The following is a 57671-nucleotide window of genomic DNA, read 5'->3' as shown; positions in this document are numbered from 1 at the left end:
GGTGGCGCCCCCCCCAGCAATGCTCGACGTCGAAGCGCTCGCTTCGTTTCGCGGGCCCGCCCTCGCGATCGTCGGCAGCGAAGACGCGTTCGCCCCGCTCCCGGAGGTCGAGGCCCACTTCGGAGACGAGGCCCATCGTCGCCTGTCCGTGGTCCCCGGCGCCGACCACTTCTTCGGCGAGGGGCTCGCACGGATCAGCCGCGATGCGCTGGCCTGGCTCGGCGGTGAGCCGGACTCGGATTGAACGTCGGCGTCAGTTGAGGGGCTGGTCCGGGGGCGCCGCCGCTTCCGGCGCGATGCCGCCGGCCTGGTGGAGCACCAGCTGCCAGACGCCGTCCTCCAGGGAGAAGACGTTGGTCGCGGCGAGGCGGTCGTCACCGATGCGCTCGTAGCAGGTGACGAAACCGACGGAGCCAAGCAGCACCGCCTGGGCGTTCTCGCAGGTGATCTCGGGTGCGTCGCCGTCGAGCAGGATCGAGCGCCAGCTCGACATCACCTCCGCGCGCCCGTGGAGCGGCGGCCATCCCGGGTGCACGCATGCGACGGGCGTCGCGTGGGCCCAGAGTTCGTCCATCGCCTCCATGTTGCGCGTGGCAAAGGCCTCGTAGAAGGCCTCGTTGCTCCGCAGCAACGCTTCTTCCGGTGTTCCCCGCATGGCTCAGGCGCTCGTGCGGTCGCAGCCGGCGGAGGCTCCCCGGGCGGGGAGTCGGTCGAACGCACGGAGGGAAGCCGGCACTAGAACGCGTCGGGTTCCGTCATCGGGAAGGCGTCGGAACCGAAGCTGTCCTCGCGCAGGTCCTGCCGTGCGCGGTTCTGCTGCTGCGCGGCGGCGGCGGTGCGGGTGGGCTCGGTCCCGGCGATGAAGGGCTGGAACACCACCCGTTCGGTCTCGCGCGTGGCCAACAGACCGGTCTGGCGATCGATCCGCGCCCACACGATGCCACTCTCGCGAGGCACCTCGAAGTCGCGCTTCGGCAGCTTCTGCAGGGCGTCACGCATGTAGTCGGTCCAGACCGGCAGCGCCGCGCGGGAGCCGGTCTCGCCGGCGCCGAGGAAGCGCGTCTCGTCGAAGCCGACCCAGACGCCGGTGGCGATCTCGGGCGAGAAGCCGACGAACCAGGCGTCGGCCTGGTCGTTGGTCGTGCCGGTCTTGCCGCCGAGCGGTCGGCCGAGGGCGCGGGCGCGCTGACCGGTGCCTTCGATGACGACGGCGCGCAGCATGTCCGCCATCAGGTAGGCCTGGGAGGCGGGCAGCAGCCGATCCTCGTCGATCGGGTCGGCGGCACCGTTCGTGTCGAAGCCGGCCTCGGACCCGTCGCCGTTCGCGTCACCGGGCTGGCCGGCCGCGACGTCCTCGGTCTCTTCGAGGAGCGGATCGCCGAGGGGCACGTTATCGAGCAGCACGTTGCCCTCGCGGTCGAGCACCCGACGCAGGAAGCGCGGCACCACGCGCATCCCGCCGTTCGGGAACACCGCGTAGCTACGGGTGAGCTCCAGCAGGGACACGCCGCTCGTGCCCAGGGCGATGCCCAGCGAGGCCTCGAGCGGCGAGTGGATGCCCATCTTCTCCGCGTAGCGGATCACGTTGCCCACGCCGACCTGATCGCAGAGGTGCACGGCGGCGTTGTTCACCGACTTCGCGAGCGCGGTACGCAGCGTGATCGGGCCGTAGAACTCGCGGCCGTAGTTCTTCGGCTTCCAGACGAAGCCCGAACGACGGTCGCGATACACCTTCGGACGGTCGTGGATGATCGAGGCCGGCGTGTAGCGCGGTCGACCGCTGCCGTCGCTCATCGACAGGGCCGCGCCGTACACCAGCGGCTTGAACGCCGAGCCCGGCTGCCGACGGCTCTGGGTGGCGCGGTTGAACTGACTGCGCGCGAAGTCGTAGCCGCCGACGATCGCGAGGATGTCGTTGCTGTCCACGTCGATCGAGATCAGCGCGCCCTGGACGTTCGGCTCCTGGTAGAGGTTCAGCCGCAGCTCGGCCCCTTCGACGCCGTCGAGAGCCTTGTCGGTGGGCGCGCGCTCGAAGCGGGCGATGTCTCCGACCGACAGGATCTTCTCGATCTTCCTCATCTTGTAGGGGCGAATGTCCGGGTTCATCGGACGCGCCCAGTCGACGTCGGAGAGGAAGACGCTCCCCTCGACGTCGGCGCCGAGGGCGACGGTGGCGCGCTTCTCCTTGCCGTCCACCTTGGTAACGACGCCGAGCCAGTACTGGCGCTCGGCGAGCACCGCGAGGGGGTCGTACTCGACGCCGGCCTCGATCTCCGCCTCGGCGAGTTCTTCGAAGCCCGGGAACTCGTCGGGACGCGCCTTCGCCTCTTCGCGGCGGACGAGCCCGTTCTCCTTCGCGAGCTTCGGTAGCTCGTCCTCGATCGCGTCGGGCTCCACCTTGCGCAGCGCGCCGCGGTAGCCGTTGCGCTGATCGAGCGCCTCGAGGCCCTTCTGGACCGCCGCGACCGCCGCCGCCTGATTCCCGAGATCGAGGGTGGTCTCGATCTGCAGCCCGCCTTCGAGCACTGCAGTGCCACCCAGGTGATCGAAGAGGAAGCGCCGCACCTCTTCGGTGAAGTAGGCCGCGGTGTCGAAGGCCTCGACCTTCGAGCCGTCGATGAAATCGGGTCGCTTGGACGAGAATTCGGTGTGCTGGGCCGCGGTGATCATCCCTTCCTTCTGCATCCGACCCAACGCATAGAGCCGGCGGCGCTCGGCGAGGTCGGGATTGCGGAAGGGCGAGTAGCGAGAAGGCGCCTTGGGCAGGCCCGCCAGCTGGGCGCCCTCGGAGATCGTCAGCTCCGAGACGTCCTTGTCGAAATAGCTGCGCGCGGCCTCGCCGATGCCGTAGGCACCGTTCCCGAAGTAGATCTGATTGAGATAGAGGTACAGGATCTCCTGCTTCGTGAAGCGCTGCTCGATCCGGCGGGCGAGGATCATCTCGCGCACCTTCCGGCGATAGCTGCGCTCGGGCGTGAGCAGCAGGCTCTTCACCATCTGCTGGGTGATGGTGCTGGCGCCCTCGACGGTCCCACCGGCCTGGAAGTTGCGCCAGGCGGCGCGCAGGATGCCTCGGAAGTCGATTCCCTGGTGCTCGAAGAAGTCCGCATCTTCGGCCGCGACGAAGGCGTCGACGACGTGCTTGGGAATCTCCTCGTACTCGACGAGGCGTCGCCGCTCCTTGAAGAACTCGCCGATCGGCTCGCCGTCCGTGCTGTACACCGTGCTCGCGAGCTTCGGCTCGTAGTCGGCGATCGAGCGCGGATCCGGGAGGTCGGCCAGGAACGCGAAGTAGAAGGCTACGCTGCCGGCCAGGCCCCCGAGCACGAACAATCCGGCCATGACCGCGAGGAGGCGTCCCCAACGCCTCGGGCGCGCGGGCCGGGACCTGTTGGAAGTCATCGTTACTCCTCAGGAAATCCTACCGTAGCCGAGGCCCTTCCCCCTGCGCTACCGAATCGGCCGGAACGGGGATGGACTGAACCGATGACCTCCCAGACAACCCGGCCCCCCCGGGCCACGATGGTTTCCCTTTCGAGATGAACGCACAGACCCCGCAGCTGACGATCGTGTTCGTGATGGATCCCGTGGAATCCATCGATATCCAGGGCGACACCACCTTCGTACTCATGCTGGAAGCCCAGCGCAGGGGGCACCGGGTGCTCTACTGCGACCCGGGCGATCTGGCCGTGGGCGACGAGGGCGTGGTCGCGAATGTGTCCCCCGTCACGCTCCGCCGTGAGGAGGGCCGCCACGCAGACCTCGGGCCCTCCGTATCGATGGTCTTCGACGCCGAAGTCGACCTGGTCCTGCAGCGCAAGGATCCGCCCGTCGATTCCGCCTACGTTACGGCCACCCAGATCCTCACGCTCTGCCAGCGTGCGCTGGTGCTGAACCGGCCCGCCGGCATCCTCGCCTCGAACGAGAAGCTCTACGCGCTGAACTTCCCGGACCTGATGCCCCCGACCCAGGTGACGAAGTCGATCGGCCGACTGCTGGCCTTCCTGGACAAGCTGGGGGGCGAGATGATCGTGAAGCCTCTCGACGGACGCGGCGGCGAGGGGATCTTCCACGTGCACCGCGAGGACAAGAACCTCAACTCGATCCTCGAGCAGTCGACCCGCTTCGAGACCAACCCGGTGATGGCGCAGGCCTACCTGCCGGCGGTGCGGACCGGCGACAAGCGCATCTTGCTGGTGGACGGCGAGCCGCTCGGCGCGGTGCTGCGGGTGCCGGCCCAGGGCGAGACGCGTGCGAACTTCCACGTGGGTGGCTCTGCCGCGCTCGCCGAGCTCGACGACGACGACCGCCGCATCCTGGATCGCATCCGCCCGTGGTTGCAGCGCGACGGACTCTTCTTCGTCGGCATCGACGTCATCGGCGGCAAGCTCACCGAGATCAACGTCACGAGTCCGACGGGCGTTCAGGAAGTGAATGCCCTCGAGAACCGCCGCCTCGAGTCGAAGATCGTCGACGCCCTGGAAGCGAAGGTCGCCGAACACCGCACGGCGTCTTCCTGAGCGGGCTCGCGACGGCAGGCCCAGGCCCCAGCGCGCCGGAGAGGCCCGGCACGAGGTCGGCTATCGTCCGCCCATGAGCGACGGCCTGGATCCGAAGACGATTCGCGAGCGCGTGGACGCAGTGCCGCTCTGGTGGCACAGCGTCGAGGTCGGGCAGGGCATCCATACGCCCGGGAACAAGACTCCCGAGCTGCTCGACGCCGAGCTCGCGAACCTCCAGCTGCCCGATCTCCAGGGCAAGCGGGTCCTCGACATCGGTGCCTGGGACGGGTTCTTCTCGTTCTCCTGCGAGCGGCTGGGTGCGGCCGAGGTGGTCGCGCTCGACCACCACGTCTGGAGCATGGACATCCCCGCCTACAGCGCGTACCGCGACGAGCGCATCGCCGCCGGGGAGCGCATCCAGCCTCCCGAGGAGCTGCCGGTGTGGCAGCCCGATCGGCTGCCGGGGAAGGCGGGTTTCGACACCGCGGCCGAACTGCGCGGCAGCAAGGTGAACTCAGTCGTCGCCGACTTCATGGACACGGACCTCGCGGCCCTCGGCAGCTTCGACGTCGTTCTCTACCTCGGCGTGCTCTACCACATGGAGCATCCCTTCCTGGCCCTGCAGCGCCTGGCCCAGGTGACCCGCGAGGTCGCGATCATCGAGACCGAAGCCACGCGGATCCCGGGCTTCCCCGACGCCAGCATGGCGCTCTTCCATCCGTTCAACGAGCTGAACGACGACCCCACCAACTGGTGGGTCCCGACCCTGCGCTGCCTCTCGGACATGTGCCGGGCCGCGGGATTCTCGCGCGTGCAAGCGACGACGAAGGTGCCGAAGGACCGCTCGCTGTGGAGCTGGCGTCGGCGCAAGCGCGGGCGCACACCGCGCAACTACCGGCTCGTCGTCCAGGCCTGGAAGTAGCGCGCGCCCTTCACGCCTTGCGCTTGCGCTCGGCGCGCCGGCGATGCCGCAGCGAGCGCCGGTGTCCGCGCGTCCAGCGTCGGTTCTCGGACCACAGCACGGCGACGAGCGCGCGCAGCTTCGCGGGGTCCTCGCGCAGCAGGTAGCCGCCGTGTTCGGCGAGGACGCGTCGGGTCATCGGCCACATCGGCAACCACCAGCGGCTCAGCCACGACGGATTCGTCGACAGCACCAGACGCACCGCGTTCGAGGAGTCGCCCTGCACACCGCGGCGCATCAGCAGCTCGGGCACCTCGAGGTGGGTGCCGAAGCGCAGCGTGCGGGCCATCACGACCCAGTCGCTGGCGACGTAGGTGTCGTCGGCGCGAAAGCAGCGTTGCAGGACCTCGGTGCGGTGGATGCCATAGAAGCGCGAGTTGGTTTCCGGCGCGCCGAGGTAGCGGACGAGGTTTTCGGCCGGCGTGCCGTCGAGCGGCGCCGTGGCTCCGATGAGTTCGACCCGCGAACCCTCCATGAACGCGACGCGCGACACGCTGCAGACGCCACGGTCGCTCGCCTCGAGGGCGGCCAGGTTCCGCGCGACGAAGGTGGGCTGCCAATGATCGTCGCAGGCCGCCCACATGAAGTAGCGCGTGGTGGCACTCGCCAGCAGGAAGCCGAAGTTCGGCATCGCGCCGAGGTTCTCGGGCTGCCGGACGTACTCGATGCGCTCGTGGCGCTGCGCGTAGTCGCGGCAGATGGCTTCCGTGTCGTCGGTCGACGCGTTGTCCGAGATCCGGAGCGTGAAATCCGCGTGGGTCTGGGCCAGCAGGGATTCGATCGCGGAACCCACGACCTTCGCACCGTTGTACACGGGCAGGCCGATGGTCAGCGCGCGCTCGGAGCTCGGCATGCGGCGATTCTAGACGTTCGGCCCGCGGGCAGCCGTGCCGGGTTTCCGGCCGCCGAGGCGCGAGCGCCGGGAGCGACTCCTATAATCCGCCGGGCATGCACATCGGACTCGTTCATCCGCGGCTCGACCACCGCGGCGGCGCCGAGAACGTCGTTCTCTGGATGGCTCAGGCGCTGCGCCGTCGAGGCCATCGCGTCACCGTGGTCGCACGGAAGTTCTCTGCAGCGCGCTGGAACGACGGGGACTGGGACGGGATCACCCTGCACACCCTGCCCGAGCGCTACTGGGATCGCTTCCGGACGCGCCGGGTCCGCAAGGCGCTGCCCGGCCGCCGCCTGGCCCAGCTGCTCGGCCCGGACTGCGGGCTGATCGTCGCGCACAACAGCCCCGCACAGGTCTGGGCGCGCGAAGCCCTGCGGTCCCTGCCCGACACCCGCGTCGTCTGGTTCTGCGAGGAGCCCCGCGCGCGCTTCTACTGGCAACAGACCCAGCCCACCATCGCTGCCGCGATGGAGGAGCGCGATCGCTACACGTGGGCGGCCGAGGGCTTCGCCGACCGCGATCGTCTGAGTCGCGACCACGCCCGGGCGCGCGTCGATACCGACCGCGCCCAGGATCTGGAAGCGGGCCGCCAGATCGATCGCGTGCTCGGCAACAGCGTCTTCACCGCGAAGGTCGCGGCCGAGGTCTACGGCCGGGACGTCGTGCCCTGCACGTTGGGCATGCCCGAACCCGAGTACGTGCCCGTCCCGGCGTCCGAGGCGAAGCCCTACGTCGCCTGGGTCGCGGCCAACGAGTTTCACAAGAACGTGGCGGGGGCACTCGAAGCGCTGCGGATCGCCGTGCACGAACTCGGTGCGACCGACCTGCGCGTGCGGATCACCGGGCTGAACGCGGAGCGACACGGGCCGGTGATCGATGCCGCACGACTCGGCGACCATCTCGTGCTCGAGGGCTGGCGCTCCGACGCCGAGCTCAACGCGCTGGTGGCCGGCTGTCGCTTCCTGCTCTTCCCCTCGGTCGACGAGCCCTTCGGCCTGGTGCCCGTCCACGCCATGGCCCACGGTCGAGCCGTGCTGGCGGGCAACACGGGGGGGCCGGCGGAGACCGTACTCGACGACGTGAACGGCGTGAACGTCGACGCCCTCGATCCACAGGCGATGGCGGCGGCGCTCGTCGCACTCTGGCGCGACCCGGATCGCGCGGACGCGCTGGGCGCACGGGGCCGCGAACGCTACCGCGCCGAGTTCACCTTCGATCACTTCATGGATCGCTTCGAGGCGTTGGTCGGGCCGCTCTAGTCGTCGCGGAGCAGAGGCCACGACACGACGCGCGACGGGACCGGAAGGAAGCACGTGGAGTCTGTCGATCCGGTTGGCGCCCCTGGCTTGCGCACGGCCCTCGTCGTCGGCGGGGACGGTCGCGTCGGTCGCGCGTTGGCCGCGGACCTCGAGGCGCGCGGATGGCGGGTCTGGCGCACCAGTCGTCGCCCGGCTCCGCCCGACGGCACGCGCTTCCTGGATCTGGCCGCGGTCGCGCGGGAGGGTGCCGTCGCACTGCCGGACTGCGACGTCGGCATCGTCTGCGCGGCGCTCTCGAGCTACCCGGCTTGCGCCGAGGATCTCGCCGTCACCGAGGCGGTGAACGTGGTCGGCCCGGGGGTGATCTGCCGCGCCCTGCGCGAGGCGGGCGCGGGAACGATCTTCGTATCGACGAACGCGGTCTTCGACGGTGAGACGCCGCGGCGCAAGGCGGACGATCCCACCGGTGCCCCGACGCCCTACGGTCGTTCGAAGCAGCACGCCGAGCGTCACCTCGCGGCGCTCGACCCCGAGCTCGCGGTGCTGCGTCTCACGAAGGTGTTGGCGCCCGACGACGCGCTCTTCGCGGGTTGGATCCGGTCCCTCGCCGCCGGCGAGGAGATCGAGGCCTTCGACGACATGGTGGCGGCGCCGGTGGCGCTGGCGCATGTCACACAGGCCCTGTGTCGCATGTGCGAGGACGGAGTCTCCGGGATCCGCCAGCTGTCGGCCGAACGCGAGATGTCGTACCTCGAGATGGCGCGACACGTTGCTGCGCGCGTGGGCGTCGACCCGGCGCGGGTTCGCGGCGTATCGGCGGCCGAGCGCGGGATCGCGCCGGGCGCGGCGCCGCGTCATTCGAGCCTGGATGCCTCGGACTTCCTGCCGGGCTTCGGGCTCGACCCGATCGACCCCGCCGAGGTGCTCGACAGTTTGGTCGACGCGCTCCAGGCGCGCGGGCACTGACCCGCGCTGCCCTTCAGAGCAGCAGGTGTTCGCGGTCGCGGTCCGAGATCACCTCGGGCGCGAAGGGCCAGGTGATGTCGAGCGCCGGGTCGTCCCAGCGCAACCCGGCCGCCGCGTCGGGTTGGTACGGCGTCGACATCTGGTAGAAGACGACCGCGTCGTCGGAGAGGGTCAGGAAGCCATGGGCCAGCCCGGCCGGGACGTAGAGCGCTTCAGCGCGATCGCTGGCGAGCTCGACGGAGATCCACTGGTGGTGGGTCTTCGACTCGGGTCGCAGATCCACGAGCACGTCGAAGATGGCGCCCTGGGTCACGCTCACGAGCTTCGCCTCGGCGTGTGGCTCGCGCTGGTAGTGGAGCCCGCGCAGCGTCCCGCGCTTGCGGTTGTGGGACACGTTGCACTGGGCGATGCGGTCGAAGAGCCCCTTCGCCGCGAACTCCTCGGCGCAGAAGGTGCGTGCGAAGGATCCGCGGTCGTCTTCGATGGGCTCGAGCTCGACCCGGAAGGCACCGGGCAGGGACAGCTCGACGAACCTCACCCTGCGCCGTCCTCGAGGACGCCGGGCTCGGGCACGGGAACCAGGAAGCGTCCGCCGCGGCTTCGGTACTCGGTCTGCTGGGCCGCAATCTCCTCGGCGAAGTTCCAGGTGAGGAGGAGCGTCCACGGGGGCTGGTCCTGGACGAGACGCTCGGGACCGTGGATCGGGAGATGGGTCCCCGGCGTGAAGAGTCCCTGCTTCACCGGGCTGCGGTCGACGACGTAGGCCAGGGTCTCGCGCCCGATCCCGCAGTAGTTGAGCAACGTCGAGCCCTTCGCCGACGCACCGTAGGCGACGATGCGCTCGCCCCGCGCCACGCGCTCGGCGAGCAGGGCGCGCAGGTCGTCGCGCAGCTGGTCGACGCGCTTCGCGAAGTCGGTGTAGAAGTCGCGGCGGTCCATGCCGAACTCGCGCTCGCGTTCGAGCAGGGCTTCGACGCGGGCGCGTCCCGCCGGGTCGGCGCGGTGCGCCCCGGTCACACGCAAGGAACCGCCGTGGATCGGCCAGTGGGAGACGTCGGTCAATACCAGTCCTTCGGCCGCGAACAGCGCCTCGATGGCGTGGGCGCTGAAGTAGGAGAGGTGCTCGTGGTAGATCGTGTCGAACTCGAGCTTCTCGACGAGGTCGCCGACGTAGGGGAACTCGAACTCGACGACACCCCCGTCGCGGAGCAGCGCCGCCGCTCCCCCGACGAAGCCGCGCGGGTCCGGGACGTGGGCGAGCACGTTGTTGCCCAGCACCGCGTTCGCGGTGATGCCCTCGGCGACCAGCCGCTCACCGCAGGCGCGGTCGAAGAACTCGGCGCGCGTCGGGATCCCGCGTTCTTCGGCGAGCTTCGCGATGTTCTGGGCAGGCTCGATGCCGAGCACGGGAACGCCGGCGCGCTGAGCGTGTTGCAGGAGGTAGCCGTCGTTGCTGGCCACCTCGATGATGCGACTGCCGGCGCCGAGCCGGTGCTGTTCGATCAGCGTCTGCACGTGGGCATCTGCGTGCGCGACGGCCGCGTCGCTCACCGAGGATTGGTAGACGTAGTCGCGGAACAGGATCTCGGGCGCGACGGTGTGACGGATCTGCAAGAGGCTGCAGCCCGGGCAGTAGACGCAGCAGAGCGGATAGCGGGGTTCCGGGTCGCGGAGCTGATCCTCGCGCAGGAGCCGATTCGCGAGCGGCGTCTCGCCGAGGTCGAGCACCGTCTCCAGCGGCGCGGCGTCGCAGACCCGGCAGCGATCGATGGCGACGCAGTCGGTCACGCCGCCCCCGCCGCCCAGCTGCGACCCGCGTCGGCGGCGCGCGCCGTGTAGGCCTCGATCTCGCGGGTCATCAGCGCGCGTACGGCGTCGGGGTTCGGCGCGTCGAGGAGCGCGCGGTAGCCGTGCACCGTGCGCTCGATGGCTTCGCCGAGTTCCCACACCGGCTGCCAGTCGAGCTCGGCGGCCGCCTTGTCGATCGCGAGCGCGAGGGTCGGGGACTCGGGCGGGCCACCGGGGGCCGCGGTCTCCCAGCGTCCGTCTCCCCAGGCCTTCAGGATCGCATCGACGATCTCACGGACGGGCCGGCAGGCCTCGAGGGCCGGCCCGAAGTTCCAGGCCTGACACGCTTCCGCGGGACGCCCCCCGAGCAGGCGCGCTCCCACCCACAGGTAGCCCGCGAGGGGTTCGAGCACGTGCTGCCAGGGACGCGTCGCCCCGGGGTTGCGCACGGGCACGGCCTCGCCGGCCGACAGGGCGCGAATGGCGTCGGGGACGATGCGGTCGCGTGCCCAGTCGCCCGGGCCGATCACGTTGCCCGAGCGCACCGACGCGATGCCCACACCGTGGCGGTCGTGCTCGTCGGCGGGGAAGAAGGACTCCCGGTACGCGGCCGTGACGATCTCGGCGGCGCCCTTCGACGCACTGTACGGATCGCGGCCACCCAGGGCGTCGCCTTCGGCGTGGCCGAGGGTGCCGGGGTCGCCGGCGTAGCACTTGTCGCTGGTGACGATGACCAGCGCGCAGGGCCGCGGGTTCGTGCGGAGCGCGTCGACGACGTGGGCGACGCCCATCACGTTCGTGGCGAAGGTGGGAAGCGGTGCCTCGTAGCTCTCGCGCACGATCGACTGAGCGGCCAGGTGGAAGATCGCCTCGGGCTGCACCGCGTCGATTCGCGCGGCGACGGCGTCCGGGTCGCGCACGTCGCATTCGCGGTGGCGCCCCGCGCCGTCGAGGGACGCCTGCTCCCACAGACTCGGCTGGGTCGGCGGCGGCAGGGCGAGACCGTGGACCTCGGCGCCCAGCGCCTCCAGCCACTGCCAGAGCCACGTGCCCTTGAAACCGGTATCGCCCGTCACGAGGACCCGGCGGCCCGCGTAGGCGGCGTCGAAGGCGCCCTGGGTTCCCATCGGCCTCAGCGCGGGGTCGGGTCGCTGGGCGCGCGGTCCCAGACCCGCCAGGGGGCCTCCCCCCGCGACCACAGATCGTTCAGGTACGAGAAGTCGCGGTAGGTGTCCATGCAGGCCCAGAAGCCGTCGTGGCGATAGGTCATCAGCTCGCCCGCGGCGGCGAGCCGCTCGAGCGGTTCGTTCTCGAGCACGCAGCTGTCGTCGTCTTCGAGGTAGTCGAAGAAGCTGCGCTCGCAGACGAAGAAGCCGCCGTTGATGTAACTGCCCCGGGCCTGGGGCTTCTCCGCGAACTCGAGCACGCGCCCTGCGTCGTCGACGACCAGCTCGCCGAAGCGCGACGGCGGGTGCACACCCGTCACCGTCGCGGTCTTGCCGTGGGCGCGGTGGAACTCGAGGAGGCGACGCACGTCGACGTTCGACACACCGTCGCCGTAGGTCAGCAGGAAGCGGTCGCCCTCGATGTACTTCGCGACGCGACGGACGCGAGCGCCGGTCATGGCGTGCTCGCCGGTGTCGGCGAGGGTGACGCGCCAGTCGGCCTCGGGGATCTCGTAGTGGAACTCGACCTGCTTCTTCGAGCCGAGCTCGATCGTGAAGCTCGTGTTCAGGATGTCGTAGTTGTAGAAGTACTCTTTGATCTTCTCGCCCTTGTATCCGAGGCAGAGCACGAAGTCGCGGAAGCCGTGGCTGCTGAAGCCCTTCATGATGTGCCAGAGAATCGGGCGGTCGCCGATCGTCACCATCGGCTTCGGGCGGTACTCGGTCTCTTCGCGCAGGCGCGTCCCGAGCCCTCCGCACAAGATCACGACCTTCGGGTCGCCGCCGGCACTCATCCGCTTTCTCCGTTCCGGCCTACGCGGCGCAGGTAGCCGCCGGGCGCCATCGTGAGGAGCAGTCGGTTCTCGAAGGGCTGGTCGACCACCCACTCCGGATGGTCCGCGAGGAAGGCCTGGACGGCGGTCCAGGGGTTGTCCCCGGGGCCCCACGGGCGGTTCGGGTAGAAGTCGGCCGGCATCGTCTCGACGATGGTATCGAAGACCACGCAGTAGCTGCCCTCCGTGACCAGCGGTGCGTAGAGCTCGAGCTCGCGGGCGACGTGTTCGTGGGTGTGGTTCGAATCGAGGATCACGAGCACCGGCGAACGGCCTCGGGCCCGCTCCCGCACCTGCTCGACGAGGGCCTCGTCGATCGACGAGCCGTCGAGCACGTCGATCCGCTTCGCCATCGGGTGCTCTTCGAGGGCGCGTCGGGTGTGGTCGCGCAGGTCGACATCGATGCCGAGTACGCGCCCTTCTCCGCCGATCAGCTCCAGGATCGAGGCGTGGAACACCAGCGATCCGCCCCGGGCGATGCCGGTTTCGATCACCAGCTCCGGGCGCACCCGCCACAGGATCTCCTGCATGGCGACGATGTCCTGGGGCAGCTGGATGATCGGCCGGCCCATCCAGGTGAAGTGGTACGAGTACTCGTGCTGCGAGCTCCGCACCATCCACTCGTGACTGAGTTCACCGAGGCGCTCGTCGGCCGCCATCTCCGCGGTGAGCCGCGCGTTGCGCTCCTCGAAATCGTCGCCGGGCATGGGTCTCCTAGCCGGTGGCTGCGCGCGCGAGAGGTCCGCGCGTCAGTTTCGAAGCGTCCAGGGTCGCGTCGAGGCCGGCCGCGAGGTCTCGTGCCCCCGACCAGCCGACCTCGCGGGTGAGGCGTTCGGTGGCGGCCACGAGCAGCTGGGGCTCGTCGGGCCGCGCGGGAAGCGCGCCGAACTCGAGGGTCGGGTTCGCGACGCCGCTGCGCTTCGCGACGGTCTCCACCACCTCGCGCAGGCTCGCGCGCACACCGCTCCCGATGTTGACCGCGCCCTCGACCTCGGAGTCGAGCAGGGCGGCGAAGGCCGCCGCGACATCCTCCACGTACATCCAGTCGCGGACCTGCCGCCCGTGGGTGCAGCGGACCGGCTCGCCCTTCTGGAGCGCGTCGATCACCGACGGCAGCAGCCGGCCGGCCGGTTCGCCCGGGCCGTAGGGCTGGAAGATGCGGCCCCAGGCGGCCGAAAGCCCCGCTGCGGCGGCGAAGTCCCGAAGCACGTCGCAGAGCGCGCGCTTGCTCGTGGCGTAGAGGCTGCCCGGGGTGAGGGGAGTGGCGTGTTCGTCGCAGGGTGCGTCACCGGGGCCGTATTCGGCGCAGGTGCCCGCCATCACGACGCGGCGCCCGCCGTGCGCGACGAAGTGGCGCAGCCCGCGCGCGCTGGCGGCCAGCCAGTCCAGGTTCTGGGGTGCGTCCCAGAAGCGACCGTGCTCGGTGTACCAGGCCAGATGCAGCCAGTGCTGCGGCCGGTGCGCCCCGAAGAGCGCCTCCAGGGCGCTCGGGTCCAGGAGGTCGCAGCGAAGCTCCTCGACGCCCTCACAGGGCTCCGGAGCCGTCGCCACCGAGCGCACCCGCAGTACGCGGTAGCCCCGTTCGACCAGGGGCCGGACGACGTGGCGCCCGACGAAGCCGGTGCCTCCGGTGAGCAGAACTTCGCTCATGCGGTCTGGGATCCCCGTGGTGGAGCGGTCGTTCAGCGCGACGACAGGCTAGCGCCAAGCCCCGGGGGCTTCGAGCAACGCTCGGCAGGGGTCGTGGGGTGGCAGCGGCCCCTCGCTCCACCCTGCGCACCCGGCCCGAATGAGGCCTGTGACGTCCACGCTGCGCGGGCCGGGCCGGCCGGCAGGCGGCCCAGCGTCGGGAAACCGCCTCAGTACCCCGCCGCTACCGACGGTGGCGGGACCGGGCCACTTCCCCGCTCCGACGGGCCACCGTCGGAGCCCCGACGGAGAGCCTCGTCCGACCCCCGAATCCACCGTCGGTGGCGACTCGCAACTCCGACGGTAAATACCTGAAACCCCGTTGACAGCCGAAAAATCGAGACCCACACTCTCCGACGGTGCGGGGGATTCGACCCCTCTGGTCTCCGCCCGGGTTTCGGCCCGAACGCACCTCGAACACCGTTCGATTTCGTTCCAAACGTTCGAATCCATCCTCCAGTTCCGTATTGCCCATCCCCCCTCCCGACGGGACACACCCGACACGAAGGAGATGGCCGATGGCCACGGTTGTTGAGAAGACTGGGATCAAGCGCGTCAAAGGTTGGCTGTACTACGTCGACAAGAAGGGCGACGTCAGCCGAGCTCGCATGGCCCGAGGCGGCGGCAAGGTGCCGAAGGGCAAGACCACCCAGAAGGTCGTGAAGTGCGGCATCGAGCGCGAAGAGGGTTACCTCTACTTCATCGACAAGAAGGGCAACGTCGCCAAGGTGAAGATGAAGCGCTCGGGCACGCGTCGGAAGACGACGGCCCGCCGCAAGACGGCCGCCCGCCGCCGCACCGCGACGCGTCGTACGGCGCGCAAGAAGTCGACGGCGAAGCGGAAGACCGCCCGTAAGAAGGCGACCCGGAAGACGGCGCGCAAGAAGACCGCGCGCAAGACGGCTCGCAAGAAGACGGCGCGGAAGACCGCCCGCAAGAAGGCCACGCGGAAGACGGCGCGCAAGAAGACGGCCCGCAAGACCGCGCGGAAGAAGACGGCTCGCCGCACCACCGCTCGGAAGACGACGGCAAAGCGGCGCGCACGGCGCTAGAACGCAGCTCCGGCGCGTGGTGTGTGCCGCGCGCCGGGGCCCGCGTTCGCCGGGCCACCGCGGCGACAGCCGTCTCGTGGCCCAACTTCGCTAAGGTCGGCCCATGGTGCCCGGCTCCGAGGATCCCGGGGCCCCGGCAACGGCCCCGGACGCCGCCTCCGGATCCGCCCCGACGACGGGCGACGACCCGGTAGGCACCGCTCCGACCGGTGCAGCGGGGATCGAAGCGGCCGGCACGGCGGCCGAGCCCCACGCCATCCTGCTCGTCGATGACGAGCCCGCGATCCTCGAGTCGCTCGAACTCACGCTGGGCGCCGACTACCGGGTCTTCACCGCCGCGACCGGCGAAGAAGGTCTCGGGATTCTCGAGCGCGAGAACATCTCGCTGATCATCACGGATCAGGTGCTGCCGACCATGAGCGGCGTCGAGTTCCTCGAGCACGCGATCGAGACTGCACCCCACGCGATCCGCATGATGCTCACCGGCTACGCCGACATCGGATCGCTCGCGCGCGCGGTGAACGAAGGCCGCATCTACCGCTACATCGCGAAGCCCTGGGAGCCCGACGAGGTCCGGCTGAACGTGAAGCGAGCGCTCGAGAGCTTCGAGCTCGCCGGCGAGAACGCCCAGCTCAGTGCGGCCCTGGCCCAGGCGAACGAACGGCTGCGCGCCGAGAACATCGTCCTGCGGCGCGAGGTCGAGCGTCGCTACGCCTTCGACCAGATCATCGGATCGAGCGCCGCCATGAACGCGGTGTTCGAGGTGATGGAGAAGGTCGCCGGCACCGACGCGACCGTGTTGATCACGGGCGAGACGGGCACGGGCAAAGACCTGGTGGCCCGCGCGATCCACTACAGCGGCCTGCGCAAGGACCAGCGCTTCCTCGCCCAGAACTGCGCCGCCCTGCCCGACACCCTGCTCGAGAGTGAGCTCTTCGGGCACACGCGAGGTGCCTTCACCGGGGCCCACGAGAACAAGAAGGGTCTCTTCGAGGTGGCCCACCGGGGCACGGTCTTCCTCGACGAGATCGGCGAGACCCACCCGGGCATGCAGGTGCGGCTCCTGCGGGTGCTCCAGGACGGCGAGATCCGGCCCTTGGGTTCCTCGGACACCCGCAAGGTGGACGTCCGCATCATCGCGGCCACCAACCGCGACCTGTTGGCCGAGGCCGAAGCCAACCGCTTCCGCGAGGACCTCTACTACCGCCTCCGGGTGGTGGAGATCCACCTTCCGCCGCTGCGCGAGCGCCGCGAGGACATCCCGGCCCTCGCGCACCACTTCCTCGACCGCGCCAGCGAGAAGATGGACCGCAATCTGCGCGGATTCACCAACTCGGCGATGGACCGCATCGTGGCCCACCGCTGGGACGGGAACATCCGCGAGCTCGAGAACGAGATCGAGCGCGTGGTCGCGCTGGCGGGCGACGCCGAAGCGGTCGGGGAGGACATGCTCTCCGAGCACATCCGCGGCGCGGTGGCCGAGCCGGTGAGCGGCGGAGGTGGTGACGGCATCCCGGCGGGGCTGACCCTCAACGCGGCGGTCGAAGCCCTGAAGCGGCGCATGATCCTCGACGCCATCGCCGAGACCGGGAGCAAGAGCAAGGCGGCCGAGCGCCTGGGGATCCCGCGCCAGTCGCTCCAGAAGATGATGAAGCGGCTCGACCTGAACGACGCCTGAACGCGTTTCGTCGCGCAAGGACGCCCCGTGGGTGCGCGCAGTTCGGCGCGCTTCACGAAAGCGCGGGCCCCGGTCTTTTCGTCGTCAAAAAACCGGCGGTCGATGGTATGTTGCGCGCCCATGGAGACCGTCCACACGACCCGCGTGGACTCCCCCATCGGCACACTGCGCGTCGCCTCCACGGCCGCAGGACTCTGCTTCGTCGAGCTACCCCACCACAGCGGCCGCGGCCTTGGCGGTTGGCTTGCCCAACGCGCTCCCGGCGCGCGGCTCGAAGAGGGCTTTGCGCCGAATCGCATGGCCGTGAAGCAGCTCATCGAATACCTCGAGGGCAAGCGCAAGCGCTTCGAGGTACCGCTCGATCTGCGCGGCACCGCCTTCCAGCTCGAGGTGTGGTCCGCGCTGCGCGAGATTCCCTTCGGAGACAAGATCACCTACGCCGACCTCGCCCAGCGCGTCGGGCGTCCGAAGGCGGTGCGAGCGGTGGGTGCGGCGAACGGCGCCAACCCGGTCTCGCTGATCGTGCCCTGCCACCGCGTGGTGAACACGGGGGGAAAGCTCGGTGGCTACGCCGGCGGCCTCGACGTGAAGGCGAAGCTCCTGGCGCTGGAGCATGCCCAACCGCGCCAGGGCGATCTGCTCTAAGCGATCGCGCCCCGTCCGGCTCGACCAGCTTTCGAGCAGGGATGCGCCAATCATGAGCATCCAGGCGCGCACGCTTCGCGTACGTGCCCATGCGAGCGCAAGCCGGCACGCGCTCGAACGCGCACCCCTGCTCCCTTCCCGACGCGCTTGGGATCGGACCCGCCCGGCGGTCGCGGCTTGGGTCTTCCTGCCCCGCCAGGGGTCGACTTGGCCTGAATCTTGAACCGTCGCAGCGCATGCCGATGTGCGCAGTGCACGAGCCGACCGCGGGTGCGAGGGCCGACGTGCGCGTCCGGCTTCGGAGCTCAGGATCTCCGAAGCCCCGAGAACGAAGTGTGTCCCACGTGGGAGGGCTCGCATGAGCGGGTCCGCCGCGAACTTCTGGAGCCGACCTCGGAGCCACACCGCCCCCACCGACCGCGCGGAGTCTGCCGACACCGCAGCGCGTCTCGTGATCGTGGGCGGGGGGATGGTCGCGCAGCACCTCGTCGAACGCCTTGTCGCCCGCGGCGGCTCGGAGCACTTCCACATCCGCTTGATCTCCGAGGAGCCGACGGCTCCCTACGACCGGGTCCACCTGGGCGCGGTACTCGACGGAGGCGCTCCCTCCGCCCTGCGCCTGCGGGACGACGACTGGTACGAGCACCACCACATCGGACTGCGCCTGAAGGAGCGGGTCTCGGCGATCGACCCCGGGCGCAAGTGCGTCACGACCGACGCCGGACGGGACGTGTCCTACGACCAGCTCGTGCTCGCGACCGGCGCGCGGGCCTGGTTGCCCGACATCCCGGGGATCGACCTCGAGGGTGTGTACCCCTATCGCACCCTCGATGACGTCGAGCGCATTGCCGACGCGGCTCGCCATGCCGAGCGCGTCGCGATCCTCGGCGGGGGGCTGCTGGCCTTGGAGGCCGCTGCGTCGTTGCGCGAGCAGGGCCTCGAGGTGGTGGTGCTCGAGCGCGCGCCCCACGTGATGACACGTCAGCTGGAACGCGAAGGGGCGGAGGTCTTGCAGCGGCGACTCGAGTCGCTGGGAATCGAGTTCCGGGTGCAGGCGCCGGTCGACGCGATCACGCCCACCGAGAGCGGCCTGGCGCTCTCTCTGCCCTCGGGCGAGTCGCTCGACGTGGGAGCCGTGGTCGTCGCAACCGGAATCCGCCCGCGCGACGAACTGGCGCGCGAGGCCGGGATCGCGTGTCACCACGGCGGCGGCATCGAGGTCGACGACGCGCTCGCGACCTCGGACCCGGACGTCGCGGCGATCGGCGAGTGCGCGCGACACGCAGGCCGCCTCTACGGGTTCGTCGCCCCCTGCTACGCGATGGCCGAGGCGTTGGTCGACCGCCTGCTCGGTGGCCAGGGGAGCTTTTCCCCGGCCGTCCCGTCCGCGACCCTGAAGGTCGAAGGCATCGCGGTGTCGAGCGTCGGCGACGTGCTCGAGGACGGGCCCGGCTACCGCGCACTCACGTGGCAGGAGGGCGAACGCTATCGCCGCGTCCTGCTCCAGGACGGCTGCATCGTCGGCGCCAGCGAGTTGGGGACGGGGGGTGAGTTCCCGCGTCTCCAGGAGGCGGTCGCGCGCGGCGCGCGCGTCGGTGTTCGCCAGGAGCGCCGCTTCGCCAAGAGCGGGCGCCTGTGGGGGGAGGGGCTCGGGCCCGAACTCGCGGAATGGCCGGACAGCGCGGTGCTCTGCACCTGCACCGGCGTCACCTGCGGCGCGGTTCGCAAGGCCTTCGCCGAGGGGGCGCGCACCAGTCAGCGGCTGGGCGAGAGCACGGGTGCCGGCAGTGTGTGCGGCTCCTGCAAACCGCTCCTCGAGGAGATCGCGGGCGAGCGGATCGGTGCGCAGCGCGAGAGTGCCGGCCGGCGCTTGGGGATCGCGGCCCTCGTCGGGCTCGCGGCCCTGGCCGTCGTCGCAACGGTCGGGCCGATTCCGATGACGACGTCGGTGCTCGAAACGCCCAGCTTCGACTTCCTCTGGCGCGACGCCTGGTGGAAGCAGGTGAGCGGCTACTCGCTGCTGGCGGCCTGCGTCGCGAGCCTGCTGCTCTCTCTGCGAAAACGCTGGCCGCGTTTCCGCGCGGGGAGCTTCGCGCACTGGCGCTTCGTCCACACCGTCCTCGGCGTCTCCACCGTCGCTGGGATCGGTTGGCATACCGGCTTTCGTCTGGGCGAGAACCTCAACTTCGCGCTGATGACGAGTCTCCTCGGCGTGGTGTTGCTCGGGTCGTTGACGGCACTCGTCACCAGCCTCGAGCACCGCCTGCCTTCGCCCTGGGGCGGCGGCCTGCGCCGCGCCTGGACGGCGGCGCACATCGTCCTCTTCTGGCCCATGCCAGTGCTGGTCGGGTTCCATGTTCTCTCGGTCTACATGTACTAGCCGATGCACTCGAGTCGCTTGGATGCATGCGCGGGGCGCTCGCGGTGACCTGGAAGGTGTGGCTGTGGATCGGAGCCAGCGTCGTCGCGACGGCGCTCCTGGGTCTGTTGATGTTCCGGCCTGACGCGATCGAGTCGCTGCCGGTGAAGCGGACCGTGTTCCTGCCCGGTGCGACGACGGATGGTCACTACCAGATCGAGCTCGCCTGCGAGAGCTGCCACACCGGGAACTTCTCGAACGCGGACGTGCTGCAGGACGCCTGCATCGACTGTCACAGCGCCGAACTCGAGCGCGTCGACGATTCCCACCCGAAGTCGAAGTTCACCGATCCGCGCAACGCCGATCGCGTCGCGGTGTTGGACGCGCGCTACTGCATCACCTGCCATCAGGAGCATCGCCCCGAGGTCACCACGACGATGGGGCTGAGCCTCCCCGGCGACTACTGCCACCGCTGCCACGAAGACATTGGCGAGGATCGTCCCACCCACCGCGACCTTCCCTTCGACTCGTGTGCGAGCGGCGGTTGTCACAATTTTCACGACAACCGCGCGCTCTACGAAGACTTCCTCGTCGAGCACCGCAGCGACCCGCCTCACAAGCAGTCGCCGCGGCTGCCGGCGAGCGATCTCCGCGCCTGGTCCGTCGAGGCGAAGCTGGTGTCGGGTGCGCCCCTCTCGGCTTCCGACCACGACGCGCCTGCGCGTCAAGACCTCGCGGACTGGGTCGCCGATTGGGACGGCACCAGCCACGCCGAAGCCGGAGTGAACTGCGGCGACTGCCACGCGCCCAAGGGGCAGGCATGGACGGAGAGCCCGGGCCCCGACGCGTGCCAGTCGTGTCACGTGGCCGAACGCGAGGGCTTCCTGGCCGGTCGGCACGGCATGCGGCTGGCGGCGGGACTCCCCGCGATGACGCCGTCGCTCGCTCGCCTCCCGATGCACGAAGACGCCGCCGAACACGCCCTCGACTGCAACACCTGTCACAGTGCGCATGGCTTCGATCGGCGCAGCGCCGCCGTCGACGCTTGCCTCGGCTGTCACGCCGACGATCACTCGACGGCCTACGCAGACTCCGTGCACGCGCGCCTGTGGGAAGACGAGAGCGCGGGACGGCTGCCGGCCGGTAGCGGTGTGTCGTGTGCCACTTGTCACCTGCCCCGCATCGACGATTCGCGCCTCGGCCGCCGCCGCGTCGCTCACAACCAGAACGACTTCCTGCGGCCCAACGAGAAGATGATTCGCTCCGTGTGCCTCGACTGCCACGGGCTCGGCTTCTCGCTCGACGCCCTCGCCGACCCCGCACTCGTCGCGCGCAACTTCCGCGGCTCGTCCTCGGTCGAGGTCGAGAGCATCCACTTTGCGTCCGTCCTTCGCTGGGAGTTGGAAGGCCGGACACCCCCATGGAAAGAAGAAAAGGAGAACGAGCATGAATGAACGAATCCGAAACCGACTGACCGGGCTCTCCGCATTGGGTGCGGGGTGGCTGTTCGTGGTCGCCTGCCAGCCGGCGCCCCAGGCCGCCAGCGGGGGCATCGAACCGCAGCTGATGGCCGATGCGCTCCATGCGGTCATGGAATCCGACCGCACGGTCTACACCCGCAATGTGGTCAACCGTCTGGTGAAGGAGCAGGGAGTGATCAAGGCGAGCGAGCACTGGAAGGAAGAGCCGGCTCTCCCGCTGCCCGCCCAGATGTTCCGCATGGGCGCCGAGATGGTCGCGAAGAAGGACGTGGGCTTCAGCTACGCCCTGCTCTCCCAGTGGCCGATCAACAAGCAGAACACGGCGCGCACCGACGTCGAGAAGGCCGGACTCAAGTTCGTCGCCGACAACAAGGGAGAGAACTTCTACGCCGAGGAAGAACTCGGTGGTCAGAAGTACTTCACGGCGGTCTACGCCGACACGGCGGTGGCACCGGCCTGCGTGAGCTGCCACAACGAGCACAAGGACACGCCGAAGTCCGACTTCGAACTCGGAGACGTGATGGGCGGCGTGGTGTTGCGGATCCCGCTGAGTGGCTGAACCGATGGGCCGAATCCTCGGGCGACCGCGGGCTCAACGAGGAGTCACGTGGTGGTTGGCGTTCGCCCTGGCGACCGCCGGCTGTTCCGACGCGGGAGCGAAGCCCGAGGGCGAAGCCACGTTCAAGGTATTGAGTCAACCGAAGACGGCGTCGTCGGGTCACGGTGGATCACCACCACTGCCCGCCCCGTCCGTCTGGACGACCCCCCTCGAGGACCCCGACCTCGAGGCCGGGCGCGTCGTCTGGACCGGCACCTGCATCCAGTGCCACTCGATCGGTCTCGGCGGGGCGCCGCTGATCGGCAACGCCGAGCTCTGGGGTCCGCGTATCGCACAGGGCCTCGACGTGCTCTACGAGCACGCACTCGACGGCTTCTACGGTGACGTGGGTGAGATGCCCGCGCGCGGCGGCAACGCCGCGCTCTCCGACGACGAGGTGCGCGCGGCGGTCCGCTTCATGACGTCGCGCGTGCCGGCCTCCTAGCCGACGCTACTTCCCGGGTTCGTCCGGCTTCTCTTCGATCGATGGCGTGCCGTCGGCTTCGGAAGCGGCAGCCTCTTGCTCGGGAACCAACGTCACGAAGAGGTCGCCGGGGACGAAGGAATACCTCGCTCCGCTGTCCGCATCGATCATGAAGCCAACCCAGCTCAGCAGGACCCCACCCGCCCACCAATTCCACGCGGTGGTGCCGTTGTCGATCTTGCGCAGCACGACCGTCGTAGTCTCGTAGCCCTCCAGGCGGAACTCGACCCAGTAGTCGCGCCAGCGTTCGAGCTCGGTCTCCGCGGGCGTCTTCAGGGTGCGCCCGTAGGGGTGCACGATGACGAGGGCGCCGCGGGGCTCGGAGTCGATCGTGATCCGCTGGGTCTTGCCGTGCACGAGGTTCGCGCACCCACCCAGCACGCTGGCGGCGAGCACGAGGGCGCCGAGCGCGCGCACCTGTCGTTGCACCCGTCGCCTCGACCGATCGAACGCGCGGAACCTCGAGTGATCCGTCACGGGGTCACGACGCCGCGCTAGATCCGTTCCAGCGCCTGGGCGAGGTCGGCAATCAGATCGGCCGGGTCCTCGATGCCGACGGACAAGCGCACCAGGCTGTCCCGGATGCCCAGGGCCGCACGCTCTTCCGAGGTGCGATCCCAGAACGACATCAGCGCGGGGACCTCGATCAGGCTCTCGACGCCGCCGAGGCTCGGGGCGAGGTACGGGATCTCGCAGGCGTCGGTAAAGCGGAAGGCGCCCTCGAGACTCGTATCGAGTTCGAAGGTCACCACGCCACCGAAGCCCTTCATGATTTTCTTCGCGGTGCCGTGGTCCGGGTGGCTGGGCAGCCCCGGGTACCAGACCTGACGCACCTTCGGGTGGGCTTCGAGCCACTCGGCCACCTCGACGCCGTTGGCGTTGTGACGCTCCATGCGGATGCCGAGAGTCTTCAGACCGCGCAGCAACAGGTACGCCGCGTGGGCGTCGATCACACCGCCGAGCACGCCCATCGCCTCGCGCACCGGCGCGATCTTCTCGCTGCTCCCGAGCACGACCCCCGCCAGCAGGTCGTTGTGACCGCCGAGGTACTTCGTTGCGCTGTGCACCACGTAGTCGGCGCCGTCGTCGAGGGCGCGGTGGTTGACCGCGGTGGCGAAGGTCGAGTCGATCACGACCTCGACGTCCTGGGCGTGACACACGCGCACCGCTTCGGGCACGTCGATCACGCGCAGGTACGGGTTGGTTGGACTCTCGGTGAAGAAGAGCCGCGTCTCGGGCCGCAGGGCGTCGGCGAGCTGCTTCGTGTCGCTCGGGTCGATGATCGTGGTCTCGACGTCCAGCTTCGTCAGGTACTGCTCGATGAACTGGCGGGTGCGCCGGTAGCAGTCGCTGGTGATCACGAAGTGGCTGCCCTTCGGGAGCAGCGCCAGGAACAGCGTCGTCTGGGCGCACATGCCCGAGGCGGCGAGGACGGCTTCCTCGGCCCCTTCGAGCTCGCAGAGCTTCCGCTCGACCGCCTGCCAGGTGGGGTTGCCGTAGCGGCCGTACTCCTCGCGCGTGGCCCGGCCTTCCTGGAAGGCGGCCAGGGTCTCGCTGTCGGGGAACCAGAAGGTCGAGGTCTGATAGATCGGGGTGGTGACGGCGTCGGTCGCCTGGTGGGCGCGCTCACCGCCATGGACCGCCCGGGTGGAATCCCCGGAATGCCCGGAACCCCCCGCCGATGCAGGGCGTTTGCTCATCTTGGCCTCACAGAGTGGGTGCTTAGCAGCGCGGATGCGGGTCCCAGAGAGGCCGTTGGACGATCGGATCCCCGGGGTTCGCGGGTCTGCAAGCACCGGAAATCACCCGGTTTTTCGAACCCGGATCTCCAGGCTACGAAGGAAGCCACCCCAAGTCAAATAGCGGTTGGCGGCGTCGGCGCGGTTCCAGGGCAGCGCTCTGGCGCTTCGCTGCCGCCGCGCTCAGCGCCGATTCCGGTACAGGCTCGCGTCGACGGCTTCGCGCATGGCGGTCTCGTCGAGCTTTCCGTCGAGGAAGGCGTTCACCTCCTGGGCGACGGCGGCCGGGTCTTCGACGGCCTGTTTGTAGTGCACTTCGATGAGCTCGAAGTTCTCGTGGTTCCTGCAGTAGAGGCGCACCCGCACGATGTCGTTGCGGAAGGCCTCCCTCATCGCCTCGTCCTCGGCGCTCGTGTCGCCCTGGTCCAGGCGGTCGATCATCTTCTTCTGGCTCGCGAGCACTTCGTCGAGGTCGCGGCGCATGAAGATGACCCGGTAGTCGTTGTCGTCGGGCAGATCCTTGATCAAGAAGGAGATCGCCTTGACCGCTTTGCCTCGCCCGGCCTGCAGGTACGACTTGTCCGTCTCGTTCTCGAGATCCTTGATGCGCTCGAGCTCGAAATAGCCCTTCGGATTGTCGACGTCGGCTTCGCGCTCACCATCGGAGAGGATGGGCACGCCGCCGGCCTCGAGCATTCGCATCATCATGGAGGTGCCCGAGCGCGGCAGCCCGCTCACGACCACCAGCGGCTCGCCGCGATCACCGCCGAAGAGTTTGCGCAGGGCGCGGAGCATCAGATGGTCACTCCGAACAGGCCCTTCACCGCGAAGCCGGCGACGAGGGACAGCACCAGGGTGATGAGCACGATGCCGAGCTCGCCGGCGGGCAGCGGCCCCAGCGCGCGCATGTGGGTTTCGAGTTCGATCCCGAGTACGGGACCGTTGCCGGGCAAGGCGGCCTCGCCCGGGTAGAGGATTGCCTCGAGTCCGCGTAGTCGCTTCAGCGGCACCTTGCGGGCGTCCCCTCCGACGGCCCACCCCTTCTCGAAGCGTTCGCCCGCGACGTCGACCGCGAGCACGTGGTCGCCCGGCTGCTCGGCGCGCAGCCGGAAGAACGCCTGGTGATCGGCCGTCCGCACCGGCGGCGCATCGAGCACGACGCCCTCGGGAAGGGTCAGCTGCACCTCGCGCGCTGGCACGCCCGCATCGGGATCGAGGCGCACGTGGAGCAGCTCGACGGCTCCCGGCGGCGAGGGCGTGTAGGCGTAGTTCGCGACCAGCTGCGCGAGGATCACCACGAACGGGCCGAGCATCACCGCCATCGGGATCATGTGGTTGCCCAGGTAGAGCGTGTTCTTCCAGAGGATGGCGCCGGTCGAGCGCAGCACCTGCCCGATGTCGTGGCTGAACAGCCGGATCTCGAGCAGCCGCATGCTGATCTGGCTCTTGACCCGGGTGAGCGCCTTCTGGTTCGAGACGAGCTTGTACACCGCGATCGCCAACACGCCCATCAGCACCGGCCACACCACCAGGTCGAACGCGGCGGGCTCGTGCCCGAAGGGCGCGAGCACGACATCGAAGATGGCGCTGAAGATCTGGTTGAAGGTCTGCATCGGGCGCGGCAGGCGGGGCGCTACGAGATGTAGCCGAGACCCTTCAGCCGCTCGCGGATGTCGTCGTCGGAGCCGGCGTCCTCGAAGTGGAGCATCTCCTTCTCCAGCACATGGACGATGAACTCTTCGGTCGTCGCGTAGCCCGCGACGTCGGCCACCTTGCGGACCCGATCGAAGAGGTCGCGGTCGATCTTGACCTTGACTTGGTTGCCTCCAAACATGCGCTTCTCCTTGCCCGCGAGGGCGCTAGCGAATGGCCTCGCCCACCATCCCTGGCTGCGGCTCCACACCATAGTGCGCGAGCAGGGTGACGGTGAGGTCGGTGAGATCGTAGTCGGCGCCGGCGAGCTTGCGGTTCACCAGCAAGATTCCCGGCACGACGTCGGGTGACATCAGATGGTTGCCCGACCAGCGCGAGGTGTTGTCTTCGAGGATCGCCTCGGTGATCTCGCCCAGGGTCGATTCGTCCGATGCGCCGTACCCGCGGTCGTAGCCGACGATCAGGTCGGGGCCTTCGGCGCGCCGCTCGTCGCTATAGACGTCGACGGCGCGGTCCACTCGGAACACCGCCCGCGCGCCGGTCTTGGGGTCGACGATTGCCTCGAGCTTCGTCCTGAGCTCTTCCACCAGCGCGTCGACGTCTTCCGGCGCCACGCTGCCCTCGCCCTCGCGGCCCGCCACGTTCAGGTAGAGACCGTTGAAGCCGAGCCCGTAGGCCTTCGTCTTGGACCAGTCGACGTCGCCGGTCACGATCTGACCGGTCGTCGCGCCGTCCTTCAGCGCGAGGAAGCCCTGCTCGCGCAGCCAACCGTTGAGATGGAACTTCCGCGTATAGGGTTGGAAGCCGTGATCGCTCATGACGACGAGCAGGGTGTCGGGCGGCAGCGCTTCGCGAATGCGACCGAGCTCGCGGTCGACGTCGCGGTAGAAGCCCTCGATGTCGTGTTCGTGCTTCGGGGCCGTCGCCGGATCGTGCGCCGGGTGGGGCGGCGCATCGGCGTGCTTCGGATCGCCGTGGCGCCAGAGCATGTGGCACTGGAGATCGACATCCGAGAGGTAGACGAAGGTGGCGTCGCCGGGCTCGAAGCGTTCGAGTGCGAGGGACACCATCCGCTGGGTGTCCTCCTGCACGAGCGCGACCTGCCGGATGTAGTCGTCGTCGTCGAAGACCCCGTCCTTCAGGGCGTCGGTCTCCTCGGGCATGCCCTGGGTGTAGTAGAAGCCGAGGCTCTCGTAGAGCTCGTTCGCAAAATCGTCGGGGCTCGTGAGGGGCGTGGCCGGGTTCGCCGGCGAGAAGTTCACCGGCGACGCGTAGAGCTGGAAGCCGCCCAACAGCTGCTTCGCGTAGAAGCGCACCGTGCCGGAGACGGTGACGAGACCGAAGGGCAGCGCTTCGTAGTTCAGTTCCAGCCAGGGCGACCACTCGCCCTCGCGCAGCAGCGCGCGCTGACCGTCGACTTCGATCACGGCCGAGCCGCGCTCGGCGCCGAGGTGGACGGTGACGCCCTTCGTCAGATAGTCGTCGTCGCCGGGGATGGCGCCCGGCTCGAGCCGGAACTGATCCGGCGGCCCGCGCAGGATCGCGGTGACCGTGTCGCCCTGCCCGTCGAGGTCGAAGTCCTGGACCTTGACCCGCTGGATGTCGCCCTTCGGATCTTCTTCGACGGGCTGGTCCGTGTAGAGGGTGTAGGTGCCGAAGCCGCCGCGCAGGTCGACCGTACCCATGCCGCCGAGGACTCGCGCGTCCGACGGGGGCGTCGGGAAGTTGCCCGGGATCCGGTAGACCTCGACGTTCACGCCCTCGTCGGTCAGGACGTCCCACCAGGGTGTGCCGCCGCGGTTGTTGACCACTTCCGGTGCGCTGGTCGGGATCACGTAGCCGAAGAAGTGCACCGCACTGCCCGGATCGTCGACCGGGGGCGTCGCCGAGGAGATCGGCTTGTAGGTGGCCGGATCGCGGTGGATGAAGTCGAAGATCCCGTGGCCACCCGGGTTCATACCGGTCACGAAGTTGGACCAGGCGACCGGGCTCTGCGGCGGAACCGAAGTGCCCAGCGACTGGAAGCTGCCTTCGGCCGCGAGCTTCGCGAACTCGGGCATCTGCCCCTCGGCGATCAGGCGCTTCAGGATGTCGGGGTCCATGCCGTCGACACCGACGACGAACACGCCGGGCTGGCGCTTCGCCGCAAAGGCGCTCCCGGCCAGGACCGCCGCCAACAGCGCGACTCCGCCGACGAGCCAGCGGTGGGAGCGGAGCATCTTTCGGATCATGTGGACTGCTGGGCCTGCTTCGCCGGGACGGTTTCCCCGGACTCCTCGGGGAAGATGCGGGCGCCCGGGGCCGCGCCACTCTGGGGCAGGCTGTGCGGGTCGAGCATGCCGGCCACGTTCCCCTGCGAACCGTCTTCGGGGAAGATCATCTTCCCCTGCATGTAGCCGGGGATCTCCTGACCGAACAGGCGCAGCACGCTGGCCGGGACGTCGATGAGCCGCGGCTCCTCGGCCGCGATCGGCCGGTTCGAGAGGAAGATGCCGGGCACGATCGACGGATCCACGCAGTGGTCGCCCGACCAGCTGCGGTCGTTGTCGCTGAAGACCGTCTCGGTGACCTGGCCCGTCGCGCACTCCCAACTGTGTCGGTAGCCGCCTTCCCAGCCGACGAGCAGATCGGGCGCATCGAAGCGGTAGGGACCGCGGAAGAACTGCTGGGACACGGCGACGCGTCGCACGCACTCCTCGCCGGTTTCCGGGTCGACGAGCTGTCCGAGCTTCTCCGCGATCTCCTGCACCAGCTTCCGGTACTCGCTGCCCTCTTCGACGATGCCCGAGCGCTCGCGTCCCTTGCGGTTGATGAAGATGCCCGTGAGCCCGAGCGCGAAGGCGCGCGTGCGCGACCAGTCGATGCCGTCGAAGTACTCGCCGCTGGTGGAGGCGTTCTCGTCCTTCAAGAAGAGGTAGCCGTTCTCGCGGAGCCAGGTGTTCACGTTGACGCAGCGACGGAAGTTCGTGAAGCCGTGGTCGCTGATCACCATCAGCGTCGTGTCCGGGTCGTCGACGAGGTCCCAGACCTTGCCCAGCAGCTGGTCGGTCTTCTCGTAGACCTGACCGATCGCGTCCTTCCACTCTTCCGTGTCCTTGCCGGCGTTCGCCGGATGGGTCGGGTCGAGATAGCGGTAGAACATGTGCTGGACGCGGTCGGTGGTGTCGAAGACCGTCGTCACCAGGCCCTTCTTCGTCTGGGAGATCGCGTCGAGGAACATCGCTTCGCGTTCCTCGTAGAAGCTCATCGCCTGTTCGAAGAAGACCTTCTCGTCGACGACGCGGTTGTTGAGCGCCCAGGTGTCCTCGGCGAGCCCGAGCGTCGCGAACTTCCCCTGCTTCTTCGCCAAGTAGATCGCGTAGACCTCGGGGTGCGCGATCGGCATCGCCGGGTTCTCCGGGTCGATGTGGATCGGCGTCATGTACAGGTGGACTTCCGGCGTCGTCGAGATCAGGTAGAGCTTGACGATGCCCCGCACCTTGATGCCCAGACCGGCACTGAAGGCGAGCTCCACCCAGTCGCTGTACTCGCCCACCTTCAGGGTCACCGGCTCTTCCACGCTCTCGATCGTCATCTCGGCGCTCTCGGCGCCGGACGCGATCTCGAGCGTGAAGGGCAGGGTCATGCGACCGCCCGAGCGGAGCATGGTGTGGTCGGGGCCGACGATGCGCGAGCGGATCGTGCTTCCCCCGTCCTTCGACGGGGATCGCCGCAGCACCGTCTGCTCACCGCCCACGAACTTCGCCTCGCCGTCCTGGGTCTCGGTGCTGAAGAACGAGAAGGTGCCCTGGGTGCCGCGCAGGTCGGGTACGCACATGCCCGACAGGAGCATCCCATTCTTGAAGGGGACCGGCGGGAACGTGATCGGGACGCGCTGGATGATCGAGAAGATGTTCTTCTCGCCGAGGAGCTTCCAGAAGTGCTGGCTCTTCTGGAGCAGCTTCATGCGCGCCTTGCCGAGCGGCACCATATAGCGGCCGATGTTCACGACCCGCTTCGCGTTCACGATGTCCGTCGACGACAGCATCGGCGCGTAGTTGCAGGGGTCGCGCGTGAGGAAGTCGTAGATGTTGTGCTGGCTCGCATCGACGCCGGTGGCGAAGGTCGACCAGGCGACGGGGGACATGGAGGGGACGCTGGTGTCGAGCGGCCGGAAGACGCCGTGGTTCGCGAGTTTCTCGAAGTTCGGCATCCGTCCGTCGCGGATGAACTTCGTCGTGAGTCCCGGATCCATCCCGTCGAGTCCGAGGATCACGACGCGCGTGCTCTGGGCATCCTTGTAGGGGTTCCCCACGGTGATGAGCCGGTAGAGCAGCCGCAGCGGCCAGGTCAGGATGATGGAGAGGGCGATCGCGAAGGTGGCGATCAGGACGAGCAGGGAGCCGACGAACGCGAAGCCGGCACCCGGGCCGATGTAGGCATGGGCTTGCTGCGCACCGGCGATCCCCAGTGCCAGGACCAGACCCGCGGCCCACCAGCGGGCGGGGTGCGGGCGCGACTCGGGGCGGGCGGAATGGGCGTGGTGGCTCACGGAGTACTCGGCCGGCCTGGATCCGGCGAACGGAGGATCATAGACTACCTGACCGCCCGAGCGGCTCTGGGGACGAGGGCGGGATGCACGGTAGGCTCGCCGCTCCCCACCCAGGAGTGGTTCGCCGGCGCCGATCCTCGCAGGACCGGCGCGACCCGCGCGGCTCTGGGGGGGCGAATCGGGCGAGCCCATTCCCATCTTTAGGAGCGACCCATGCGCCTGCGTTGCCTGTGGATTTTCACCCTCGTCGGCCTGGTCCTCGCGTGTGGCGGGGAGTCGGCTCGCGACACCCTCGCCACGGCGCGCCAGGCCCTGAACGAGACGCGCTACGCCGATGCGCTCCAGGCGGCCGACCAGGGGTTGGCCGCGGGTGCCGACGAAGTCACCGCCTGGGGGCTCGAACTCGTGAAGCTCGAAGCCCTGGCCCGGGACGGTCTGGGCGAGGCGGCCCTGGCCCAGCTGACGAAGCTGGCCGGTGAGCGGCCCCAGAACATGAACGCCGACCAGTACGCCGCCACCGCCGACCAGCTGCGCAACGCGGGCGTCGGCACGGTCGCGATCCAGGCCCTCGACCTCGGCCTGCAGCGGTTCCCGGACGACACCCAGCTCCAGGGCCAGATCGACGCGGCGAAGGCGGCCAGCGAGGGCAGCGACGAGCTCGAGATGCTCCGCTCCCTCGGCTACGTGGAGTAGCGGAGCGCGCTCAGCTCCCGGCCCCGCCTGCGCCATCGCCCTCGGGCGACGGAGCGGGGGAGGCAGACGCCTGCGGATCGAGGATCCGGCGCCGGCGCGAGCGGTACTCGATCTCGGTGATGCGCCCCTCGCGGCGGTCTTCCTCGACGTCGGCCAGCGCACGCAGCTGCTCCGGGCTCAGATCGTCCGGCATGCGCGCTACCGGATCTTCGATGTCGTCGACCTCGGGCGGGCTCTCGAGCAGGATCGTCTTGCGCACGATCTCGCCGCTCGGCAGCACGCGCGTGCGGGTGGGACGCGCAAACACCGCGTCGCGCCAGTCGATGGCGACGCTGTGGCTGCTGACCAGCGACATCGCGCTGCTCGGCAGGATCTTGTAGCGCTGGGGCGCACTGCCGACGCGCGGCTCGGGCAGGCGATCCTTGCGGCGCTTCGGGATCTCCCACTCGAAGTGGCCCATGTGTAGGTAGAGGCGATCGTCGCGGGCGTAGACGAGGAAGCTCGTCAGGTAGTCGTGGTCGAAGACCCCGAAGCGCTTGGTTTCGCGGACGACCATCACCACGACCTCCTGGTCGGGGCCGGCCGCGGCGAGGGCCTGGGAGATGCCTTCGCCGATCTCGAAGAGTGCGTTGGTCCGCACCGCGGCCACCCGCTTCTTCGGCTCTCCCTCGAGAGCGACCAGGTAGCCCTCGGGCGGTCGAAGATCGATCCGCGACAGGATGTGCGCGACGCGGACGGGCGCGATCGTCACCGGGTGCTCGTACCCCTTCTCGACGGTGGAGAAGAAGCGCGACTCGGAGCGCAGGCTCACGTCGACGCCCCGCTCCGAGAAGACCGGTTCCTTCACCGGCCGGGTGATGCAGCTGGTGAGGAGGCCAGATGCCACGAGCGCGAGGACGGCGACGGCGAGCGGCCGGTGGGAATCGAGCGGGGTCCGCGGCATCGCGCGAGTCTACCGGCTGGCTCCCGGAGCCGCCGAAGGCCCCTCTGCACGGCGAGGGGCTGGGGCCAGGAATCCCCCCTCCCTATCTATGAGAACATGATCGCAAAGCCTCGGACGGCCCCGGCGGAGGCGGCACGAGCACGCCCCGAAGCGGGCTACTCGTTCTCGCTGCGCAGCTGGCGCGTCATCAGCACCCCGACCGCGTCGCGCGGGGAGAGCTTCCCCTCGAGCACCTGCCGCACGGCGTTCGCGATCGGCATCTCGACGTCGTGGCGCTCGGCCAGGGCGCAGGCGCCCTGGGTCGTCCGGATGCCCTCGGCGACCTGGGTCGTATCCGCCACGATCGAGGCCAGGTCGCGCCCCGCCGCGAGCTCCGTCCCGACGCGTCGGTTCCGCGAGAGGTCGCCGGTGCAGGTGAGCACCAGGTCTCCCATGCCCGCCAGGCCGAGGAAGGTGAGCGGGTCGGCGCCGAGGCGCGTGCCGAGCCGGGTGATCTCGCGGAGCCCGCGGGTCATCAACCCGGCGCGGGCGTTGAGCCCGAGATCGAGGCCGTCACAGATGCCCACGGCGATCGCCACCACGTTCTTCAGCGCGCCGCCGAGCTCGGCGCCGATCACGTCGCTGCTCGTGTAGCAGCGGAACGACGGCGTCGAGATCGATTCCTGCACCGAGATCGCGTAGCTCTCGACCTGCGCGGCGAGCGTGACCGCCGTCGGTCTCCCGTCGGCGATCTCCCGCGCAAAGGAGGGGCCCGAAAGGAACACGAGCCGGGGGTGCATGACGGGATCGAGCAGCTCGGTCAGCACCTCGTCCATTCGCTTCCAGGTGCCGAGCTCGATGCCCTTCACGGTGGAGATCACGATCGCATCGCGACGCACCAGCCGCGCGGCCTCGCGCATCACCTCGCGAACGCCGTGGCTCGGGACGGCCAGGACCACGAGCTCGGCCTCGCTGACGGCCTCGGCCAGGTCCGACGTCGCCCGGATCCGATCGGGCAAGGGCAGATCGCTCAGATAGTCCGGGTTGCGGCGGTCGCGATTGATCGCCTCCGCCGTTTCCTCGCGCCGCGCCCACAACACGACGTCGTGGTTGCGCGCACACAACATCGCCAAACAGGTGCCGAAGCTGCCCGCACCCAAGACACCCACCGGAATCGCCACGCGCGCAGTCTATCACCGGGTTTGCGCCGCCCCGAAACCGCTTCGGTTTCTTGACGCCCTTCGGGCACCCAACTACCTTCCGCCCGGATTCCGTCGCGGGAACGGGTACTTCGGTGCCATCCGCGATCGTCGTCGCCCACGCGGCAGGCCCGAGCCCGCCGGGACGGAGTGGGCTCTGACACGATCGTGTGTCTCTCGCGCGACGGGCGCCCCCCACGAACGCAAGCCGCTCCGGAGACCGAGCCCATTCCGGGGGCGGCCAGTGAGGCAGGCGCGATGCTCGCGGAGTACACGGGTGTTCTGATCGTGGTGGCCATCGGCCTCGCGATTCTGTGCGCCATGCTCGGCATCCATCTCACGCTGGGGCCGAAGCGCTCGTTCCCGGAGAAGGACGAGCCCTTCGAGTGCGGGGAGCGTCCGCTGCAGTCGCCGAAGCAGCGCTACGCGGTGAAGTACTACCTCGTGGCGATCCTGTTCGTCGTCTTCGACGTGGAGGCGATCTACTTCTATCCCTGGGGCGCCGTCTTCACCGAGCTCGGATGGTTCGGCTTCTGGGCGATGTTCGTCTTCACCATCCCCCTCGCGATCGGTCTCTTCTACGAGTACCGGAAAGGCGGCCTGGAATGGTGATCTCCACGGATGCGCGCGCCCGCATCGACGCCGAGATCGCGAAGTACCCCCAGCCGCGGGGGGCGTTGCTCCCGGCGCTCCACATCGTGCAGGGCGAACACGGCTGCATCGACTCCGAGGCGGCACGGGCGGTGGCGGCGGTCTTCGAGATCACTCCGGTCGAGGTGCTCGAAGTCGTCTCCTTCTACAACCTCTTCCACACGCGTCCCCAGCCGAAACATCAGGTGTTCGTGTGTACGAACCTGCCCTGCTCGCTGCGCGGCGCCCGGACCCTGCTGCGTGAGCTCGGCGAACATCTGGGCGTCGACGCCGACGGCAACACCCCCGACGGACGCATCCGCCTCGGTCACGAGGAGTGCCTGGGCGCCTGCGGCTACGCGCCGATGCTGCGGATCGGCGAGCGCTACCACGAAGACCTCGACCTCGACGCGGCAAAGCAGCTGCTGGACGGCCTCGACTAGGCGCACCGATGCTCACCGCTCCCTTGACGACGCTGTACCTGACCGAGCATTTCGCCTCGGACGACTACCAGCGCTTGGACGGCTACAAACGCCAGGGGGGCTACGAGGCCGCGAAGCGGGCGCTCGGCGAGATGGAGCCGGCGGCGGTGATCGAGCTGCTCCAGGCGGCGGGCCTGCAGGGCCGCGGCGGCGCCGGCTTCTCCACGGGCCTGAAGTGGTCCTTCATGCCCGAGGACAGCGAGGGGCCGAAGTACCTGGTCTGCAACGCCGACGAGTCGGAACCCGGTTCGTTCAAGGACCGCATCCTGATGGAGCGCGGCCCCCACCAGGTGCTCGAGGGCATCTTGATCGCGGCCTTCGCGATCGGTGCCGAGAAGACGTTCCTCTACATCCGCGGAGAGTACGCGGAGCCCGCGCGCATCCTCGAGCAAGCGATCGAAGAGGCCTACGCGAAGAAGGTGCTCGGGAAGAACGTGCTGGGCACCGGCTTTCGCCACGACGTCGTCCTGCAGCGCGGCGCCGGCGCCTACATCTGCGGCGAGGAAACGGGCCTCCTCGAATCACTCGAGGGAAAGAAAGGGCAGCCCCGCAAGAAGCCGCCCTACCCCGCCCAGCACGGTGCCTTCGGGCGACCGACCACGGTGAACAACGTCGAGACCTTCTGCCACGTGCCGCACATCGTGAACCGCGGCGCGGACTGGTTCCGGGGAATCGGTACCGAGAAGAGCCCGGGCAGCACCCTCTTCGGTGTCTCGGGCCACGTGGTGCGCCCCGGTCTCTTCGAGCTGCCGCTGGGCACGCCCCTCGACGAAATCGTCTTCGAGCACGCCGGCGGCATCCACGATGGCCTGCGGGTGAAGGGGGTGATCCCGGGCGGCCTGTCGATGCCGGTCCTGCCCGCGAACCAGCTCGACGTGCCGATGGCGAACGAGTCACTGCGCGAGCGCGGGACCATGCTCGGTACCGGCGGCGTGATCGTGATGGACGAGACCACCTGCATGGTGCGGGTGGCGTGCGTCGTCACCTACTTCTTTCGCGACGAGTCCTGCGGTCAGTGCACCCAGTGCCGGGAGGGCACCGGTTGGATGCACAAGATCGTCGAACGCATCGAGCGCGGCGCGGGGAAGCCGGGGGATCTCGAGCTGCTGCTCGACGTCGCGGCGAAGATGGAGGGCCAGACCATCTGTGCGTTCTCGGACGCCGCGGCCTGGCCGGTGCAGGGCCTGCTCCGCCACTTCCGCGAGGATTTCGAGGCGCATATCCGCGAGGCCCGCTGTCCCTTCCTCGAGAGTTTCGACCTCTGATGGCGCGCATCACCGTCGACGGGATTCCGCTCGAGGTCGAGGACGGCGCCATGCTGCTCGAGGCCCTCGACGACGCCGGCGTGCTGATGCGCGACGTGACGATTCCTCACTACTGCTGGCATCCGAAGCTCTCGATCGACGGATCCTGTCGCCTGTGCCAGGTCGAGATCGAGGGCGCGCCGAAGCTCCAGATCGCCTGCAACACCCCGGTCGAGGACGGCATGGTCGTGCACACCGAGAACGAGCGGGTGGCGGCAGCGCGGGCCGGGGTCACGGAGATGTTGCTCGTCAACCACCCACTCGACTGCCCGATCTGCGATCAGGCCGGTGAGTGCAAGCTCCAGGACTACGCCTTCGAGTACGGCGCGCTCCAGTCGCGCACGCGCGAACCTCGGCGCGCGCTCGCGAAGAACGTGGACGTCGGCCCCACCATCGTGCTCGACCAGGAGCGTTGCATCCTTTGCCGCCGCTGCGTGCGCTTCTGCCGCGAGGTTCCCGGAACCGGCGAGCTGGTCGTCCGTGGCCGCGGGGACCGTTCGGTGATCGACACGTTCCCCGATGAGCCCCTCGACAACCCCTACTCGATGAACGTCGCCGATCTGTGTCCGGTGGGCGCACTCACGACGAAGGACTTCCGTTTCAAGATCCGCGTCTGGTTCCTGGAAGACGTGCCTGGCATCTGCACCGGCTGCGCGCGCGGTTGCAACGTGTATCTCGGTGTCGCCGACAACAAGGTTCAGCGCTATCAGCCGCGCCGCAACGACGCCGTGAACGACACCTGGATCTGCGACGCGGGACGCCTCTCCTACAAGGAGATCGGCGCGGCCGATCGCCTTTCCACCGCGATGCTGCGCGGCGACCTCGGCGTGCTGGAAGTGGTGGGGTTCCGCGACGCGCTGCAGGCGGCGGCGGATCGCCTGACGCGCGTGCGCCAGGCGCGAGGCGCCAGTCGCATCGGAGTGGTCGCTTCGCCCCACGCCACCAACGAAGACCTCTTCGTCCTGCGGCGCTTCTGCGACGCCCTCGGCGTCGAGACGGCGGGTGTGGCCGTGGTGCGCGGCGACGCCGACGACCTGCTGCTCCACGCCGAGAAGGCCGCCAACGCCGCCGGTGCCCGCGCGATGGGCTTCGAGGACGCGGCCGCGGTCTGCGAGAAGCTGCGCCGCGGGGCGCTCGATGCGCTGCTGGTCGCGGGTCACGACCTCCTCGACGCGGCCTACCTCGGCGGCGTCGACGGCCTGGGCGACCTGGACACCGTCGTCTGGCTCGACACCCACGTCTCGGATCTGCAGCGTGTCGCCGACGTCGTGCTCCCGACGCGGGTCGCGGCGGAACGCACCGGCACCTACACGAACGCGACGGGCCACGTGCAGCGGGTGACACCCGCCGTCGAGCCGGCCTTCGACGCGCGGGCGGAAGGGGCGGTGATCGCGGCTCTGGGGCAGGCGCTGCACCTCGATGGCTTCGAGGTTGGCTTCGACGCGCGCGAGACCTCGCGCGCGCTGTCCGAAGGCGTGCCGCTCTTCCGCGGGCGCTCCTTCGACGCGGTCGGAGACGCGGGCCTCCCCCTCGAGGAGGAGGCCTAGGTGTTCCTCGAGAGCTTCCTCAAGGCCGCCTTCATCCTGGCCGTGGTGATCGTGGGGCTGGCACCCGTCATCACCTGGATCGAGCGCAAACAGAGCGCCGTCATGCAGGACCGGATCGGCGCGAACCGGGCCGACATCGGGGGCGTGACGCTCCTCGGGCTCTTCCACCCCCTGGCCGACGTCTTGAAGCTGCTCTCGAAAGAAGACGTCGTTCCCTCCGGCGCGCATCGCTGGATGCACCTGTTGGCGCCGATGGTGGCCGCGCTGCCGGCGCTCGTCGCATTCGCGGTGATCCCCTTCGGCGGCATCTACAGCTTCGGTGACCACACGCTCTCGCTGGTGGCAGCGAACCCGGACTGGGGCCTGCTCTACATCTTTGCGATCGGCTCCCTCGCCACCTACGGCACGGTGATGGCGGGCTGGGCGAGCAACAACAACTGGTCCCTGCTCGGCGGGCTGCGGGCGTCTGCGCAGATGATCTCCTTCGAGGTCACGATGGGCCTGTCCGTCGTCGGCGTCTTCATGGTCTTCGAGACGCTGAAACTGCAGGACATGGCGGTCGCCCAGGACACGACCTTCCGGGTCTTCGGCTTCCTCGAGACGCTCTTCGGCTTCGCTCTGCCGGGCTGGCTCGAGTTCTGGCGGCTGCCCGCCTGGGGGATCTTCTATCAGCCCCTCGGCTTCCTGATGTTCCTGACCACGTTGATGGCCGAGAACAAGCGCCCGCCCTTCGACCTGCCCGAGGCCGAGTCGGAGCTCGTGGCTGGTTACCACACCGAGTACTCGGGGATGCGCTTTGGCCTGTTCTTCATGGCCGAGTTCATCGAGGTCGTGGTGATCGCGGGGTTGATGACGACTCTCTTCCTGGGCGGTTGGACGATTCCCTGGGTCTCGACCGACGCGCTGATCGGCTGGGTCGCGCCGGTCCTGGGCGTCGGCTTCGCCACCGGCGTTTGTGTGCTCCTTCACTTCGTGTGCTTCATGGCGAAGGTCGTGGTGATGATCTGGCTGCAGATGCTCCTGCGCTGGACGCTGCCGCGCTTCCGCTACGACCAGGTGATGAACCTGTGTTGGAAGGTGCTGCTGCCGCTCTCGATCGCGAACATCTTCGTCACCGGCTTCTTCATCCTGCTCCTGCGAGGCAGCGCATGACGCCGGTCGCCGCGCTCTTCTACGGCTTCGGGGCGCTCGCCGTGCTGGCCGCCCTCGGCATGGTGTCGAACGTCCGCAACACGGTGGCGTCGGCGATGAGCCTGGTGGTCACGATGGTGTCGCTCGCGGTGATCTACGTGCTGCTCGAGGCGCACCTCGTCGCGGCGATCCAGATCATGGTCTACGCCGGGGCCATCGTGGTGCTCTTCCTGTTCGTCGTGATGCTGCTGAACCTGCGCAGCGACGAGTTCGGCCCGGCGCGCCAGCCCCTCTTGAAGTGGGCGGCGGGTGGCCTCGGCCTCTTCGTGCTGGTGCGCTTCCTGCGCGGCCTCGAGGCGTTTCCGGAAGCGCCCGCACCTCCCGACGGCTTCGGTGGCTACCGCATGCTCGGAATCGCGCTCTACACCGACTACGTGCTGCTGGTGGAGATGGCCTCGCTCCTGCTGACGGCGGCGATCGTCGGAGCCCTCATTCTCGCGAAGCGGAAGATCGACTGACCATGGTGCCGATCGAACACGTCGTCGGGCTTTCCGCGATCCTCTTCGCGATCGGCGTCGTCGGTGCGCTCACCCGGCGCAACGTGGTCGTCGTGCTGATGTCGATCGAGCTGATGCTCAATGCGGTGAACCTCGCCTTCGTGGGCTTCAACCGGCTCGCGCCGGCGGGAGCCGAGGGCGCGAACCTCGATGGGCAGGTGTTCGTGTTGATGGTGATCACCGTCGCTGCAGCGGAGGTGGCCGTCGGCCTCGCGATCGTGATCTCGATGTTCCGCAACCGCGACTCGATCGATCTCGACGAAGTGAGCCTCCTCAAATGGTGATCGAGGAGACCACGCTGCTGCGCTGGATCGTGTTCTTGCCGCTGCTCTCGGCGGTGGTGAACGGCACGATGATCGGTGTGGTGCGGCGCCCGACCCCGCGCTGGGGCGTGATCGGGCTCTCCTGCGGCGCGGTGCTCCTCTCGTTCGTGCTCTCTTGCACCGCGTTCTACACGCTGGTCTCGTTGGACGGCGAGCTGCGGCTGCTTCACGACCGGCTCTACACCTGGATCGGAGTGGGCATCGGCGCACGGCGCCTGACGGCGGACCTGGCGTTCCAGTTCGACGCGCTGTCGGCGGTCCTGTGCCTGGTGGTGACCGGGGTGGGCTCACTGATCCACCTCTACTCGATCGCCTACATGGAGGACGATCACCGGGACGATCGCGGCTTCCAGCGCTTCTTCTGTTACCTCTCCCTCTTCACCTTTTCGATGCTGGTGCTGGTGCTCGCCGACAACCTGGTGCTGCTCTTCGTCGGCTGGGAAGGCGTCGGGCTCTGCTCCTACCTGTTGATCGGGTTCTGGTACGGCGATCGCGAGAACGCCTACGCCGGGAGCAAGGCGTTCCTCGTGAATCGCATCGGCGACTTCGGGTTCCTGATCGGGATCTTCCTCCTGTGGACCGCTTTCGTCGAAGCGGGCGCACCGGCGGGCGTGAGCTTTGCCGAGATCGCACTGCACTTCGAACGCATCCAGGATGTGACCCTCGCGGCGCCGCTGGGGCTCTTCGGCGAGAGCTGGCGGCTGGTCGACGTGGTCGGGCTGTGTTTCCTGCTGGGCGCGGTCGGCAAGTCGGCCCAGCTGCCGCTCTACGTCTGGCTGCCCGACGCGATGGCGGGCCCGACGCCGGTGTCGGCGCTGATTCACGCCGCGACGATGGTGACGGCGGGCATCTATCTCGTCTGCCGCCTCTCGTTCCTGTACGCAGCGGCGCCGGTCGCCAGTGCGACCATCGCCTGGGTCGGCGGCGCGACCGCGCTCTTCGCCGCGACGATCGCGGTCGCCCAGACCGACATCAAGAAGGTCCTCGCCTACTCCACCGTGAGCCAGCTCGGGTACATGTTCCTGGCCGCGGGCTGTGGAGCCTACGTGGGAGCCATCTTCCACCTCGTGACCCACGCCTTCTTCAAGGCCCTGCTCTTCCTGGCGGCGGGTTCGGTGATCCTCGCGATGCACCACGAACAGGACGTCCGTCAGATGGGCGCGCTCCGCGGGCGCATGCCGTTCACCCACGCGGTGTTCCTGATCGGCGTCCTGGCGATCACCGGGGTTCCGCTGACCTCCGGCTTCTTCTCGAAGGACGAGATCCTGGTGTCGGCGTTCGCGGCGACCGCCGTCCCGGGTCATCTCTGGCTCTACGGCCTCGGGATCGTGACTGCGGTGCTCACGTCGCTCTACATGTTCCGGCTCTACTACCTGGTGTTCCGCGGCGACTCGCGCCTGGCCGACAACCTGCGCGACAAGGTGCGCGAGCAGCCGTCGGGGATCGTGAACCCGCTTTGGGTATTGGCGGGCCTGGCGCTGGTCGGGGGATTGCTGGGCATTCCCCAGGCCTACGCCGACCTGCTGCCCTTTGCCGTCGAGGACTCCCACAGCCTCTACAATTTCCTCTCGCCCGTGCTGGTCGGCGAAGGACACGGGCTCGATCACGCCACCGAGTACCTGCTGGCGGGCGCCGCGATCACGGCCACCCTGCTGGGCTTTCTGCTGGCGCGGATGACGTATCGCCGGGGCCTCGCCAACGGGGAGCGCGTCGCGCGTTGGTTCGCGTGGCCGCACCGTCTCCTCGAACGGAAGTACTTCGTCGACGAGCTCTACGACGTGGCGCTCGTCCGGCCCCTCGTCTGGCTGTCGGATCGCTTCCTGTTCCGTCAGGTCGACGCGCGCTGGATCGACGCGGGCCTCGTCGACGGCAGCGCGCGCGCGGTGCGTGGCTTCGCGCACACCGCGCTACGCCGCTTCCAGTCGGGCCTCTCGCAGAGCTACCTGGCGTCGATGCTGATCGGAGCGGCGGCGATCCTGTGGTGGGTGTCGAGGTAGGCCATGGCCGAGAGTTCCTTGCTCAGCGTCGTGACGTTCCTGCCCCTGGCCACCGGTCTCGTGCTCGCGGCGACGAGTCTGCTCGCCGGCGCGCTCGGGACCCCGCGGCTGCCGGTCGCGGTGTGGCGCGCGGTCGGGTTCGGTGGATCACTCCTGACCTTCCTCGTCTCGCTGCGGCTCTTCGCGGGCTTCGACGCCACGGTCACCGACTTCCAGTTCGTCGAGGTCGCGCCCTGGATCCCGTCCTACGGCATCCACTACCACGTCGGCATCGACGGGATCAGCCTGTTCCTGGTGGTGCTGACCACCTTCCTGTTGCCGCTCACCTTTCTCGCTTCCTGGAAGGACATCGAGGATTCGGTCCGCAGCTACGTCTTCTTCATGCTGTTCCTCGAGACCGGCATGCTCGGTGCCTTCGTCTCGCTGAATCTCTTCCAGTTCTACTTGTTCTGGGAGCTGATGCTGGTTCCGATGTACTTCATCATCGGGATCTGGGGTGGGCCGCGCCGCGTTTACGCCGCCGTGAAGTTCTTCTTGTTCACGATGGTCGGTTCGCTCCTGATGCTGCTCGCACTGTTGATCGTGGTGCAGATGGGGTACGACCAGACCGGCGCCCTCAGCTTCGATCTCGTTGCGGCGGCGGGTGGCCCGGGTCTCATCGAAACCGAGATCCCCACCGAAGGGCCCTGGTGGCGGACCCAGTTCTGGCTCTTCGGCGCATTCGCGCTGGCGTTCGCGATCAAGGTGCCGGTGGTGCCCTTTCACACCTGGCTGCCCGACGCCCACGTCGAGGCGCCGACCCCGGGCTCCGTGGTGCTCGCCGGCGTCCTGCTAAAGATGGGCACCTACGGCTTCCTGCGTTTCGCCTGGCCGCTCTTCCCCGCGGCCGCTGCGGCGTGGGCACCGGTCTTCCTGGGGCTGGCGCTGGTGGGCATCGTCTACGGGTCGCTCGTGGCGATGGTGCAGCAGGACATCAAGAAGCTGGTTGCCTACTCGTCGGTGGCTCACCTCGGGTTCGTGGTGCTCGGCATGTTCGCGTTGAACATCCAGGGAACGACGGGAAGCGTCCTGCAGATGGTGAACCACGGGCTCTCGACCGGCGCGCTCTTCATCCTCGTGGGCATGCTCTACGAGCGTCGCCACACTCGGGAGATCGCGGACTTCGGAGGCGTCGCGAAGCCGATGCCGGTGTTCGCGTTCTTCTTCGGGCTGGTCACGATGTCGAGCATCGGTCTGCCGATGCTCAACGGCTTCGTCGGTGAGTTCCTGATCCTGGTGGGGGCCTTTCAGGCCGGTCCGCTCTACGGGACGATCGCGACGAGCGGCGTGGTCCTCGCAGCTGCGTACATGCTCTGGATGTACCGGCGCGTGATGTTCGGCCCCGTCGCCCACGAAGAGAACCGCCGACTCATCGATCTCTCGCTTCGGGAGAAGAGCGTGTTGGTGGCGCTGGTCGTGCAGATCCTGTGGATCGGCCTCTACCCAGAGCCGTTCCTGCGTCGCATCGAGCCGAGCGTGAGTGCGCTCCTGCAAGACGTTCGCGCGCGCGGGGGAGCCCCGTCGGAGGATGCGGCGCAGCCCCTCGCGTGGCAGGCGTCGCTCGAGGAGCGCCCATGACGCCTCCCGACCTGAACTTCGCGGTGATCGGCCCGATCGTCTGGGCGTCGATCGGGGCTCTGCTGGTCCTGCTCGGGGAAGTCCTGCTCTCGCGGACGAAGACCTTCATGGGCCGGAGCGTCAGCGATTCCTACATCGGAAGCCTGCTCGCCGTCGTCGCGATGCTCACACTCTCGGCCGCGACCTACATGGCCGGGAGCCTCGCCGTGTCGGGTGAGACCCTGGCCTTCAATCCCGACAACCCGATGCTCCAGCTGGACCGTTACTCGGCGCTGTTCACGGGGGTACTGGGCCTGGCGGCGCTGCTGTCTTGCGCGCTCTCGATGCACTACCTCGACGAGCTGCGCATCCACCACGGCGAGTTCTATGCGCTCGTCCTGTTCTCGACGGCGGGGATGATGCTGCTCGTGGCGGCGGTCGACCTGCTCCCTGTGTTCCTCGGGCTGGAGCTCATGAGCATCCCGATCTACGTGCTCGCGGGGTTCGACCGCGGCCGGCTGCGCAGCAACGAATCGGCGCTCAAGTACTTCCTGCTCGGATCCTTCGCGACCGCCGTGATGCTCTACGGAATGGCCCTGCTCTACGGTGCCGCGGGCGGCACCGGTTTCGTCGAGATCCGGTCGGCCATGGAGGGCGGCGGGACGCTGGCCACGCTCGGGCTCGCCCTGCTGGTGGTCGGGTTCGCGTTCAAGGTGTCGTCGGTGCCTTTTCACCAGTGGACGCCCGACGTCTACGAGGGCGCACCCTCGGCCGTCACCGCGTTCATGAGCGTGACCGTGAAGCTCGCGGCCTTTGCCGCGCTGCTGCGCATCCTGGTCGTGGGGATCGGCGGAGCCGGCGAGGTCCTCGGCCCGGTGCTCTGGGTGATGGCCGCGCTCACCATGCTGGTGGGCAACCTGATGGCGGTGATCCAGGAGAACGTGAAGCGGATGCTCGCCTACTCGAGCATCGCGCACGCCGGCTATCTGCTGATCGGGTTCGTGGCGGGGACGGCGCAGGCCCAGGCTGCGATCGTCTTCTACCTGGTGAGTTACGTGTTCATGAACCTGGGGGCCTTCGGCGTCGTGGTCGCGTTGGCACACCGCGGTCGCGAGTGCGAACACCTCGACGACTTCACGGGACTCGCCCACACCCGGCCGGGCTTGGCGGCGCTGATGGCGCTCTTCTTGCTGTCGCTGGCGGGCATTCCGGGCACCGCGGGCTTCATGGCGAAGTGGCAGCTCTTCACGGCGGCGGTCTCGACCGGCCATCTCGTGCTGGCCCTGATCGGCGTACTGATGAGCGTCGTGTCCGTCTACTACTACTTGAGGATTGCGGTGCGCATGTACATGCACGAGCCCGGAGAGGCGCCGCCGCGGGTCGCGTTGGGCAGCGGCGAAGCGCTCGTGCTCACGGTCTGCTCCGTCGCCGTCGTCTATCTCGGGGTGTTTCCGAACGGAGCGCCCGTCGGCGCCGACCTGCCGGTCCTCGACTGGGCGCGTGCCTCGGCTGCCGCCCTGGCGGGCGTCGCCCAGCCCTAGTCGCCGGGCGCCCCGCGAGCGCACAGAACAGGCGCTAAGCACCTGAATTCACACGGGTTCGCGCGCGGCTCGGGCCTCAAGACGGGCGCTGGGTCGGTCGACACAACTGTGTATGGGAAGTCTCACGCGCGCCCTGCGACGCCCGTTCGAAGGCGTCGTGGCCCTGGCCCTGTTCGGCCTGGCGACGGCGTTGCTCGTACAGGGCGGAACCGCGTCCTTGGATCGGCTCGCGATCGACGCGCAGCTGCGCGCGGCCCGGGTGTCGCCGCCGCCGCTCGCGGGAGGTCAGCCCGATGCGGTCGTGATCGCGATCGATCCCCAGAGCCTTCGTGCGCTCCCCGACTGGCCCTGGTCGCGCGACGTGCACGCACGGCTGGTCGAGCACCTCGCGGACGCGGGCGCGTCCTCGATCGCCTTCGATATCGACTTCTCGACGCCCCGCGATGCCGCGGGCGATGCGGCCTTCGCCCGCGCGATGCGCGCCGCCGGCAACGTCGTGCTCGCGTCGTTCAAGCAGGTGCAGACGCTTCCCGGCGGCGCCGAGCTCGAGATCGCGAATCGGCCCGCGCCGATCCTGGCCGAAGCGAGCGCGGCGATCGGCAGTGTCCACATGATCGTCGACGAAGATGGCGTGGTCCGCCGTGGCCGCCGCAGTGTCGACATCCGCGGTGTCGACGTCCCGACGCTCGCGGAGGCGGCGCTGGGAGTCGCGAACCGCGAAGCCGCGAATGCGTCGGCGGAAGGCGCAACGATCGCGGCCGACCGTCCTCCGGTCCCGGTCGAGCAAAACCCCATCCCGACTGATCAGACTCCCATCTCGACTGATCAGACTCCCATCCGCGTCGACTACCGCCGCGTCGCGCCCGAGGTCCGCACCCTGTCGGTGGCGGACGTGCTCGACGGACGCTTCGACTCGCGCGACGTCGCGGGGCGCGTCGTCTTCATCGGTGCGACGGCGGTCGAGTTCCAGGACCTCTGGCCCACCCCGGTGGGCCCCGCCCGCGCCGGCGTGTGGATCCAGGCGATCCTGCTCCGCACGTTGGCGGCCGAACGCGAAGGGCAACCGACCCTCCGCGAAGCCTCGACGCCGGTCGCCGTCGGTCTGCTGTTCGCGCTCACCGTCTTCGCCTTCGCCCTGCGCAATCAGAGCCACGCGCGGCGCTCCGCAGTGCTGGGGAGTCTCGCCGTCGCGGTGGCCGCGGGCACCACGACGAGTGCGGTGTTCACGGGTGGGCTGCTCTCCCCGGTCGTGCCGCTCGGCATGCTCGGCGCCCAGTACGTCGTGGGGCTCGAACGCGTCCGCAGTCGCTTCGGCAAGAGCCTGGCCGAACGCGAACAGTCGCTGACCGCGTTGCAGCGCGTCGGCGAGGCGACGTCGGCCCAGCACGATCAGGGCGGGATCGGGACGGCATTGGCGCTCCTCGGAGATGTGGTCGATGCCAGCGGTGTCGCCCTCTGGCGCGCCGGCGAGAGCGGGCTGGATGGACGCCGCATCGAATGGAGGCGTCGTGGGGACGGGGCGATCGGCGAGGAAGTCTGGGTCGATCGCGCACTCCAGCAACGGCGCCGCGAGTCCGTCGAGAGCGAACTCGCGAGCAGCGGCCGGCGCGGGATCGCGCACTACGCGCCGCTCTTCGCCGGCGGCCGACCGGTTGGAGTGCTGGTGGTCGAGCGCGACCGCGAGGAAGCTCTCGACGATACGGCCCTGCGTACGATCGCCACGGTGGGCACCCAGGTGACGCTGTCCGCCGAGAACCTCCGCTTGATCGACGGGCTGCGCGCCACCTTCGATTCGTCGATCGAGGCGATCGCGTGCGCGATCGAAGCACGCGACGGCTACACCGAGTCTCACTGCCGGCGCCTGGCGCTGTTCTCGACCCTGGTGGCCGACCGTTTCGGGTTGTCGGACGAAGAGATCGAGGAGATCCGACTCGGCGCTCTGCTCCACGATGTCGGAAAGATCGGGATCCGCGACGAAGTGCTGCTGAAGCCCGACCGGTTCACGCCCGAGGAGCGGGCGATCATGGAGAGCCACACGGTCGTCGGCGACGGCATCGTCGGCGGCATCCACGGTCTCGGGCCGCTGACCCGCGCCTGTGTCCGTCACCACCACGAGCGCTGGGACGGCGGCGGCTATCCCGACGGCCTGGTCGGCGACGCGATTCCGATGGGCGCGCGCATCGTCTCGGTGGTCGACGTCTGGGACGCGCTGTCGACGGCGCGTCCCTACAAGCCCGCCTTCGAGCAAGACCGCGTCCTGGACATCCTCGCCAAGGGCCGCGGCGTCCAGTTCGACCCCCAGGTGGTGGACACGTTCCTGCAGGTGCTCGACGAGGAAGGCGAAGAGATGCTGGCCGTGGTCGCCAAGGTCGGGGCGGTGGGCTCGTGAAGCGGCGCGTCGGACTCGCCGTACTGCTGGCGTGGCTCGCCGTCGCTCCTTCGATCGCGGCGAGCTCGGAGTCGACCGACCGTCTGGCCGAGGCCGCCGCCGCGCACCCGGAAGATCCGGACCTCGCCTGGTTGCTGGCCCGCGAGCTGGCCGACGCCGGCGAGACCGAGGCCGCGATCGATCAACTGCGCGCGCTGGTCCGGCGCTGGCCCGAGCGGCGTCCCGGCGTTCGCCTGCTGCTCGGACGCCTGCTCTCGTCCCAGGGCCAGGACGCCGAGGCGATCCCGCACCTGGAAGGAGCGGTGGCGCAGCAGCCCACGTCGGGTCCGGCACGCTTCCATCTCGGGCTGGCGCTGCGCGCCGTGGGACGCCTCGAGGACGCGGATGCCCAGTTCCGCTTCGCGGCCCACTACGCACCCGAACTGGCCTCCGAGGCGCTGCTGCTCCGCGCGCTGGGTCGGCTCGAGCGCGACGACCTCGAAACCGCCCACGCCCTGCTCGAGGAGACGATCGCCGTCGACCCGGACGGCGATGCCGCGCACGGGGCGCGCCTGCTCCTGCGCCAGCAGCTTCGCGAGCGCCGCTACTACGGTCTCGAGATCGATGCCCACGCGGGCGTCCAGTACGAGGACAACGTGCGGCTCGAGAGCGGCGCGGTGCCGGGAGTCGACATCGACGGGGACTTCGCGGCGACCTGGGGATCGGCGGTGACCTGGGACGTTCCGCTGCCGGCGCTCTCGGGCGAAGGCTCGAGTCGACGCTTCGGTTTCGTGACCAGTGCCTTCTACGAAGGGACCGACTACCGCGAAGAGGATCTCTTCGACGGCCACGACGTCGGGGGATCCGGTTCGCTGCGCTGGAACCTGTCTCCGCGTGCTTCGCTGCGCTTCGACGGCCTATACGGCCACAGCTTCCTCGACGATCGTTCCTACTTCCAGCGCACGGATCTACGACCGAACTTCCTGTTCGGCTTCGGAGAGAAGGCGGGTGTGCTTCGTCTCTGGGGCAACTACGCCTGGGTGCGCTACGACGACCGTCCGCTCTTCACGTCGCTCGAGCGCGACGGCAACAGCTTCGGCGGCGGGTTCGAGCACTTCTTCCAGGTCCCCGGGCTCTCCGAAGCCTGGGCGGGTTGGTACGCCGACTGGCAACGCAGCGAGACCGAGTCCGAGGACGACCTGCTCGGGTTCGAGGGAGACTTCGACCACGACCGCTATCGCGGCGGTGTCCGCACCCGCTTCGCCTTGCCCTTCGCGTTCGCGCTGCAGACGAACGCGAGCCTCGCGGCCGAGCGCTACGCGAACGACAACCTGCTCGAGTTCCTGAACCGACTGCAGGTGGGCGACCTCGCGCGCGCCGAACCGCGCGAGGACTGGGTGCTCGACAGCAGTGTGGTCCTCAGCCGACCGATCTTCGAACCGATCGAGCTCGAGTTGCGCTGGTCCTACCTCCAGCGCTTCTCGAACGCAGACCTCTACGACTACGACCGCTCCATCTACGGAGTGGCATTCCGGATTTCGACGCTTTGACGTCCGCGGCTCACGCGGGGCCGTGGCCATCCACTCGGCGGGGCGACGAAAGGAGACCCAATGACGAGCATGCATCGAACGAAAGGGCGCGCGGCCGTGCGCTGGTCCGCCCTCTGGGTTCTGGCCGGTGTTCTCGGAGCCGCCGGGGTGGCGGCCGAAGATCTCGCGACCGTCGAGACGGCCAGCGGCGCCGTCGAGCGCGGACGCGGCGAGCCTCCTGTCTGGATGCCGCTGCGCGCGGGCGAGGCGCTGCAGTCCGGTGACATCGTGCGCACCGGCTCCGACGGCAAGGTCGAGCTGGTGTGGCAGGGCTCTACCGTCCGCCTCTACGGTGATTCGGTACTGCGACTGCCCGGGGCAACGGGCAGCGTGGAAACCCTCGACATGGAGTCGGGCGCCGGACTCTTCGACGTGAAGCGTCGCCCGGGGAAGCGCTACGAAGTGCGCACGCCCGAGATCGTCGTCAGCGTGAAGGGCACGCGCTTCGCCGTGGATCTCTCCGGGAAGGGGCCGGGCGTCGCCGTGTATCACGGGGCCGTTGGCGTGAAAACGCTTGCGCTCGAAGCCGCGCGCGAGGTGATGGTCCGCGAGGGATTTCGAGCGCTGGGAACCGGCGGCGGAGGTATCGAACTCTTCCTGCTGCGGGAGGACGACCCCTGGAACAGCTGGTCGGGCGCCGCGGCTCCGCCGCGCGTCGCGCTCCGGGAGCACAACCTCGCTCGCGGGGGCGCCGTCGAACGCGTGCGGGAGGCGGCCCGCATCACCTACCGCGGAGAGGTGCTGCGTCGCGCGACTCAGGCCGATCCGGAGTTGGCACGCCGCCTCGCAAAGGTCGGGGACGCGAAGGTGGCGAGCATGCAGGAGGTCGGCGAACAGAAGCCGGCGAAGATGGGCGAGCGAAGCCGCGGTGATCGAATGAACCGCATGAAGAAGAGCGCGATGAAGGACGCGATCATGGACCAGGGTCTCGAGGAGGTTCGCGACGCGATGCAAGAGGAGTTCGTCGAAGCCTGGGTGAACGGCTACTCGAGCAGTAGCGGCAGCGCGGGGGGTGGTGCCTCGGGTGGTGGCTTCGAGATCTCGGTGGTCCAGCTGCCGAGCGGCATGCAGAAGGTGGTGATCACCCAACAACAGGCGATGGAGCAGTGGTCCTTCAACCAGAGCCAGCTCACGTACGTGGCGATGGGGCAGACCGGGTTCCCGACGCCGCTCCAGAACTATCTCACCATGGCGGGCGTGACCAGCGAGTCCCAGTTCGCGCAGATGCTCCTGGTGGTGCTCGCGAGTCAGTAGCGGCAGTCGGGCGCCGCCACGCAGGCGGCGCCCAACTGCCCCGCATCCGCAGCGAAGCGGGACTGCGCGGAGGGCCCTGAAAAGGCGGCGCCCCCGCGAGAGTGCCCCTACCATGGCGCCCCTTGGAGCCAGGCGGGGTGTCCGTGAGTCGCAAGAAGCAGTCCGGTGCGGATCGCGCCGAGTCGAAGAAGCGCCGCAAGCGCGAGACCGACGACGCCGCCGCGACCGAACTCGACGGCGAAGAACTCTCGCCGCTCGCGAAGTTCTGGGAGCAGGTCGGTCCGATCTTCTTCGCGATCCTGATCGCACTCGGTATTCGCGCGGTCATCATCGAGTCCTACTACGTGCCGTCGGGCTCGATGCTGCCGACCATGTACATCGGCGATCACGTCTTCGTGTCGAAGTTCGCCTACGGCGCGCGCATCCCGATCCTCGACATCCCGCTCCCGGCGGTGCGCGAGCCCGAACGCGGTGAGATCGTCGTGTTCCACCTCGGCCGCGGCGGCGAGAAGGAGCGCGGTCGGATCTGCCCCCTCGACGAGTGCCCCGATTTCAGCGCCGAGGGCTTCGTCAAGCGGATCGTCGGGCTGCCCGGAGACACGGTCGAATACCGGTCCGGGAAGCTCTTCTTGAATGGAAGCCCGGCCGAGCAGGTGCTTCAGCCGAAGACCTTCAGCGACGATCGCGGCGAGGCCCATCGACTGCTGACCGAGGACCTCGACGGCTGCGTCCACGAGATTCTCGACCACCCGCGCCGACCCGGGCTCACCCAGGCTCCGTTGACGATCCCCGAAGACCGCTACTTCGTGCTGGGCGACAACCGCGACAACTCGAACGACAGCCGCGGCTGGGGCACGGTGCATCGCATGCACCTGAAGGGGCCCGTGCTCATCAACTACTGGGCGTGGAACAACACGTACTCGTGGCTCGCGATGCTGAACCCCTGGACCTGGATCAAGCTCCTCTGGGGCGAGATGTACTGGGACCGGATCGGGATGACCTACGACTGCCGCGGCTGAGCGGCGTCGCGTAGCAGTCGCACGTCGCCGCGCCGCACGGTGAAGCGCTCGGCGTCGAGGAGTTCCATCAGCGGCACGGCGGTGCGTCGGGTAGTGCCGATCAGGGCCTTGAACGCTTTGGTGTCGAGAGCGTCGTTCGATTCGAAGTGGGCGCGCACGCGGTCGCGCAGAGACTCGACGGCAGCGGCGTCGAACCACAGATCACCCGGTGCAGGCACGATCCGTCCTTCGCGGGCGAGGTGAGCGAGCAGGTCGCGCAGCGGCCCTTCGTCGAGACCCGTCGCTTCGCCGAGGTCGCGCAGGGAAGGGGCTTCGAGCCCCGCCGTGCCGAGCCGCTCGACGAGCGTCGCGCAGTGCTTCTCGCTCTCGGCATCGAGCGAGGGCCGGTGGCTCGCGAGCCGGACGTGGTCGCTCTCGCGCACCACCTCGCCCGAGGCCGCGAGCCGCTCGAGCGCACACTCGACGCTGGCCGGGTGGACGTTGTCGGGGAGCACGCCGCGCAGCGCACCGGCGGGCATGCCCGGGCGCAGGGGCTCGGCCCGGTGGTAGTCGTCGAGGGCGGAGCGGAGCCGGCTCTCGAGTTCGTCCAGGGCGTCGCCCGAGATGCAGCGCTCCCGCGCCACACGGACCCAGCCGTCGCGCTCGCCTTCCGCCAGAATCGCGTCGAGCGTCCGCGCGAGCTGCCCTGTCTCGCGCGCGAGTGTTTCGCGCTCCACACCGGCCAAACCGCTGCGCTGCACCCGCACCGAGACCTTGGAGGAAGGCTCCCGCCGTTCGAGGATCTCGAGATCCGAAACGAGGGCCGGATCGCTGCGACGCCGGTGCGGCGGTGCGATGTCCAAGAGCGTGCCCCCGCCGAGGGTCGCTCCCACCGCCGTCCGCGCGAAGCCGCGCAACACGAAGTGATCGCCGGGGAGCACCGCGACGGGTTCGCCCTCCAGGTGGATCCGCGCAAAGCCGCTGCCGCCGGCGTCGAGACGTGCTGCGCCGATCGGAGCCACGCGGCCGAGTCGCTCGGTGGTACCCGAGAGGAACGCGATCGAGGTGGGCTCCTCGAGGTCGGGGGCTTCCGGAAGCCAGTGCAGACGCACGTCGAGGGTCGTGGTGGTGGGCAGCGCGCCGACCGGGCTCACCACCTGGCCGCGCGAAAGGTCCTCGAGCGCCACGCCTTGTAGATTCACCGCGCAGCGCGCTCCCGGCTCGACCCGCTCGACGCTCTCACCGTGGCTCTGCAGGCCGCGAATGCGCGCGCGTTCCTCGCCAGGCAGCAGAGCGACCGAATCGCCGACGGCGAACGCACTGCCGAGAAGCGTTCCCGTGACGACCGGCCCGAAGCCGCGCATCTCGAAGCTGCGATCGATCGGCAGCCGCGGGGGGCCCTGCCGGGGCGTGCGCGCGTCGGCGGCCTGCGCCGCCGCCGAGAGTGCCTCGCGCAGTGCGTCGAGACCCGCTCCCGTCTCCGAAGAGACGCCGAGCAGCGGCGCATCACGCAGCAGGGTGGGCGCGAGCAGATCGCGCACCTCCTCGCTCGCGAGTTCCAACATCTCCTCGTCGACGAGGTCGATCTTCGTCAGCGCGACCACGCCCTCGCGGATGCCGAGCAGGGAGCAGATCGCGAGGTGTTCTCGCGTCTGGGGCATCACCCCTTCGTCCGCGGCGACCACGAGCAACAAGAGGTCGATGCCGGCGGCCCCGGCCACCATCGTGCGCACCAGCGCTTCGTGTCCGGGCACGTCGACGACGCCCAGACGGGTGCCGTCGGGCAGGTCGAGGGGCGCGAAGCCCAGCTCGATGGTGATGCCGCGCTTCTTCTCTTCCGGGAGTCGATCGGTCTCGACACCGGTCAGCGCGCGGCAGAGCGCCGTCTTGCCGTGGTCGATGTGACCGGCGGTGCCGAGGATCAGTCGACGTTCAGCGGGGCCCAATGCGGTCGAAGCCCGTGTGCGGGCGCAGCGCCTTCGGAACGACGACCGATCCGTCGCCCTGTTGGTGGTTCTCGAGGACGGCGATCAGTGCTCGCGAGATCGCCACCGCCGTTCCGTTCAGCGTGTGGACGAGCTCGTTCTTCTTCGTGTCCTTGCGGCGGAAGCGGGTCTTCAGGCGTCGCGCCTGGAAGTCGGTGCAGTTCGAGGTGCTCGTGACCTCGCCGTAGTCGCCGCCTTCGCCGCGGCCGGGGAGCCAGGCTTCGATGTCGAACTTTCGGTACGCCGGTGCGCCGAGGTCGCCGGTGGCGATGTCGATGACCCGGTAGGGGACCTCGAGGGCCTGGAAGACCTCCTCTTCGATCGCGAGCAGCTCGTCGTGCATCGCCGGCGAGTCTTCCGGCCGGGTGAAGGCGAACATCTCGACCTTCGTGAACTGGTGAACGCGGTAGAGGCCCTTGCTCTCGCGCCCCGCCGAGCCCGCCTCGGTGCGGTAGCAGTGAGAGATGCCGGCCAGCTTCAACGGGAGCTCGTCCTCGTCGAGGACCGTGTCTTCGTAGAGCCCGCCCAGGGTGATCTCGGCGGTTCCGATCAGGTCGAGATCCGTGCCCTCGACCGAATAGATCTGGGTCTCGGGGCCGCGCGGGCTGAACGCCATGGCATCGACGATGCGGCGCCTGGCGAGGTCGGGCGTCGTGAAGATGCGGAAGCCGGCGCGCATGGCGACCTCGAGCGCCAGCCGTTGCAGGGCGAGCTCGAGGAGTACGGCCTCGTTCTTCAAGAAGTAGAACTTCTGCCCGGTGACCTTCGCCCCCGACTCGAAGTCGAAGAGGTCGAGCGCCTGGCCCAGCGCGAGGTGATCGCGCGCCTCGAAGTCGAAGCGTGTGGGCTGGCCCACCGTCCGCAGCGTGGTGAAGTCTTCTTCTCCGCCCACCGGAGAATCGGGGTGGACGAAGTTCGGCAGGCCGCGCAGTGCTTCGTCGCGGGTCGCGCCCGCTTCGGTGAGCCGCACCTCGATCGCCGCCACGCTCTCCTTCAGGCGCCGCCCCTCCTGGGTATGGGTTTCGCGCTCCTCGGGAGAGAGTTTCTTCTTCCCGGCCGCCTGGTGCTCGTTGCGCTGCCGGTTGGCGTCGTTCAGCTCGGTCTGGAGCGACACGACCTGCGCCTGTGCGGCGACGGCCGCATCGATGTCGGCATCGACACCGCGGCGACGACAACTCTCGAGGATCTCGTCGCGCCGTTCGGCGAGGCTTCGGGGGTCCAGCATGGGGCGCCAAGGGAAGCACACGCACCCCGCGGCAGCCACGCCGCAGGGGGCTTCTCATCGCGACCGGAAGACAGCTCGGGCGTTCAGGGAGTCGTACTGCGCCAGCCGCTCGGTCGGCGCGGTGCGCCGGCGCCGGGAGGTCGGACCTCGGGCGTCGGGACCGGCTCGGGATCGAGGGCGTCGAGTCGCTGGCGCAGCTCTCGGGCGAGCGCGCGGAGCTGACCATCGACCACCGAGCCCGCGGCGCCTTCGAGGATCGAGGTCGTGGCGCCGTCGGGGTTGGTCGCGAGCGCCTCGACCTTCGGCGAGCGCGACACGAAGCTGTCGAACACGGGGAGCCCCGCCCGCGCGAGCCCCGAGCGCAGGACGTGTTGCATCGAGGCCTCCCCGCCGTTCGGGAACTGGATGCGTCCGTCGACGAGAGAGATCACGACACGCGCGCGTGTGCGGGGTCGGCCCCAGCCTTCGAGTGTTTCGAACACCCGAACCGCGCCGCGCAGGGACGCTTGGTCCTTCACGGGCACCACGGTCAGGTCGGCGGCGGCCAACGCGTGCTGGGTCCAGCCGTCCAGGTCGCTCTTCGTGTCGATCACAACCAGCCCCCGCACACCCGAGGCGCGCAGGATCCGTCGCAAGCGGCCGGCCTGAGGGGGACCCTCGTCATCGCCGAGCTGCGGGGCGCTCCGCACGAAGTGCACCCCGAAACGCCCCGGACGAACGGCCTTCGCGAAGGACTCGGCGGCGAGGGCCGCTCCGACGTCGTCGGCTTCGGTGGACGCGGGCTCCTCGGCGAGCATCTCCTCCAGGAAGGGATCGTCGTCGAGGGAGAAGGTCAGGATCGGCAGCTCGCGCTCTGCGGCGCGGAGATAGACCGCGAGGTTCGCGGCGAGGGTGCTCTTGCCGACGCCGCCTTTCGGGCTCACCAGCGAAACCACCCGAAACCGATCGCTCTGTGCGACGGGCGGGGCGGGGCTCTCGCGAGGGGTTTCTTGCTGCTTCTGGCCGCGTTTTTCTTCGGCCCGGTTCAGCGCATCGTAGATTCGACTCAGGACAACTCTCCGGACGCGCGCAGTCTCCCAGACCGCGAACTCGCGTACAACTCCCGCGTGCCGATCGCCGCCAAAAACGGCGAACGGGCTTCAGCCCGCCAGGCGACCCAGCCGCACGTTCGACACCGAGACGAGACGGTCTTCTCGACCCACATCGAGGAGTTCGACGCGGAGTCGCGCATCGGTTGCGTTTCCGCCGAGCCACTCGGTCCGGCTGCGCATCGGACCATCGCGGCCGGTGGCGAGGTAGTGAATCTGCAGATCGGTGGTGACGACGTCGGCTTCCATGCGATCCGCGGCGATCGACTCGGCAGCGGCATCCACCATCGCGATCGACGCACCCCCCTGCACCGCGCCGACGCTGTTGCGGACATAGGGGACGACCGGCATCTCGACCGTGCCGGGTTCGACGGTCCGAATGCCGAGTCTTGTGAAGAAGGGTTCGTCGGAGACCGCGCTGTTTCCCTCGAAACGGAACTCGGCATCGTCGTTCTCGGAGAAGTGGGGCGTGTCGTGTCGGCGCGGGATGCGCGAGAAGCCCGTGTGGGCGAGCAGCGCCGGCGACGCATCCGGATCGGCGCTCTCGTTGGCGCGGATCTCGGCGACGACACTGGTCTTGCCGGCGCGCAGCGCAACGCCCTCCACCTGATAGTCGCCGGTCAGCGGGCGCAACAGATGCACCCCGAGCGAAGAGGTCAGGCACCAGTCCGGGGCCACCGTGCGCAGCGACAGGTTGCCGCCGAGGATGTCCACGACGGTCCCCAGGGCACTCGCGCTGAGCGAGCCGGCCCGGTTGTGGAGTGCCGCGTCGCCCGCAGCGAAGACGCGAAAGGTCGCGTCGCTGCGAACGAATCGCAGGTCGAGATCGCGCAGCAGGTGGTGCTTCGGCGGATAGGTTTCCGACATGGCCCGATACCGCGGGGCGCGGCTTTTTCTCGACGAATCCCGGCGGACGGGCCAGAATAGAACACGTTTCAATCGCCGGCCGCTACGGCCCGAGGTGCCCATGTACATCGGATACACCGAAGAACAAGAAGCGCTCCGCAAGGAGCTCCGTGCGTACTACGAGAAGCTCCTCACGCCCGAGATCCGCGACCAGCTCCACAAGGAGCATGGTTGTGGCCCCGTGCACCGAGAGGTCGTCCGTGAGATGGCCAAGGACGGTTGGCTCGGGATCGGCTGGCCGAAGGAGTACGGCGGACAGGGACGCTCCCAGATCGAGCAGTTCATCTTCTTCGACGAGTCGATGCGCTGCACCGCTCCGGTACCGATGCTGACGATCAACACGGTCGGACCGACGATCGCAGCCCACGGCACCGAGGAGCAGAAGGACTTCTATCTCCCGAAGATCCTCGCGGGCGAGATCAGCTTCTGCATCGGCTACAGCGAGCCCGGCGCGGGCACGGACCTGGCTGCGCTGACCACGCGTGCCGAGCGCGACGGCGACGAGTACGTGATCAACGGGCAGAAGCTTTGGACCAGTCTCGCCGGTGACGCCGACTACTGCTGGCTCGCGGTGCGCACCGACCCGGACGCGGCGAAGCATGCGGGCCTGTCGATCATCATCGTCGACATGAAGAACACGCCGGGCATCCGCATCGACCCGCTCGACCTGATCGGAGACCACGACATCAACGCCGTGTTCTTCGACGATGTGCGCGTCCCCGCGAAGAACATCATCGCCGGCGAGAACAAGGGCTGGAAGCTGATCACGGGTCAGCTGAACCACGAGCGCGTCACGATCTGCTCGTCCGGCATTCTCGAGCGCGCCTTCGAGGAGACTCGCGCCTGGGCCAGCCAGGCCGAGCTCGCCGAGGGCGGCAAGGTGATCGACCAGGAGTGGGTGCAGATCAACCTCGCCCGCGTCTACGCGGGGCTCGAGTTCCTGCGCCTGATCAACTGGAAGGTGGCGTGGACGGCATCGCTGGACACGTTGTCCCCCGCGGACGCCTCGACCACGAAGGTGTTCGGCACCGAGTGGTACCTCGAGAGCCTGCGTCTCCTGATGGAGATCACCGGTCAGCGCGGCTACCTCCGGCGCGGCTGCCCCGAAGCACCCGCCCTCGGTCAGCTCGAAACCCTCTACCGCGGCCTCCTGATCCTCACCTTCGGCGGCGGCACCAACGAGATCCAGCGCGACCTGATCGGCCTGTTCGGGCTCGGTCTGCCGCGCATTCCCCGCCACTAGCGCGCGGCCGGAGATCCCCATGGACTTCTCTCTTTCCGAAGAACAGCAGGCGATCGGCGAACTCGCCCGTCAGATCCTGCAGGACCAGTCGACGAACGAGCGGCAGCGCGAAGTCGAGCACAGCGATGGCCCGCGCTTCGACGCGAAGCTCTGGGACGCCGTCGCCGAGGCCGGGCTGCTGGGCATTGCCGTTCCCGAGGCCCATGGCGGCGCGGGGCTCGGCTTCCTGGAGCTGTCCGCGATCCTCGAGCAGATGGGGCGCTTCACCGCGCCCATTCCGTTCTACGAGACGGTGGTGCTCGGCGCCCTGCCGCTGGCCCAGTTCGGCACCGACACCCAGTGCCAGGCCTGGCTGCCGAAGCTGGCCCAGGGCCAGGTGAAGCTGACCGCGGCGCTCGTGGCCGATGCGCCGACCACGGCGGCGCGTCAGGGCGACGGATTCACGCTGAACGGGAAGAAGCTGTGCGTCCCGGCGGCCGCGATCGCCGACCTCGTGCTGGTTCCCGCCGAGGTCGACGGTCGTACGACCGTGTTCCTGGTGGAGACCCAGGCCGCGGGCGTTTCGCTCGACCCGCTCGACACCACCACCGGTTCGCCCGAGTCGGTGCTCACCCTCGCGGGCGTGCGCGTTGGTGAGGACGCCGTGCTCGGCGGCATCGGTGCCGGCGACGACGTGATCGCCTGGCTCGAAGAGCGGGCCACGGCGGCGCTCTGTCTCCAGTCGCTCGGACTCTGTCAGGCCTCGCTCGAACTCACCTCGGACTACGTGAAGACCCGCAAGCAGTTCGACCAGCCCATCGCGATGTTCCAAGCG

The 57671-nt window shown here is 68.9% G+C and carries 51 protein-coding genes (2 of these 51 running past the window's edge); 29 read left to right on the top strand and 22 right to left on the bottom strand.

Annotated features, from left to right (window positions below):
• Window positions 1-244, top strand: partial view of an alpha/beta fold hydrolase gene (locus tag AAF430_04855; protein MEM7409552.1) — the 3' end only. Its footprint begins 404 nt before the window's first position; the window shows 244 of its 648 coding nt (coding positions 405-648); the start codon falls outside the window, past its left edge; the stop codon is at window positions 242-244.
• 9 nt (window positions 245-253) lie between these two features.
• Here AAF430_04855 and AAF430_04850 read toward each other — a convergent pair whose 3' ends face one another.
• The gene (locus AAF430_04850; protein ID MEM7409551.1) at window positions 254-655 is read right to left on the bottom strand and encodes a nuclear transport factor 2 family protein; all 402 of its coding nucleotides are present in this window, start codon (window positions 653-655) and stop codon (window positions 254-256) included.
• Window positions 656-735: 80 nt separating this feature from the next.
• Window positions 736-3342, bottom strand: a complete 2607-nt coding sequence (locus AAF430_04845; GenBank protein MEM7409550.1) for a PBP1A family penicillin-binding protein — start codon at window positions 3340-3342, stop codon at window positions 736-738.
• Between the two features lie 197 nt (window positions 3343-3539).
• On the opposite strand from AAF430_04845, the gene gshB reads away from it, so the two are divergent.
• Together gshB and AAF430_04835 are read left to right on the top strand one after the other, a co-directional pair.
• A complete protein-coding gene (gshB, locus tag AAF430_04840; GenBank protein ID MEM7409549.1) occupies window positions 3540-4520 on the top strand; it encodes a glutathione synthase in 981 nt (326 codons plus the stop codon).
• Between the two features lie 73 nt (window positions 4521-4593).
• Window positions 4594-5424, top strand: a complete 831-nt coding sequence (locus tag AAF430_04835; protein ID MEM7409548.1) for a DUF1698 domain-containing protein — start codon at window positions 4594-4596, stop codon at window positions 5422-5424.
• A 10-nt stretch (window positions 5425-5434) separates the two neighbouring features.
• Here AAF430_04835 and AAF430_04830 read toward each other — a convergent pair whose 3' ends face one another.
• Window positions 5435-6316 (bottom strand): glycosyltransferase family A protein, encoded by an 882-nt coding sequence (locus tag AAF430_04830; protein ID MEM7409547.1) that lies wholly within the window; start codon window positions 6314-6316, stop codon window positions 5435-5437.
• 95 nt (window positions 6317-6411) lie between these two features.
• On the opposite strand from AAF430_04830, the gene AAF430_04825 reads away from it, so the two are divergent.
• Window positions 6412-7617 carry a glycosyltransferase family 4 protein gene (locus AAF430_04825; protein ID MEM7409546.1) on the top strand — a complete coding sequence of 402 codons (1206 nt, stop codon included), beginning with the start codon at window positions 6412-6414 and terminating at the stop codon, window positions 7615-7617.
• 54 nt (window positions 7618-7671) lie between these two features.
• Window positions 7672-8583, top strand: coding sequence for a sugar nucleotide-binding protein (locus AAF430_04820; GenBank protein MEM7409545.1), 912 nt, complete (start codon window positions 7672-7674; stop codon window positions 8581-8583).
• A 13-nt stretch (window positions 8584-8596) separates the two neighbouring features.
• Here the strand turns inward: AAF430_04820 and rfbC are convergent, their stop codons facing one another.
• Genes rfbC through AAF430_04790 form a run of 6 tightly spaced genes read right to left on the bottom strand, consistent with a single transcriptional unit; the run spans window position 8597 to window position 14020 of the window.
• Complete coding sequence (gene rfbC, locus AAF430_04815) at window positions 8597-9121, bottom strand: dTDP-4-dehydrorhamnose 3,5-epimerase (protein MEM7409544.1); 525 nt, start codon at window positions 9119-9121, stop codon at window positions 8597-8599.
• Window positions 9118-10371, bottom strand: coding sequence for a class I SAM-dependent methyltransferase (locus tag AAF430_04810; GenBank protein ID MEM7409543.1), 1254 nt, complete (start codon window positions 10369-10371; stop codon window positions 9118-9120). Before AAF430_04810 ends, rfbC begins: the two co-directional genes overlap by 4 nt.
• The gene (gene rfbG, locus AAF430_04805) at window positions 10368-11498 is read right to left on the bottom strand and encodes a CDP-glucose 4,6-dehydratase (protein ID MEM7409542.1); all 1131 of its coding nucleotides are present in this window, start codon (window positions 11496-11498) and stop codon (window positions 10368-10370) included. The genes AAF430_04810 and rfbG overlap by 4 nt, the downstream gene beginning before the upstream one ends.
• A 5-nt stretch (window positions 11499-11503) precedes the next feature.
• Entirely contained in the window at window positions 11504-12331 is an 828-nt protein-coding gene (rfbF, locus tag AAF430_04800; protein MEM7409541.1) for a glucose-1-phosphate cytidylyltransferase, read from the bottom strand.
• Window positions 12328-13029, bottom strand: a complete 702-nt coding sequence (locus AAF430_04795; GenBank protein MEM7409540.1) for a cephalosporin hydroxylase family protein — start codon at window positions 13027-13029, stop codon at window positions 12328-12330. The genes rfbF and AAF430_04795 overlap by 4 nt, the downstream gene beginning before the upstream one ends.
• A 55-nt stretch (window positions 13030-13084) precedes the next feature.
• Entirely contained in the window at window positions 13085-14020 is a 936-nt protein-coding gene (locus tag AAF430_04790; GenBank protein ID MEM7409539.1) for an NAD(P)-dependent oxidoreductase, read from the bottom strand.
• A gap of 557 nt (window positions 14021-14577) precedes the next feature.
• Between AAF430_04790 and AAF430_04785 the strand changes: the two genes are divergently transcribed.
• The 7 genes from AAF430_04785 (at window position 14578) to AAF430_04755 (ending at window position 22317) form a co-directional block, all read left to right on the top strand.
• Window positions 14578-15111: a hypothetical protein gene (locus AAF430_04785; GenBank protein MEM7409538.1), complete on the top strand. Its 534-nt coding sequence runs from the start codon at window positions 14578-14580 to the stop codon at window positions 15109-15111.
• A gap of 103 nt (window positions 15112-15214) precedes the next feature.
• On the top strand, window positions 15215-16789 hold the full coding sequence (locus AAF430_04780) for a sigma-54 dependent transcriptional regulator (protein MEM7409537.1): 1575 nt from the start codon (window positions 15215-15217) through the stop codon (window positions 16787-16789).
• A 120-nt stretch (window positions 16790-16909) separates the two neighbouring features.
• Window positions 16910-17434 (top strand): methylated-DNA--[protein]-cysteine S-methyltransferase, encoded by a 525-nt coding sequence (locus AAF430_04775; protein MEM7409536.1) that lies wholly within the window; start codon window positions 16910-16912, stop codon window positions 17432-17434.
• Window positions 17435-17792: 358 nt separating this feature from the next.
• Window positions 17793-19814, top strand: a complete 2022-nt coding sequence (locus tag AAF430_04770) for an FAD-dependent oxidoreductase (protein ID MEM7409535.1) — start codon at window positions 17793-17795, stop codon at window positions 19812-19814.
• 26 nt (window positions 19815-19840) lie between these two features.
• The gene (locus tag AAF430_04765; GenBank protein MEM7409534.1) at window positions 19841-21247 is read left to right on the top strand and encodes a cytochrome c3 family protein; all 1407 of its coding nucleotides are present in this window, start codon (window positions 19841-19843) and stop codon (window positions 21245-21247) included.
• The gene (locus AAF430_04760) at window positions 21240-21833 is read left to right on the top strand and encodes a DUF3365 domain-containing protein (GenBank protein ID MEM7409533.1); all 594 of its coding nucleotides are present in this window, start codon (window positions 21240-21242) and stop codon (window positions 21831-21833) included. Before AAF430_04765 ends, AAF430_04760 begins: the two co-directional genes overlap by 8 nt.
• A gap of 55 nt (window positions 21834-21888) precedes the next feature.
• Window positions 21889-22317 (top strand): c-type cytochrome, encoded by a 429-nt coding sequence (locus tag AAF430_04755; protein MEM7409532.1) that lies wholly within the window; start codon window positions 21889-21891, stop codon window positions 22315-22317.
• Window positions 22318-22323: 6 nt separating this feature from the next.
• On the opposite strand, the gene AAF430_04750 is transcribed toward AAF430_04755, so the two are convergent.
• The 7 genes from AAF430_04750 to AAF430_04720 all read right to left on the bottom strand — a co-directional run bounded on the left by AAF430_04750 (window position 22324) and on the right by AAF430_04720 (window position 30279).
• The gene (locus tag AAF430_04750) at window positions 22324-22785 is read right to left on the bottom strand and encodes a hypothetical protein (protein MEM7409531.1); all 462 of its coding nucleotides are present in this window, start codon (window positions 22783-22785) and stop codon (window positions 22324-22326) included.
• A gap of 65 nt (window positions 22786-22850) precedes the next feature.
• Window positions 22851-24056 (bottom strand): aminotransferase class I/II-fold pyridoxal phosphate-dependent enzyme, encoded by a 1206-nt coding sequence (locus tag AAF430_04745; protein ID MEM7409530.1) that lies wholly within the window; start codon window positions 24054-24056, stop codon window positions 22851-22853.
• A 222-nt stretch (window positions 24057-24278) separates the two neighbouring features.
• The gene (locus AAF430_04740; GenBank protein ID MEM7409529.1) at window positions 24279-24890 is read right to left on the bottom strand and encodes a sulfotransferase; all 612 of its coding nucleotides are present in this window, start codon (window positions 24888-24890) and stop codon (window positions 24279-24281) included.
• Window positions 24890-25708, bottom strand: coding sequence for a hypothetical protein (locus AAF430_04735; GenBank protein ID MEM7409528.1), 819 nt, complete (start codon window positions 25706-25708; stop codon window positions 24890-24892). The genes AAF430_04740 and AAF430_04735 overlap by 1 nt, the downstream gene beginning before the upstream one ends.
• A 20-nt stretch (window positions 25709-25728) precedes the next feature.
• Window positions 25729-25929, bottom strand: coding sequence for a hypothetical protein (locus AAF430_04730; GenBank protein MEM7409527.1), 201 nt, complete (start codon window positions 25927-25929; stop codon window positions 25729-25731).
• A 25-nt stretch (window positions 25930-25954) separates the two neighbouring features.
• Entirely contained in the window at window positions 25955-27967 is a 2013-nt protein-coding gene (locus AAF430_04725) for an alkaline phosphatase family protein (GenBank protein MEM7409526.1), read from the bottom strand.
• Between the two features lie 8 nt (window positions 27968-27975).
• Window positions 27976-30279, bottom strand: coding sequence for an alkaline phosphatase family protein (locus AAF430_04720; GenBank protein ID MEM7409525.1), 2304 nt, complete (start codon window positions 30277-30279; stop codon window positions 27976-27978).
• A 213-nt stretch (window positions 30280-30492) separates the two neighbouring features.
• On the opposite strand from AAF430_04720, the gene AAF430_04715 reads away from it, so the two are divergent.
• A complete protein-coding gene (locus AAF430_04715) occupies window positions 30493-30972 on the top strand; it encodes a hypothetical protein (protein ID MEM7409524.1) in 480 nt (159 codons plus the stop codon).
• A gap of 10 nt (window positions 30973-30982) precedes the next feature.
• Here AAF430_04715 and AAF430_04710 read toward each other — a convergent pair whose 3' ends face one another.
• Both AAF430_04710 and AAF430_04705 read right to left on the bottom strand, forming a co-directional pair.
• The gene (locus tag AAF430_04710; protein MEM7409523.1) at window positions 30983-31915 is read right to left on the bottom strand and encodes a hypothetical protein; all 933 of its coding nucleotides are present in this window, start codon (window positions 31913-31915) and stop codon (window positions 30983-30985) included.
• A gap of 155 nt (window positions 31916-32070) precedes the next feature.
• Window positions 32071-33069, bottom strand: coding sequence for an NAD(P)H-dependent glycerol-3-phosphate dehydrogenase (locus AAF430_04705; GenBank protein MEM7409522.1), 999 nt, complete (start codon window positions 33067-33069; stop codon window positions 32071-32073).
• A gap of 282 nt (window positions 33070-33351) precedes the next feature.
• Between AAF430_04705 and ndhC the strand changes: the two genes are divergently transcribed.
• From ndhC to lepB, 14 genes are all read left to right on the top strand, one after another.
• Window positions 33352-33705 (top strand): NADH-quinone oxidoreductase subunit A, encoded by a 354-nt coding sequence (gene ndhC / locus AAF430_04700; GenBank protein MEM7409521.1) that lies wholly within the window; start codon window positions 33352-33354, stop codon window positions 33703-33705.
• The gene (locus AAF430_04695; GenBank protein ID MEM7409520.1) at window positions 33699-34166 is read left to right on the top strand and encodes an NAD(P)H-dependent oxidoreductase subunit E; all 468 of its coding nucleotides are present in this window, start codon (window positions 33699-33701) and stop codon (window positions 34164-34166) included. Before ndhC ends, AAF430_04695 begins: the two co-directional genes overlap by 7 nt.
• A 23-nt stretch (window positions 34167-34189) precedes the next feature.
• Complete coding sequence (nuoF, locus tag AAF430_04690; protein MEM7409519.1) at window positions 34190-35470, top strand: NADH-quinone oxidoreductase subunit NuoF; 1281 nt, start codon at window positions 34190-34192, stop codon at window positions 35468-35470.
• Window positions 35470-37056, top strand: a complete 1587-nt coding sequence (locus tag AAF430_04685; protein ID MEM7409518.1) for a molybdopterin-dependent oxidoreductase — start codon at window positions 35470-35472, stop codon at window positions 37054-37056. Before nuoF ends, AAF430_04685 begins: the two co-directional genes overlap by 1 nt.
• Window positions 37057-38208, top strand: coding sequence for a complex I subunit 1 family protein (locus tag AAF430_04680; GenBank protein ID MEM7409517.1), 1152 nt, complete (start codon window positions 37057-37059; stop codon window positions 38206-38208).
• Entirely contained in the window at window positions 38205-38705 is a 501-nt protein-coding gene (locus AAF430_04675) for an NADH-quinone oxidoreductase subunit J (protein MEM7409516.1), read from the top strand. Before AAF430_04680 ends, AAF430_04675 begins: the two co-directional genes overlap by 4 nt.
• Before the next feature lie 2 nt (window positions 38706-38707).
• Window positions 38708-39028 (top strand): NADH-quinone oxidoreductase subunit NuoK, encoded by a 321-nt coding sequence (gene nuoK / locus AAF430_04670; GenBank protein ID MEM7409515.1) that lies wholly within the window; start codon window positions 38708-38710, stop codon window positions 39026-39028.
• Entirely contained in the window at window positions 39022-41064 is a 2043-nt protein-coding gene (gene nuoL, locus AAF430_04665) for an NADH-quinone oxidoreductase subunit L (GenBank protein ID MEM7409514.1), read from the top strand. Before nuoK ends, nuoL begins: the two co-directional genes overlap by 7 nt.
• 3 nt (window positions 41065-41067) lie before the next feature.
• Window positions 41068-42681 carry an NADH-quinone oxidoreductase subunit M gene (locus AAF430_04660; GenBank protein ID MEM7409513.1) on the top strand — a complete coding sequence of 538 codons (1614 nt, stop codon included), beginning with the start codon at window positions 41068-41070 and terminating at the stop codon, window positions 42679-42681.
• On the top strand, window positions 42678-44201 hold the full coding sequence (locus tag AAF430_04655; protein ID MEM7409512.1) for an NADH-quinone oxidoreductase subunit N: 1524 nt from the start codon (window positions 42678-42680) through the stop codon (window positions 44199-44201). The genes AAF430_04660 and AAF430_04655 overlap by 4 nt, the downstream gene beginning before the upstream one ends.
• 112 nt (window positions 44202-44313) lie before the next feature.
• Window positions 44314-46590, top strand: a complete 2277-nt coding sequence (locus AAF430_04650) for a CHASE2 domain-containing protein (protein ID MEM7409511.1) — start codon at window positions 44314-44316, stop codon at window positions 46588-46590.
• Complete coding sequence (locus AAF430_04645; protein ID MEM7409510.1) at window positions 46587-48119, top strand: tetratricopeptide repeat protein; 1533 nt, start codon at window positions 46587-46589, stop codon at window positions 48117-48119. The genes AAF430_04650 and AAF430_04645 overlap by 4 nt, the downstream gene beginning before the upstream one ends.
• 69 nt (window positions 48120-48188) lie before the next feature.
• Window positions 48189-49412, top strand: coding sequence for a FecR family protein (locus tag AAF430_04640; GenBank protein MEM7409509.1), 1224 nt, complete (start codon window positions 48189-48191; stop codon window positions 49410-49412).
• Window positions 49413-49555: 143 nt separating this feature from the next.
• Complete coding sequence (gene lepB / locus AAF430_04635) at window positions 49556-50431, top strand: signal peptidase I (protein MEM7409508.1); 876 nt, start codon at window positions 49556-49558, stop codon at window positions 50429-50431.
• Here lepB and selB read toward each other — a convergent pair.
• The 4 genes from selB to AAF430_04615 form a co-directional block, all read right to left on the bottom strand.
• Entirely contained in the window at window positions 50413-52356 is a 1944-nt protein-coding gene (gene selB / locus AAF430_04630) for a selenocysteine-specific translation elongation factor (GenBank protein MEM7409507.1), read from the bottom strand. The two genes, lepB and selB, sit on opposite strands and share 19 nt — an antisense overlap.
• Window positions 52343-53620, bottom strand: a complete 1278-nt coding sequence (gene serS, locus AAF430_04625) for a serine--tRNA ligase (protein MEM7409506.1) — start codon at window positions 53618-53620, stop codon at window positions 52343-52345. The genes selB and serS overlap by 14 nt, the downstream gene beginning before the upstream one ends.
• Before the next feature lie 83 nt (window positions 53621-53703).
• Window positions 53704-54543: a ParA family protein gene (locus AAF430_04620; protein MEM7409505.1), complete on the bottom strand. Its 840-nt coding sequence runs from the start codon at window positions 54541-54543 to the stop codon at window positions 53704-53706.
• Between the two features lie 216 nt (window positions 54544-54759).
• On the bottom strand, window positions 54760-55575 hold the full coding sequence (locus tag AAF430_04615) for a PaaI family thioesterase (GenBank protein ID MEM7409504.1): 816 nt from the start codon (window positions 55573-55575) through the stop codon (window positions 54760-54762).
• 100 nt (window positions 55576-55675) lie between these two features.
• On the opposite strand from AAF430_04615, the gene AAF430_04610 reads away from it, so the two are divergent.
• Together AAF430_04610 and AAF430_04605 are read left to right on the top strand one after the other, a co-directional pair.
• On the top strand, window positions 55676-56857 hold the full coding sequence (locus AAF430_04610) for an acyl-CoA dehydrogenase family protein (GenBank protein MEM7409503.1): 1182 nt from the start codon (window positions 55676-55678) through the stop codon (window positions 56855-56857).
• Between the two features lie 19 nt (window positions 56858-56876).
• On the top strand, window positions 56877-57671 hold the 5' portion of the coding sequence (locus tag AAF430_04605; GenBank protein ID MEM7409502.1) for an acyl-CoA dehydrogenase family protein. It continues 309 nt past the right edge of the window; the window shows 795 of its 1104 coding nt (coding positions 1-795); its start codon is at window positions 56877-56879; its stop codon lies off the right edge, out of view.

This window comes from Myxococcota bacterium, assembly GCA_039030075.1.
Taxonomy (GTDB): Bacteria; Myxococcota_A; UBA9160; order UBA9160; family SMWR01; genus JAHEJV01.
This window is presented reverse-complemented; position numbering and strand designations above follow the sequence as displayed.

Coding starts and splice junctions, on each gene's coding strand:
- AAF430_04850 (MEM7409551.1), bottom strand. CDS start 655: ATGCGGGGAACACCGGAAGAAGCGTTGCTGCGGAGCAACGAGGCCTTC.
- AAF430_04845 (MEM7409550.1), bottom strand. CDS start 3,342: ATGGCCGGATTGTTCGTGCTCGGGGGCCTGGCCGGCAGCGTAGCCTTC.
- gshB (MEM7409549.1), top strand. CDS start 3,540: ATGAACGCACAGACCCCGCAGCTGACGATCGTGTTCGTGATGGATCCC.
- AAF430_04835 (MEM7409548.1), top strand. CDS start 4,594: ATGAGCGACGGCCTGGATCCGAAGACGATTCGCGAGCGCGTGGACGCA.
- AAF430_04830 (MEM7409547.1), bottom strand. CDS start 6,316: ATGCCGAGCTCCGAGCGCGCGCTGACCATCGGCCTGCCCGTGTACAAC.
- AAF430_04825 (MEM7409546.1), top strand. CDS start 6,412: ATGCACATCGGACTCGTTCATCCGCGGCTCGACCACCGCGGCGGCGCC.
- rfbG (MEM7409542.1), bottom strand. CDS start 11,498: ATGGGAACCCAGGGCGCCTTCGACGCCGCCTACGCGGGCCGCCGGGTC.
- rfbF (MEM7409541.1), bottom strand. CDS start 12,331: ATGAGTGCCGGCGGCGACCCGAAGGTCGTGATCTTGTGCGGAGGGCTC.
- AAF430_04795 (MEM7409540.1), bottom strand. CDS start 13,029: ATGGCGGCCGACGAGCGCCTCGGTGAACTCAGTCACGAGTGGATGGTG.
- AAF430_04790 (MEM7409539.1), bottom strand. CDS start 14,020: ATGAGCGAAGTTCTGCTCACCGGAGGCACCGGCTTCGTCGGGCGCCAC.
- AAF430_04785 (MEM7409538.1), top strand. CDS start 14,578: ATGGCCACGGTTGTTGAGAAGACTGGGATCAAGCGCGTCAAAGGTTGG.
- AAF430_04780 (MEM7409537.1), top strand. CDS start 15,215: ATGGTGCCCGGCTCCGAGGATCCCGGGGCCCCGGCAACGGCCCCGGAC.
- AAF430_04775 (MEM7409536.1), top strand. CDS start 16,910: ATGGAGACCGTCCACACGACCCGCGTGGACTCCCCCATCGGCACACTG.
- AAF430_04770 (MEM7409535.1), top strand. CDS start 17,793: ATGAGCGGGTCCGCCGCGAACTTCTGGAGCCGACCTCGGAGCCACACC.
- AAF430_04765 (MEM7409534.1), top strand. CDS start 19,841: ATGCGCGGGGCGCTCGCGGTGACCTGGAAGGTGTGGCTGTGGATCGGA.
- AAF430_04760 (MEM7409533.1), top strand. CDS start 21,240: ATGAATGAACGAATCCGAAACCGACTGACCGGGCTCTCCGCATTGGGT.
- AAF430_04745 (MEM7409530.1), bottom strand. CDS start 24,056: ATGAGCAAACGCCCTGCATCGGCGGGGGGTTCCGGGCATTCCGGGGAT.
- AAF430_04740 (MEM7409529.1), bottom strand. CDS start 24,890: ATGCTCCGCGCCCTGCGCAAACTCTTCGGCGGTGATCGCGGCGAGCCG.
- AAF430_04735 (MEM7409528.1), bottom strand. CDS start 25,708: ATGCAGACCTTCAACCAGATCTTCAGCGCCATCTTCGATGTCGTGCTC.
- AAF430_04730 (MEM7409527.1), bottom strand. CDS start 25,929: ATGTTTGGAGGCAACCAAGTCAAGGTCAAGATCGACCGCGACCTCTTC.
- AAF430_04725 (MEM7409526.1), bottom strand. CDS start 27,967: ATGCTCCGCTCCCACCGCTGGCTCGTCGGCGGAGTCGCGCTGTTGGCG.
- AAF430_04715 (MEM7409524.1), top strand. CDS start 30,493: ATGCGCCTGCGTTGCCTGTGGATTTTCACCCTCGTCGGCCTGGTCCTC.
- AAF430_04710 (MEM7409523.1), bottom strand. CDS start 31,915: ATGCCGCGGACCCCGCTCGATTCCCACCGGCCGCTCGCCGTCGCCGTC.
- ndhC (MEM7409521.1), top strand. CDS start 33,352: ATGCTCGCGGAGTACACGGGTGTTCTGATCGTGGTGGCCATCGGCCTC.
- AAF430_04695 (MEM7409520.1), top strand. CDS start 33,699: ATGGTGATCTCCACGGATGCGCGCGCCCGCATCGACGCCGAGATCGCG.
- AAF430_04685 (MEM7409518.1), top strand. CDS start 35,470: ATGGCGCGCATCACCGTCGACGGGATTCCGCTCGAGGTCGAGGACGGC.
- AAF430_04675 (MEM7409516.1), top strand. CDS start 38,205: ATGACGCCGGTCGCCGCGCTCTTCTACGGCTTCGGGGCGCTCGCCGTG.
- nuoK (MEM7409515.1), top strand. CDS start 38,708: ATGGTGCCGATCGAACACGTCGTCGGGCTTTCCGCGATCCTCTTCGCG.
- nuoL (MEM7409514.1), top strand. CDS start 39,022: ATGGTGATCGAGGAGACCACGCTGCTGCGCTGGATCGTGTTCTTGCCG.
- AAF430_04660 (MEM7409513.1), top strand. CDS start 41,068: ATGGCCGAGAGTTCCTTGCTCAGCGTCGTGACGTTCCTGCCCCTGGCC.
- AAF430_04655 (MEM7409512.1), top strand. CDS start 42,678: ATGACGCCTCCCGACCTGAACTTCGCGGTGATCGGCCCGATCGTCTGG.
- AAF430_04650 (MEM7409511.1), top strand. CDS start 44,314: ATGGGAAGTCTCACGCGCGCCCTGCGACGCCCGTTCGAAGGCGTCGTG.
- AAF430_04640 (MEM7409509.1), top strand. CDS start 48,189: ATGCATCGAACGAAAGGGCGCGCGGCCGTGCGCTGGTCCGCCCTCTGG.
- serS (MEM7409506.1), bottom strand. CDS start 53,620: ATGCTGGACCCCCGAAGCCTCGCCGAACGGCGCGACGAGATCCTCGAG.
- AAF430_04615 (MEM7409504.1), bottom strand. CDS start 55,575: ATGTCGGAAACCTATCCGCCGAAGCACCACCTGCTGCGCGATCTCGAC.
- AAF430_04610 (MEM7409503.1), top strand. CDS start 55,676: ATGTACATCGGATACACCGAAGAACAAGAAGCGCTCCGCAAGGAGCTC.